Annotated in this window: 46 protein-coding genes, 2 tRNA genes, 1 pseudogene and 1 other annotated feature (1 of these 50 only partly in view); of the genes and pseudogenes, 40 read left to right on the forward strand and 9 right to left on the reverse strand. The window is 29.8% G+C overall.

Annotated features, from left to right (window positions below; all coding sequences use genetic code 11):
* The 10 genes from B2P65_RS12550 to B2P65_RS12595 form a co-directional block, all read left to right on the forward strand.
* Positions 1-342, forward strand: the 3' end of a protein-coding gene (locus B2P65_RS12550) for a metal-dependent hydrolase family protein (RefSeq protein ID WP_346848042.1). It extends 903 nt beyond the left edge of the window; the window shows 342 of its 1,245 coding nt (coding positions 904-1,245); its start codon lies beyond the left edge, outside the window; it ends in the stop codon at positions 340-342.
* 313 nt (positions 343-655) lie between these two features.
* Positions 656-1,585, forward strand: coding sequence for an ABC transporter permease (locus B2P65_RS12555; RefSeq protein WP_346848043.1), 930 nt, complete (start codon positions 656-658; stop codon positions 1,583-1,585).
* Positions 1,586-1,596: 11 nt separating this feature from the next.
* Positions 1,597-2,535 carry an ABC transporter permease gene (locus B2P65_RS12560; RefSeq protein ID WP_346848044.1) on the forward strand — a complete coding sequence of 313 codons (939 nt, stop codon included), beginning with the start codon at positions 1,597-1,599 and terminating at the stop codon, positions 2,533-2,535.
* An 11-nt stretch (positions 2,536-2,546) separates the two neighbouring features.
* A complete protein-coding gene (locus B2P65_RS12565; RefSeq protein ID WP_346848045.1) occupies positions 2,547-3,563 on the forward strand; it encodes an ABC transporter ATP-binding protein in 1,017 nt (338 codons plus the stop codon).
* Positions 3,556-4,533 (forward strand): dipeptide ABC transporter ATP-binding protein, encoded by a 978-nt coding sequence (locus B2P65_RS12570; protein ID WP_346848046.1) that lies wholly within the window; start codon positions 3,556-3,558, stop codon positions 4,531-4,533. Before B2P65_RS12565 ends, B2P65_RS12570 begins: the two co-directional genes overlap by 8 nt.
* A 34-nt stretch (positions 4,534-4,567) precedes the next feature.
* Positions 4,568-6,259 carry a peptide ABC transporter substrate-binding protein gene (locus tag B2P65_RS12575; RefSeq protein ID WP_346848047.1) on the forward strand — a complete coding sequence of 564 codons (1,692 nt, stop codon included), beginning with the start codon at positions 4,568-4,570 and terminating at the stop codon, positions 6,257-6,259.
* 119 nt (positions 6,260-6,378) lie between these two features.
* Positions 6,379-6,644, forward strand: a binding site (T-box leader).
* A 124-nt stretch (positions 6,645-6,768) separates the two neighbouring features.
* Entirely contained in the window at positions 6,769-7,776 is a 1,008-nt protein-coding gene (gene asnA / locus B2P65_RS12580; RefSeq protein ID WP_346880366.1) for an aspartate--ammonia ligase, read from the forward strand.
* A 393-nt stretch (positions 7,777-8,169) separates the two neighbouring features.
* Positions 8,170-9,780: a CTP synthase gene (locus B2P65_RS12585; RefSeq protein WP_346880242.1), complete on the forward strand. Its 1,611-nt coding sequence runs from the start codon at positions 8,170-8,172 to the stop codon at positions 9,778-9,780.
* A gap of 256 nt (positions 9,781-10,036) precedes the next feature.
* Positions 10,037-10,450 (forward strand): flavodoxin, encoded by a 414-nt coding sequence (locus tag B2P65_RS12590; RefSeq protein ID WP_346880243.1) that lies wholly within the window; start codon positions 10,037-10,039, stop codon positions 10,448-10,450.
* A gap of 13 nt (positions 10,451-10,463) precedes the next feature.
* A complete protein-coding gene (locus B2P65_RS12595) occupies positions 10,464-11,090 on the forward strand; it encodes a DUF3793 family protein (RefSeq protein ID WP_346848050.1) in 627 nt (208 codons plus the stop codon).
* Positions 11,091-11,151: 61 nt separating this feature from the next.
* On the opposite strand, the gene feoB is transcribed toward B2P65_RS12595, so the two are convergent.
* Both feoB and B2P65_RS12605 read right to left on the reverse strand, forming a co-directional pair.
* Entirely contained in the window at positions 11,152-13,311 is a 2,160-nt protein-coding gene (gene feoB, locus B2P65_RS12600) for a ferrous iron transport protein B (RefSeq protein ID WP_346877464.1), read from the reverse strand.
* A 209-nt stretch (positions 13,312-13,520) separates the two neighbouring features.
* A complete protein-coding gene (locus B2P65_RS12605) occupies positions 13,521-13,787 on the reverse strand; it encodes a FeoA family protein (RefSeq protein ID WP_346848052.1) in 267 nt (88 codons plus the stop codon).
* 317 nt (positions 13,788-14,104) lie between these two features.
* Here B2P65_RS12605 and B2P65_RS12610 point away from each other — a divergent pair, with 317 nt between their 5' ends.
* Positions 14,105-14,602 carry a metal-dependent transcriptional regulator gene (locus B2P65_RS12610; RefSeq protein WP_346848053.1) on the forward strand — a complete coding sequence of 166 codons (498 nt, stop codon included), beginning with the start codon at positions 14,105-14,107 and terminating at the stop codon, positions 14,600-14,602.
* Between the two features lie 61 nt (positions 14,603-14,663).
* On the opposite strand, the gene B2P65_RS12615 is transcribed toward B2P65_RS12610, so the two are convergent.
* The 3 genes from B2P65_RS12615 to B2P65_RS12625 form a co-directional block, all read right to left on the reverse strand.
* Complete coding sequence (locus tag B2P65_RS12615) at positions 14,664-16,487, reverse strand: HAMP domain-containing sensor histidine kinase (protein ID WP_346877465.1); 1,824 nt, start codon at positions 16,485-16,487, stop codon at positions 14,664-14,666.
* 14 nt (positions 16,488-16,501) lie between these two features.
* Positions 16,502-17,206, reverse strand: a complete 705-nt coding sequence (locus B2P65_RS12620; protein WP_346848055.1) for a response regulator transcription factor — start codon at positions 17,204-17,206, stop codon at positions 16,502-16,504.
* Between the two features lie 236 nt (positions 17,207-17,442).
* Positions 17,443-18,678, reverse strand: coding sequence for an aminopeptidase (locus B2P65_RS12625; RefSeq protein WP_346848056.1), 1,236 nt, complete (start codon positions 18,676-18,678; stop codon positions 17,443-17,445).
* Positions 18,679-18,926: 248 nt separating this feature from the next.
* Here B2P65_RS12625 and B2P65_RS12630 point away from each other — a divergent pair, with 248 nt between their 5' ends.
* The 25 genes and pseudogenes from B2P65_RS12630 to gltX all read left to right on the forward strand — a co-directional run bounded on the left by B2P65_RS12630 (position 18,927) and on the right by gltX (position 51,362).
* On the forward strand, positions 18,927-19,439 hold the full coding sequence (locus tag B2P65_RS12630; protein ID WP_346880244.1) for a hypothetical protein: 513 nt from the start codon (positions 18,927-18,929) through the stop codon (positions 19,437-19,439).
* A 94-nt stretch (positions 19,440-19,533) separates the two neighbouring features.
* Positions 19,534-21,183 carry a carbon starvation protein A gene (locus B2P65_RS12635; RefSeq protein WP_346848058.1) on the forward strand — a complete coding sequence of 550 codons (1,650 nt, stop codon included), beginning with the start codon at positions 19,534-19,536 and terminating at the stop codon, positions 21,181-21,183.
* A gap of 481 nt (positions 21,184-21,664) precedes the next feature.
* Entirely contained in the window at positions 21,665-23,062 is a 1,398-nt protein-coding gene (locus B2P65_RS12640) for a Sapep family Mn(2+)-dependent dipeptidase (RefSeq protein WP_346880245.1), read from the forward strand.
* A 21-nt stretch (positions 23,063-23,083) separates the two neighbouring features.
* Positions 23,084-23,539, forward strand: a complete 456-nt coding sequence (locus B2P65_RS12645; RefSeq protein ID WP_346877468.1) for a VanZ family protein — start codon at positions 23,084-23,086, stop codon at positions 23,537-23,539.
* Positions 23,532-24,290: a YdcF family protein gene (locus B2P65_RS12650; RefSeq protein ID WP_346848060.1), complete on the forward strand. Its 759-nt coding sequence runs from the start codon at positions 23,532-23,534 to the stop codon at positions 24,288-24,290. Before B2P65_RS12645 ends, B2P65_RS12650 begins: the two co-directional genes overlap by 8 nt.
* A gap of 95 nt (positions 24,291-24,385) precedes the next feature.
* Positions 24,386-25,333 (forward strand): ROK family protein, encoded by a 948-nt coding sequence (locus B2P65_RS12655; protein WP_346848061.1) that lies wholly within the window; start codon positions 24,386-24,388, stop codon positions 25,331-25,333.
* Between the two features lie 257 nt (positions 25,334-25,590).
* Complete coding sequence (locus B2P65_RS12660) at positions 25,591-29,361, forward strand: phosphoribosylformylglycinamidine synthase (RefSeq protein WP_346880246.1); 3,771 nt, start codon at positions 25,591-25,593, stop codon at positions 29,359-29,361.
* 26 nt (positions 29,362-29,387) lie between these two features.
* Positions 29,388-29,867, forward strand: coding sequence for a 5-(carboxyamino)imidazole ribonucleotide mutase (gene purE, locus B2P65_RS12665; RefSeq protein WP_346880247.1), 480 nt, complete (start codon positions 29,388-29,390; stop codon positions 29,865-29,867).
* Positions 29,867-30,568 (forward strand): phosphoribosylaminoimidazolesuccinocarboxamide synthase, encoded by a 702-nt coding sequence (gene purC, locus B2P65_RS12670; RefSeq protein WP_035132920.1) that lies wholly within the window; start codon positions 29,867-29,869, stop codon positions 30,566-30,568. Before purE ends, purC begins: the two co-directional genes overlap by 1 nt.
* Before the next feature lie 39 nt (positions 30,569-30,607).
* Positions 30,608-32,032, forward strand: coding sequence for an amidophosphoribosyltransferase (gene purF, locus B2P65_RS12675; protein ID WP_035132922.1), 1,425 nt, complete (start codon positions 30,608-30,610; stop codon positions 32,030-32,032).
* Between the two features lie 16 nt (positions 32,033-32,048).
* Positions 32,049-33,047 (forward strand): phosphoribosylformylglycinamidine cyclo-ligase, encoded by a 999-nt coding sequence (gene purM / locus B2P65_RS12680; RefSeq protein ID WP_346880248.1) that lies wholly within the window; start codon positions 32,049-32,051, stop codon positions 33,045-33,047.
* Complete coding sequence (purN, locus tag B2P65_RS12685) at positions 33,035-33,649, forward strand: phosphoribosylglycinamide formyltransferase (RefSeq protein ID WP_346880249.1); 615 nt, start codon at positions 33,035-33,037, stop codon at positions 33,647-33,649. Before purM ends, purN begins: the two co-directional genes overlap by 13 nt.
* Positions 33,650-33,653: 4 nt before the next feature.
* Complete coding sequence (purH, locus tag B2P65_RS12690) at positions 33,654-35,171, forward strand: bifunctional phosphoribosylaminoimidazolecarboxamide formyltransferase/IMP cyclohydrolase (protein WP_346848219.1); 1,518 nt, start codon at positions 33,654-33,656, stop codon at positions 35,169-35,171.
* A gap of 30 nt (positions 35,172-35,201) precedes the next feature.
* On the forward strand, positions 35,202-36,446 hold the full coding sequence (gene purD / locus B2P65_RS12695; protein ID WP_346848067.1) for a phosphoribosylamine--glycine ligase: 1,245 nt from the start codon (positions 35,202-35,204) through the stop codon (positions 36,444-36,446).
* A 511-nt stretch (positions 36,447-36,957) separates the two neighbouring features.
* On the forward strand, positions 36,958-38,136 hold the full coding sequence (locus tag B2P65_RS12700) for an O-antigen ligase family protein (RefSeq protein WP_346848068.1): 1,179 nt from the start codon (positions 36,958-36,960) through the stop codon (positions 38,134-38,136).
* Between the two features lie 271 nt (positions 38,137-38,407).
* Positions 38,408-38,866 (forward strand): hypothetical protein, encoded by a 459-nt coding sequence (locus tag B2P65_RS12705; RefSeq protein ID WP_346848069.1) that lies wholly within the window; start codon positions 38,408-38,410, stop codon positions 38,864-38,866.
* Positions 38,867-39,344: 478 nt separating this feature from the next.
* Positions 39,345-40,755, forward strand: a pseudogene (gene ltrA / locus B2P65_RS18085) (group II intron reverse transcriptase/maturase).
* A gap of 164 nt (positions 40,756-40,919) precedes the next feature.
* The gene (locus B2P65_RS12720) at positions 40,920-42,389 is read left to right on the forward strand and encodes a PLP-dependent aminotransferase family protein (protein ID WP_346848070.1); all 1,470 of its coding nucleotides are present in this window, start codon (positions 40,920-40,922) and stop codon (positions 42,387-42,389) included.
* 235 nt (positions 42,390-42,624) lie between these two features.
* Positions 42,625-43,761, forward strand: coding sequence for an alanine/ornithine racemase family PLP-dependent enzyme (locus B2P65_RS12725; RefSeq protein ID WP_346880252.1), 1,137 nt, complete (start codon positions 42,625-42,627; stop codon positions 43,759-43,761).
* Between the two features lie 127 nt (positions 43,762-43,888).
* A tRNA-Lys gene (locus B2P65_RS12730) sits at positions 43,889-43,964 on the forward strand.
* Positions 43,965-44,185: 221 nt separating this feature from the next.
* Positions 44,186-44,261 (forward strand) — tRNA-Lys (locus B2P65_RS12735).
* A gap of 126 nt (positions 44,262-44,387) precedes the next feature.
* Positions 44,388-45,194 carry an NAD(+) diphosphatase gene (gene nudC, locus B2P65_RS12740; protein ID WP_346876171.1) on the forward strand — a complete coding sequence of 269 codons (807 nt, stop codon included), beginning with the start codon at positions 44,388-44,390 and terminating at the stop codon, positions 45,192-45,194.
* 118 nt (positions 45,195-45,312) lie between these two features.
* Entirely contained in the window at positions 45,313-45,510 is a 198-nt protein-coding gene (locus B2P65_RS12745) for a hypothetical protein (protein WP_035132938.1), read from the forward strand.
* A 277-nt stretch (positions 45,511-45,787) separates the two neighbouring features.
* The gene (pglX, locus tag B2P65_RS12750) at positions 45,788-49,480 is read left to right on the forward strand and encodes a BREX-1 system adenine-specific DNA-methyltransferase PglX (RefSeq protein WP_346880253.1); all 3,693 of its coding nucleotides are present in this window, start codon (positions 45,788-45,790) and stop codon (positions 49,478-49,480) included.
* 226 nt (positions 49,481-49,706) lie between these two features.
* Positions 49,707-51,362 carry a glutamate--tRNA ligase gene (gene gltX, locus B2P65_RS12755; RefSeq protein ID WP_346880254.1) on the forward strand — a complete coding sequence of 552 codons (1,656 nt, stop codon included), beginning with the start codon at positions 49,707-49,709 and terminating at the stop codon, positions 51,360-51,362.
* A gap of 33 nt (positions 51,363-51,395) precedes the next feature.
* Here the strand turns inward: gltX and B2P65_RS12760 are convergent, their stop codons facing one another.
* Positions 51,396-52,031: a DNA-3-methyladenine glycosylase gene (locus tag B2P65_RS12760; RefSeq protein WP_346848075.1), complete on the reverse strand. Its 636-nt coding sequence runs from the start codon at positions 52,029-52,031 to the stop codon at positions 51,396-51,398.
* A gap of 247 nt (positions 52,032-52,278) precedes the next feature.
* Between B2P65_RS12760 and B2P65_RS12765 the strand changes: the two genes are divergently transcribed.
* Together B2P65_RS12765 and B2P65_RS12770 are read left to right on the forward strand one after the other, a co-directional pair.
* Entirely contained in the window at positions 52,279-53,067 is a 789-nt protein-coding gene (locus tag B2P65_RS12765; protein WP_346848076.1) for an SDR family oxidoreductase, read from the forward strand.
* Positions 53,068-53,146: 79 nt separating this feature from the next.
* A complete protein-coding gene (locus B2P65_RS12770; protein ID WP_346880255.1) occupies positions 53,147-54,700 on the forward strand; it encodes a methyl-accepting chemotaxis protein in 1,554 nt (517 codons plus the stop codon).
* A 26-nt stretch (positions 54,701-54,726) separates the two neighbouring features.
* Here B2P65_RS12770 and B2P65_RS12775 read toward each other — a convergent pair whose 3' ends face one another.
* Both B2P65_RS12775 and B2P65_RS12780 read right to left on the reverse strand, forming a co-directional pair.
* Positions 54,727-54,972: a TIGR03905 family TSCPD domain-containing protein gene (locus B2P65_RS12775; RefSeq protein WP_346848078.1), complete on the reverse strand. Its 246-nt coding sequence runs from the start codon at positions 54,970-54,972 to the stop codon at positions 54,727-54,729.
* Between the two features lie 127 nt (positions 54,973-55,099).
* Positions 55,100-55,819 carry a lysophospholipid acyltransferase family protein gene (locus tag B2P65_RS12780; RefSeq protein ID WP_346848079.1) on the reverse strand — a complete coding sequence of 240 codons (720 nt, stop codon included), beginning with the start codon at positions 55,817-55,819 and terminating at the stop codon, positions 55,100-55,102.
* A 187-nt stretch (positions 55,820-56,006) separates the two neighbouring features.
* Between B2P65_RS12780 and B2P65_RS12785 the strand changes: the two genes are divergently transcribed.
* Positions 56,007-56,180 carry a hypothetical protein gene (locus B2P65_RS12785; RefSeq protein WP_346880256.1) on the forward strand — a complete coding sequence of 58 codons (174 nt, stop codon included), beginning with the start codon at positions 56,007-56,009 and terminating at the stop codon, positions 56,178-56,180.
* A gap of 60 nt (positions 56,181-56,240) precedes the next feature.
* On the forward strand, positions 56,241-56,873 hold the full coding sequence (locus B2P65_RS12790) for an isochorismatase family cysteine hydrolase (RefSeq protein ID WP_346848080.1): 633 nt from the start codon (positions 56,241-56,243) through the stop codon (positions 56,871-56,873).
* Between the two features lie 33 nt (positions 56,874-56,906).
* Here the strand turns inward: B2P65_RS12790 and B2P65_RS12795 are convergent, their stop codons facing one another.
* Entirely contained in the window at positions 56,907-57,671 is a 765-nt protein-coding gene (locus B2P65_RS12795; protein WP_346880257.1) for an alpha/beta hydrolase family protein, read from the reverse strand.

A 57,671-nucleotide genomic window follows, 5' to 3' on the forward strand; every position in this document is an offset into this window, starting at 1 on the left:
ATAATAAGTAATCTAAGAAATGCAAATAAAAAGGGAGTAAGAATAACAGTAGGTTCAGATTCCTTCTGTAGTAGCTTAACTCCCTATGGAGAATATGCAATAACTGAAATGTATACTCTTTGTAAAGCTGGACTTACCAATATGGAGGTAATTTTAGCAGCTACAAAAAATGGAGCAGAAATGCTAAAAATTGATGATATAACAGGCACTTTGGAGTTAGGTAAGTTTGCTGATATTATTGTATTGAATGGAAATCCATTAAAGGATATTCATGATATAAGAAGTGGTAACATGCAGATAATTATGAAGGAAGGTACCTTTGTAAAGAAAAATATAAATTAATAGTTTAAAGAGTTGTCTTAAAATACACTAGATCTTAAATTGATGTTTAAGCATCATTTCCTTAATGAAATGTGAATAAATATCTTAAAGAGTGCAAAATTTTAAGGCGCTTTTCTTTTTTTTGAAAAATATAATTACTTAGCTTTATTGAGCAACAAAGCACATTAACCCATTAAGAAATAGTGAAATATAGATATATATGAAGATTGTTATTAATTTATCATTAAAAAGTAATGGATTAAACAAAAATTAATGGAATATTGAGAGAATAAATCAATATATATATATCATATAAAAAATGGGGGGTGAGAATTTGATTAAATACATTCTAAAAAGACTAGGTATAAGTGTAGTAACTATATTTATAGTTATCACTGCGACATTTTTTTTAATGAGATTAATGCCTGGTGGACCTTTTGATGGTGAAAAGCCACTACCACCAGAAATAAAGGCTAGTTTAGAAGCAAAATATGGATTAGATAAATCTTTAGGTGAGCAATATTCTATGTATTTAAAGGACTTGCTTAAGGGGGATCTAGGTCCAAGTATGAGATACAAAGGAAGAGAAGTACAAGAAATAATAGGTTATTCTTTCCCGGCATCTGCTAAACTTGGTGGAGTAGCTGTGGCAATTTCCTTAATTTTTGGAATACTTTTAGGGATAATTGCTGCTCTTAAATATAATAAGTGGCCAGATTCAATATGTATGGTACTTGCTACACTGGGAGTTACATTGCCAAGCTTTGTTATAGCTACATTATTGATGTATGTATTTGGAGTTAAACTAAGCTTAGTTCCAATAACAGGGTTAGATAACTTAAAGAGTTATATTTTACCATCAGTAGCTCTAGCTGGATATTCCATAGCATTTATATCTAGACTTACAAGATCTAAACTTTTAGAAGTTTTGAAATCAGATTATATTAGAACTGCAAAGGCAAAAGGAGTTAATGGTAGAAGAATTATGTTTAAACATGCTCTTAGAAATACATTAATCCCTATAGTAACCTACGTAGGTCCATTGATTGCAGGAATATTAACTGGTAGCTTTGTAGTAGAAAAGATATTTGCTATACCTGGACTTGGAAGAGAGTTTGTAACTACAATAACAAATAGAGATTATACAACTATACTTGGAGTAACTATATTCTATAGTACACTTCTTATACTATGTAATTTAATTGTGGATATTATGTATGTAATTATAGATCCAAGAATTAAATTAGAAAATGTTGAAGCGTAGGAGGTGATGTTATGGAATTTAATGAAGAAATTAATGAAATTTTAGAAAAGGATTTTGTCTTTGTAGATGAAGGTAGTAAACAAAAGGATACAATAAATAGGCCAAGTGTATCTTATTGGAAAGATTCGTGGAGAAAACTTAAAAAAAATAAGTTAGCAATAGTAGGGCTTATCTTTGTTATTCTTATAACTCTAGGAGCTATATTTATTCCTTGGTTTTCTAAACATGATTATACGACAAATAACTTAATGCTTACTAACCAAGGACCGTCTGCAGAGCATTGGTTTGGAACAGATTCACTAGGAAGAGATTTGTTTGTAAGGGTTATGTATGGTGCTAGATATTCTTTAATAATTGGTTTTGTGGCATCTATACTTAATTTGGTTATAGGTATAGTATATGGTGGAATTGCTGGACTTATAGGTGGATGGGTAGATAATATTATGATGAGAATTGTAGATATAATATCTTCTATACCTATGACAATATATGTAATACTATTAATGGTCATTCTTGAAAAAGGTGGTTTATTCAATATTATTGTAGCATTGGCTATTTCTTATTGGATAGGTATGGCTAGAATTGTTAGGGCAGAAATACTTCAGCTTAAACAACAAGAATTTATTTTAGCTGCTAAAACTTTAGGAGCTCAAGGTAAGAGAATACTATTTAAACATCTAATTCCAAATTGTTTAGGTCCAATTATAGTAACTCTTACACTGCAAATACCAACTGCAATATTTTCAGAAGCTTTTTTAAGTTTTATTGGATTAGGATTAGTACCACCACTTGCATCATGGGGAACTTTAGCTAGTGATGCTTTATCTACTTTAAGATTATATCCGTATCAGCTTTTATTTCCGACGTTGGCTATATGTATAACAATTTTTTCATTTAATATGCTTGGTGATGGGCTTAGAGATGCTCTAGATCCAAAGATTAAAAAGTAGGTGGTGGAAGGATGAGTAATTTGTTAGAAGTAAATAATTTAAAAACATCTTTCTATACTCAATTTGGAGAAGTGCAAGCTGTAGGGGGAGTTTCATTTAATCTAGAACATGGTGAGGTTATGGGTATAGTTGGAGAATCTGGTAGTGGAAAAAGTGTTACAATGATGTCTATTATGAGGCTTTTAGATGATAATGGTAAAGTAAAAGAGGGGAAAGTAAGATTTGAAGATAAGGATATAGTATCTATCAGTGAGGAAGATATGTCTACCATAAGAGGGAATGATATATCCATGATTTTCCAAGATCCTATGACTTCTTTGAATCCGCTTATGACTATAGGAAATCAAATTATGGAGCCGCTTAGAATCCATAAGAAGATGACTAAAGAAGAAGCACGTAAAAAAGCTGTAGAATTATTACACTTAGTTGGTATACCTAGTCCTGAAAGCAGAATGAAGCAATATCCACATGAGTTTTCTGGGGGTATGAGACAAAGGGTTATGATAGCTATGGCATTAACTTGTAATCCAAAGCTATTGATAGCGGATGAACCAACTACTGCACTAGATGTTACGATACAAGCACAAATTTTAGAGATAATGAAGGATATAAAGGAAAAACTAAATACATCTATAATTCTTATTACACATGATTTGGGAGTTGTTGCAGATATTTGTGATAATGTGAATGTAATGTATGGAGGTCTTATTATAGAGCAAGGAACTGTAAAGGATATATTCTATAATTCTAAACATCCATATACTTGGGGTCTTATGGAAAGTGTTCCTAATCCTAATACCTTGGTAAGAGAAAGACTAAGACCTATAGATGGTCAACCACCAGATTTATTTAAACCTCCAAAGGGATGTCCATTTTATGTTAGATGTAAATATTCTATGGAAGTATGTAAAGAGCATAGACCTAAATATTATGAAATAACTCCAGGACATAAATCTGCTTGTTGGTTAAATGATAATAGGGCACCAAAGGTTGAAACTCCATTGAAGAGGAGGAAGGAAGATGAGTAGCATGGAGAAACTAATAGAAATAAAAAATCTATGTAAATATTTCAATACTAAGAAATCAATTTTTAGTAAGAATAAAGGAATATTAAAGGCTGTTGATGGGGTATCTCTTCAAATAAAAAAAGGAGAGACTTTAGGCCTAGTAGGAGAATCAGGATGTGGTAAAACAACTTTAGGTAGGACTCTATTAAAATTATATAATCCTACTGCTGGAGAGATATTTTATGATAATGAAGAGATTGGTAAGCTAACTAATAAGCAGATGCTATCTTATAGAAAAAAGATGCAGATGATATTTCAAGACCCTTATGCATCACTTAATCCACGGCTAACCGTTGGAGATATTATCGGTGAACCATTAGATATTTATAAAATATGTAAAGGCAAAGAAAGAGAAGAAAAAGTAAAGTATTTTTTAGATAAGGTAGGTCTTGATCAAAATCATTTAAATCGTTATCCACATGAGTTTTCAGGAGGTCAAAGACAAAGAATCGGAATAGCAAGAGCTCTTGCAGTTAATCCAGAGTTTATTGTTTGTGATGAACCTATTTCTGCTCTAGATGTATCCATACAAGCTCAGATAATTAATATGATTGAGGATTTGCAAAATGACTTTGGCCTAACTTACTTGTTTATAGCTCATGATTTATCCATGGTTAAGCATATATCCAATAGAGTTGGAATAATGTACTTAGGAAAACTAGTTGAAATAGCAGAGAGTAATGAGGTATATAGTAAACCAATACATCCCTATACCAATGCATTACTATCTGCAATTCCAATTCCTGATCCGGATGAAGCTAAAAGAAGACAAAGAATAATTTTAGAGGGAGATATTCCATCTCCAATTGATCCTCCACCAGGATGTAGATTTAAATCTAGATGTAAATATGCAAAACAAATTTGTGGTGAAGAGGAGCCAATTTTAAAGGAAGTATCTCCTGGCCATTGCGTAGCTTGTCATTTATTTTAAAATAAATTAATTAATTTAATAAGGAGGTCAATGAATGAAGAAAACTAGAATAATGGCACTGATAATGACTGCAATAATGACAGGTACATTACTTTTAGGATGTACTAAGACTAAAGGAAATGAAGGAGAAAAACCTGGTGATAGCAATACGCCTGTGGTAGAAGAAACAGTAGAACAAAAAATAGTATATAATTTAGGTGCAGATCCTAAAACTATTGATCCACAACTAAATTCAGCAGTAGATGGTTCAACAATAATTCACAATGCTTTTGAAGGGTTAATGAGAGAGGATGAAAATTCTAAAATAGTACCAGGTACTGCTGAAAAGTATGAAGTATCTGACGATGGAACTGTATATACTTTCCATTTAAGGAAGGATGCTAAATGGTCAGATGGAAAACCGGTAGTAGCTGGGGATTTTGAATATGCATGGAAGAGAGCATTAAATCCTAAAGTGGCAGCAGAATATGCATATCAACTTTTCTATATAAAAAATGGAGCTGCATACTATAATCAGGAAAAAGTAGGAGGTAAGGTTGCTACAGCAGAGGATGTAGGTGTAAAGGTTATAGATGATAACACCTTAGAAGTAACTCTTGAATCTCCAGTTCCATATTTCTTATCATTGGCAGCTTTTCCAACTTATTTCCCAGTTAGAAAAGATATTATAGAAGGAAATGAAGAAAAGTGGACATTAAAGCCAGACACATATATATCTAATGGACCATTTAAGATGTCTGAATGGAAAGAAAAAGAAAGTATTACATTTGTAAAAAATGAAAATTATTGGGATGCTAAAAATGTAAAACTTGAAACATTAGAAGTAAAATTAATAGATGATCAAATAACTTATTTAAATGCCTTTAAGAGTGGAGAAATAGATGTAATAGAATCACCACCTCAGGCTGAAATTCCTACATTACTAGATGAGGGAACAGCAAAAATATATCCTTATTTAGGAACGTACTTCTATGTAATAAATGTATCAGACAAAGCTAAGGATGTAGACCCTAAAGCAGCTGAAGCATTAAGTAATCCTAAGTTCAGAAAAGCTTTATCACTAGCTATAGATAGGCAACTAATAGTTGATAAGGTAGCTCAAGGTGGTCAAGCACCAGCAACTAGCTATGTTCCAGCAGGTATTCTTGATTCAATAGGAAAAGAGTTTCAAAAGGATTATTCATCAAAGGGTGCAAATATTGAAGAAGCTAAGAAATTGCTAGAAGAAGCTGGATATCCAAATGGAGAAGGAGCACCAACAATAACATTTACTTTTAATACAGATCAAGGTCATCAAAATATAGCTCAAGCAGTACAAGATATGTGGAAAACAAATCTTGGAATTAATGTAGAGTTGAAAAATGAAGAGTGGGCAGTATTCCAAGATACAAGGAATAATTTCCAATATTCTATGGCTAGACATGGATGGATAGCAGATTATAATGATCCGATGACATTCTTAGATATGTGGACAACTGGTAATGGACAAAATAATGCAGGATATTCAAATAAAGAATATGATAAGTTAATAGCTCAAGCTAAAGTAGAGTTAGATGATGCTAAGAGAACAGAATTATTACACAAAGCAGAAGATATTTTAATGGATGAATCACCAATTATACCACTATACTATTATACAAATGTATTATGTATAGACAAAAATGTTAAAGGAACTTATAAATCACCATTAGGACAAATGGAATTTAGAGATGCTTATGTAGAGTAATTAAATAAATAAAAAGAACTTTAAAATCAAAATGCTATCTCAAAAGAAATTTTGAGGTAGCATTTTAAAAGTGCTTTACAAAATAAATTAATTGTGATATTATTTAAAAAAATGAAATGTAGAAAGCGTTGAAGAGAAGAAGTAAAATTAATGTATCTTTACAGAGAATTCCCCATAAGCTGAGAGGTGGAAGAGTAAGTTGATTTGAATAACATCTCTGAGCAGTGCTCCGAAAGATAACAACCAGTAGGCAGTACCGGATCTGCACCCGATATAGTGCTAGAGTATAATCAATTTGTATTAATTGACGTACTTGAAGAGATTGTTATTGTAAAGTAGCAATGAATTAAGGTGGTAACACGTGAGTAGTACTCTCGTCCTTTTATATTTATATATAGGGATGAGAGTTTTTTTATTATATATAAATAAAAAAGATAAAGTATGGGCCCATAAAACTTTATCAACTCTTTAACTTTAAACTTAAAATCTAAGGAGGAATTATTATGAAGATAGAAGGGATTGTTATTCCGAAAGGATATAAATCGAATGCCACATTAATAGAAACAGAAGTACACATAAAGAAGATAAAAGATTTTTTTGAAAGAACTTTATCAGAAAATCTTAGCTTGACTAGAGTTTCAGCTCCACTGTTTGTGGACTCTCAAAGTGGATTAAATGATAATTTAAACGGAGTTGAGAGACCGGTAGTATTTGACTTGCTGGCTACAGGAGAAAATGTTGAAATAGTACACTCCTTAGCAAAATGGAAAAGAATGAGTCTTCATAGATACAACTTCCAAGTTGGAGATGGATTATATACAGATATGAATGCTATAAGAAGAGATGAAGAACTAGACAATTTACATTCAGTTTATGTAGACCAATGGGATTGGGAAAAGGTAATAAAAAAAGAAGATAGAAATGAAGAATATTTAAAAGATATTGTAAGAAAAATCTATAAGGTATTTAAGAAAACTCAAGAATTTGTTGATAAAAATTTAATGAAGGTAGAAAATCCTTTACCAAATGAAATACATTTTATAACTACTCAGGAGCTAGAAGACATTTATCCAAACTTTACTTCTAAGGAAAGAGAAGATGAAATTTGTAGGGAGTTTGGCGCTGTATTTATAATGAAAATAGGTGGAGCGTTAAAATCGGGAGAAAAGCATGATGGTAGGAGTCCGGATTATGATGATTGGAATTTAAATGGAGATATATTATTTTGGTATCCTTTATTAGATAGGGCTGTAGAACTTTCATCAATGGGAATAAGAGTAGATGAAAAAGCCCTTGATTATCAATTAACAGTATCAGGTAATGATAACAGAAGACGTCTAGATTTTCATAAGAGATTATTAGCAGGAGAACTTCCATATACAATTGGAGGAGGAATAGGTCAATCAAGAATATGCATGTTTTTTTTAAACAAAGCTCATATTGGTGAAGTTCAAGCTACTACATGGGATGAAAAAAATATAAAAATTTGTAAGGAAAATAATATAAATTTACTTTAATTCATAAGTGGATTTGTATATTTAATTTTTATATGATGAAGAAATGAATCATAATAAATTTAATTATTAAAGTGTGTTTTAATTTAAAAAATAGTTAAAAGTGAGGCTATCTTAGAATGTTTTTTATTATTCTAAGATAGCCTCACATATTAATATGTAAATTAGTTAGATTTATACTAACAATAATTTTATATATTTAATTATTAAATTAAATATATAAAATGACAAAAAACACTAGCCATATATATGGAAGTGTGGTAATATAAATTCTATGTTAAAAGTACAGACTACCCCATATTATTTATGGGGTAATTCTTATTATACAAATGTAGAGATTAAAAGTCAATAGTAAATTAATAAAATATAAAAATAAATTGTATGGGAGAAGATAACATGAATAGTAAGTATATTTTTGTAACAGGTGGAGTAGTTTCATCCTTAGGAAAGGGTATTACAGCAGCATCTTTAGGTAGACTTTTAAAAAATAGGGGATTAAATGTTACAATACAGAAGTTTGATCCATACCTAAATGTAGATCCAGGAACAATGAGTCCATATCAACATGGAGAAGTATTTGTTACTGATGATGGTGCTGAAACTGATTTAGATTTAGGACATTACGAAAGATTTATTGACGAAAATTTGAGCAAAAGTAGCAATGTTACTACTGGTAAAATTTATTGGTCAGTCATATCTAAAGAAAGAAGAGGAGAGTATTTAGGTGGAACTGTTCAAGTAATACCTCATATAACTAATGAGATAAAAGAAAGAATATGTAGGGTAACAAAGGAAAAGGCAGTAGATGTGGTAATAACTGAAATTGGTGGTACTGTAGGAGATATTGAATCCTTACCATTTTTGGAAGCTATAAGACAAATTCAGTATGAAGTAGGTAAGGAAAATGTGTGTTTTATACATGTGACTTTAGTACCTTATCTAGGAAAAGCTGGTGAATTAAAAACAAAGCCAACTCAACATTCGGTTAAAGAATTAAGAAGTATAGGAATTCAACCAGACCTAATAGTTTGTAGAGCTGAAAAGGAAATATCAGATGAATTGAAGGTAAAAATAGGTTTGTTTTGTAATTTAGAAGGTAAAAATGTAATACAAAATCTAGATGCAGAGCACTTATATGAAGTACCTTTAATGTTACATAAGGAAGGTCTAGATAGGTTAGTATGTGAAAGATTAAATTTAGAATGTACGGATATTGATAATTCACAATGGATTAATATGGTTAATAAAATTAAAAATTTAAATGAGAAAATTAAGATTGCTTTAGTTGGTAAATATGTAGAACTACATGATGCGTATATCTCTGTAGTTGAGGCTTTAAGTCATGGTGGATATGCTAATGATTGCATAATAGAAATGAAATGGATAAATGCAGAAGAGGTAGCAAGATATAATTCGGATGAAATTTTTTCTGATGTGAATGGGATATTAGTACCAGGGGGATTTGGAGATAGAGGAATAGAAGGCAAGATTGAAGCTATAAGGTGGGCAAGGGAGAATAAAAAACCTTTATTTGGGATATGTTTAGGTATGCAATGTTCAGTTATAGAATTTGCTAGAAATGTACTTGAATATGTAGGAGCTAATAGCTCTGAGATTGACCCAAATACAAAATATCCAGTAATAGATTTAATGGCAGATCAACAAGAAATTGAAAACTTAGGTGGTACTATGAGACTTGGTTTATATCCATGTAAACTAGACAAAAATTCAATAGTGGCTAGTGAATATGATGAAATATTGGTAAATGAAAGACATAGACATAGGTATGAATTTAATAATAAGTTTAGAGAAGAATTAGTAGAGAAAGGTATGAATATTACTGGGACAAGCCCCGATGATAGATTGGTAGAAATTGTTGAAATAAAAGATCATCCGTGGTATGTATCAGTGCAATTTCATCCAGAATTGAAATCAAGACCTAATAATCCTCATCCTTTATTCAAAGGATTTATAAGAGCTGCAATTAGAGATAAGGAAAGTAAATAATATAAATAATATAAGAAGCATTTTTCTAGAATATTAACTGATATCTATAAATTTGATAGCAGTTCAATAGAAAGATGCCTTTTATTATTTATTTAAAGAGCTTTAATAAGTATAAAACCATACATATACAAGCATAATAGGATTATGATTTATTTGTTACTATTCAATTGAGAATAATTATCAAAAACTATTGACAATACCGTGAAGATCCGATATTATTTAATTGAGAATAATTTTCAATTAAGGAGGATGTGTTATGAAAATAGTTTATTGGTCAGGTACAGGTAATACAGAGAAAATGGCAGAATTAATTGCTAAAGGAATCAGAGAAGAAGGAAAAAATGCAGAAGTAATCAATGTTGCTAATGCTAACAGTAGCATCTTTGATGATGAAAATGTAATAGTATTAGGATGCCCATCTATGGGAGATGAAGTATTAGAAGAATCTGAGTTTGAACCTTTTATTGAAGAGATATCTTCAAAAATATCTAAAAAGAAAGTTGTTTTATTTGGATCCTATGGTTGGGGAGATGGAAAGTGGATGAGAGATTGGGAAGATAGAATGCTTTCTTATGGATGTGAAATAAAAGAGGACTGTTTAATAATTTGTGGTGAACCAGAAGATGAAGATGAATGTATAAATTTTGGTAGAAAAATAACACTTTTATAGGTAGGTAATGAAAATGACATGTTTAGAATTTTATAATAAGTTAGAATCTATGAATGGTGAAGAATATATTAAAAACTTTTTAATTTATAATACTTCATTGGTGATTGCAAAGGTTAAACCAGCTGCTACTATTACTTTTAAAAAATATAATAGAAATTTATATAGCAACTGGGGTTCAATGGGAAAAGCGTTTATTCAAAGTATAGGTCTTGACTTTATAGAACTAAGAGAATCTGATGATTCAATTGTAGTATTAATTTATAATCAGCGTTTACTTGAAAAATATATAGGGAAAGAAGAAAATAAAGAGTTTTTAATAGGTCTAGGCTATTCAGAAAATGGAACTATTATAGAATATTTAAATGTGTTAAAAAATAGATATAAAGAATTTAACTGTCCACATGAATTAGGTATTTTTTTAGGAATACCAATTAATGACGTGAAAGATTTTATTAACTGTAATGATAAGAAGTGTTTATTGTGTGGATATTGGAAAGTGTATAATGACTGTATTTCAGCTCAAAGAATTTTTCAATCTTATGATCAGGTTAAGGAATATACAGTAAATTCTATATTTAAAGGAATTGAAGGAAGTACTTTAGTGCAAAGTATAGAAAATAATTTTAGTTTTTATGGGTAAGGCAAAAGTAGCGATGAATAAAAAAACAGAGTGTGTAAACTCTGTTTTTTTATTTAAATGTTTAAGCAAGGCCTAGAATTCGAACTAGAGTTGTTATCGTAAAACAAATTACAATACCTGTTATGGTAGGAATTGCAAAGGAAATGGCGGTCCATTTAAAGCTTTGAGTTTCCTTTTTTATAGTTAAACAAGTTGTACTACATGGCCAGTGCATTAAAGAAAATAACATTACATTTAATGCTGTGAGCCATGTCCAACCATTTGAAGTTAGAAGTTGTCTTAGTTGAATTAAACTATCAAATTCCAATAAACTTCCAGTGGCTGTATAACTCATAATAATAATAGGAATTACAATTTCATTAGCAGGAAAACCAAGTATAAATGCCATTAATATATAACCATCTAAGCCTATTAAATTGGCGAAGGGATTTAAAAAATTAGCACAATGAGCTAGTAGACTAAAGTTTCCAATTGTAATATTAGCCATTATCCAAATAACTAATCCAGCAGGTGCTGCTACAACAACTGCTCTACCTAAAACGAATAGAGTTCTATCCAATATAGAGCGGATTATTATTTTCCCCACTTGTGGTTTTCTATAAGGGGGAAGTTCTAGAGTAAAGGATGATGGTACTCCTTTAAGTATAGTTTTAGATAGAATTTTGGATATCATTAGGGTCATAAATACTCCTAATAGGATTACACATGTTAGAATTAATGAAGATATAATAGATTGTGATGGTCCAACAAAAGTGCCAGCAAAGAACATGGTGATTATAGCAATTAAAGTTGGAAAACGTCCATTACAAGGTACAAAATTATTTGTAATAATTGCAATTAGCCTTTCTCGAGGGGAGTCTATAATTCTGCATCCAATTATTCCTGCTGCATTACAGCCAAATCCCATGCACATAGTAAGAGCTTGTTTTCCGCATGCACAGCTTTTTTTAAAGAAGTTATCTAAATTAAACGCTATTCTAGGTAAATATCCTAAATCTTCAAGAAGTGTGAATAATGGGAAAAAAATAGCCATTGGAGGAAGCATTACAGCAATAACCCAGGCTAAGGTTCTGTAAATTCCTTTTATTAGAACACCTTCTAGCCACCAGGGTGCACCTAAACCTAGTAAAAATACACTAAGTCTATCTTCAATCCAGAAGAGTGAAGTAGATAAAAGGGATGAAGGGTAATTAGCACCTGTAATTGTTATCCAAAAAACAACACATAAAAGTAAAATCATTATAGGTATTCCATATATTTTAGATGTAAGAATTCTATCAATTTTTCTATCAGTAATATTATATTTATAATTCTCTTTTGTAACCACTTTCATGCTGATTTTTTCGGCTTTACTTACTAAAGTAGTTACTAATATATCCCTAAAATGTTCTCCCGTTATGTTATAAGTAGTTAAAAGATTAGTTGCTTCTATTATCTTTATTTTAATTATTTCATTATTTAGCATGTTAATATTTAAATATTTATTCAAGGATTGAATTAGACTAGGGTCATTTTCTAATAATTTTAAAGAAATCCATCTAGGGTTAATTTTAGAAGCTATATTTTTTAGAGCTATTTTTACTTCTGGTTCTATTAGTGAGATAGAATCTTCTAAAACTTTATCATACTTAATTTTAATAGGATTTATAGGCACTTCATTATTTGTGAGATTATATACTATATCCATTAATTCTTTAAGACCATATCCTGTGGTAGCGCTAGTACCTACAGTAGGAACACCGAGAAGTAAGGAAAGTTTTGTTAAGTCTACATTAATTCCTTTTCTTTTAGCTTCATCTAGTAGGTTTACACATATTACTACATTGTTAGTTATTTCTATAGTTTGAAGTGCTAAGTTTAAGTTTCTTTCTAGACAAGTAGCATCAAGGATAACTATAGTGGCATCAGGATTACCGAAACAGATAAAGTCTCTAGCAACCTCTTCTTCTACAGAGTTAGCCATAAGAGAGTAGGTTCCAGGTATATCAACTAGTATAAAGGATTTATCCTTGTGAGTATATCTTCCTTGTGCATTGGATACTGTCTTTCCAGGCCAATTTCCAGTGTGTTGGTTAAGTCCAGTTAAGCTATTAAAAATTGTGCTCTTGCCTACATTGGGATTACCAGCTAGAGCAATTATTTTATCTGAGGGGGAAGCACGATCTATATTAAGTTCTTTTTCTAAAGCGCTAACTCCGGTAGATTGATTAGTTAATCCCATTAAAAAACCTCCTATAATAAATTATTGTATTATTTAATCTTATATAATTATGAAAAGTTTAGGGTAAGCATAGATTGTGTTACATAATGTCTAGTAATAGGCTTCAGATGAAGTTACTATTCTATCTGAAGCCTATAATGTTTTGCAAATAAGAATAAAACTAATATATTTTTATTCTTATAATGAAATGCTTTAGTAGGCTTACCACATTAAAGTGCTTCAACTAATATGTTAGAAGCATCTTCTTTACGAATTGCAATTACTGCTCCACGAATTAAATAAGCTACAGGATCACCAGAAGGACTTTGATTAAGAACTTCTATTTCTGTATTGGATATAAGTCCAAGATCAAGCATTCTGCGTCTTATAGATCCACTAGAGGTAAGAGTTTTTACTTTGCATTTTTTGCCCATAGATAAATCTGTTAAGGGTAATATTCTAGATGACTCTATATAAACATTTGAATTTTTATTCATACTGTTAATCTCCTTTTAAACTTTTTGTATTTATAATTAATTAAGTAAGTTATAGTACTTCTAATTATTTTTAATTAATCATATATTTAACTAGTTAGAGTAGGGAAAAAATCTTTCCCTACTCTAACATATGATTATTTATATATTCATGATACTATTTTAAAAATACTATTTTAAAAATAAAGTAGAAATATTTAATAGTTTTTAATTATTTATATTTTAGTGTTTATAATCTAAATAAATATGTAATAGAAATGGAAGGTTGAAAATTTGTTAAGGAACAAAATATAATTTATAGAATATGGAGGATAAAGTAAGTGGATAAAAAATTTTATACAGTTAGAGCATATGAACAGAAGCTATTTGATGATAGATTAATCACTGCATCCATGGAAGATTATGTAGAGATGCTTTATAGATGCACTATGGAAGGGGAGGATTATATAAGACTTAATAAGCTGTCTGCAATGCTAAATGTTAGGGATTCTTCAGCCTCCAAGATGATGCAGAAGCTCGGTAAGCTAGGTTTGATTGATTATGAAAAGTATGGAATTATAAGACTTACTGCTCTTGGTATAAAGGTAGGTAAATATCTTTTATGCAGACATAATACAATAGAAAAGTTTTTGAAATTTTTAGGCTCTGATAGTGATATACTCATAGAAACAGAGTTAATTGAGCATGTGGTAGGTAGTGATACTGTAGAGAATTTAAATATATTTAATTGCTTTATAGAAGATAATAAAAATATTTTAGATGAGTATAGAACATTTAGAGAAAAGTACTATAAGAATGAAGATATTGAGGAAATATAAAAAAGCTACCTAAACGCTATAGCTTTAAGGTAGCTTTGTAAAGTTTATCTAATTTTATATTTTAAGATTTAGGAAGTTTAATTATTACCTTAAATAAGTCTCCGTCACATTTCACTTTAAGAGTACCTTTATGGAGTTCTACTATAGTTTTAGAAATAGCAAGGCCTAAACCAGAACCATCTATTGTAGAATTTCTAGATTTATCGCCTCTAACAAATCGTTCAAGAATATCATCTTCATTAAAATCTAAATCATATTTTGATATATTTTTTACTATTATCTCACATTCTTTTTCACATTCAATAACTTCAAGATAAATTCTAGAGTTTTCAAGTGAATATTTTATAGCATTGCATATTAAGTTATCCATAACTCTTGAAATTCTAGCACCATCTAGGTGTAGGTGACAATCTTTATTTCCAATTACTTTAAAGGTAAGACTCTTATTTTCACCTAAAAAGCTTAGTTCTCCTAGACTCTGATGAATTAGTTCTACAATATCTACATCGCTTTTATTTAAAATAATTTGTCCAGAGTTCATTTTTGACATTTCAAATAAGTCTTCAACAAGCTTTTTAAGTTTAGTTGATTTATTATCTAGAATGGTAACATAATCCTTTATTTCGCTTTTATCAAGGGATTCATCTTTAAGTATATCTACATAATTTACTATGGAAGTTAATGGGGTTTTTAAATCGTGGGATACATTAGTTATAAGTTCAGTTTTTAACTTCTCACTTCGAATTCCTTCTTCAACTTTCTTGTTATAGCTTACCTTTAAATTGTTTATTTCCATTGCTAAGTTGGATAAATTACCAAGATTTTTAGCATTTATATCTACATCCATATCTCCATCTTCAATTTTTTTAAGATATTTGATTAAATTATTCTTATTATTTATGCTCTCTAAATATCTAACACATGTACTTGCTATAATTATAAAAAAAGTTGATTTTATAAGGAAACTATTAAGATTCCTGTTGAAGTAAAAAAAGTAATCATTAGAATTAAACACATAGGATAGTGGAAAATACATTACCCAAAATATAAAAAGTCCTAATAGTGTAGTATCGAAAAATAAGTTTTTAAATACATCCTTAATACTTACAAAAAAAATATTAATAGATTTTATTAGCCTAAAAATAAGTAAATTGTTAAAATTACGTATATATTTTTTTATTCCAAAAATTTTAATACAGAAAAATTGTTTAGTTAACAAAATCATAAATATAATTAATAGAGGAATAGAAAAATAAAATCTAAGTCTTATGAAGTTTGCCATACTACTATATTTAGCACCACGAATAAAGTAAAGTTCCTCTAATTCAGCATTAGGAGAGGTATATGCACCATTGTAGTAACCTCTTGGAGCTGAATAATGGGATAAATTATTAGAACTATAAACTACCACATCATCTTCTTTAGATAATTTTATTAATGCATCTTTAGGTGGAAGTTCATTGAATGGATAATCTGAAAACCAATTTCTATTAGAAAACCACCTATTATTAGTTTTATCAATCAGTAAAACTCCAATATCACCAATAAGAGAAGTTTCTAAGGAGTTTTGTATAACTTTTGCATCATTATCAGTTTTACAATAGAGAATTTTTGAAAATCCTTCTGTAACACTTAGTAAATTTTCTCTGAAATTGATGACATCATTTTGTAACATCTCATTCTTAAAAGTTTTTTCGTTAATAATAGCAGTTCCATAAAAACTATATCTATTGGTATAATTATCATAATCAGATAGAGTTATTTGAAGAAATTTTGGAAGAACAGTTATACCTATAATAAAAACTATCAGTATTTCAATTAAATTTATATTTTCGTTAGAGGCATTAATCCATTTTTTAATTAATTTTTTAATAGTAGAAGTCAAGGTTTAACCCTCCTTTAACTAGGATTTTCAATTTTATATCCAACTCCCCAGACAACTTTTATATATTCTGGATCTTTAGAATTAATTTCAATTTTTTCACGCATTCTTCTAATGTGAACAGTTACTGTATTCTCGCTATGGTAAAATGGAGCTTTCCATACATTTTCATATATTTCTTTTATAGAAAAAACTTTACCGTTATTAGAAGCTAGTAATAGTAATATTCCATATTCTGTAGCTGTCAGTTTTACAGGCTCATCCCTTAGGGTTACAGATTTTAGGGTTGTATCAATAATTAAGTCTTTAATTATAATTTTATCTTTTAAATTTACATTTTCTATATCAAGAGGTTTTTCATATCTTCTTAGTTGAGATTTAACCCTAGCTATAAGTTCAAGATGATTAAAAGGTTTAGTTATATAATCATCAGCACCACTATTTAATCCAATAATCTTATCAAGATTTTCAGATTTAGCAGACAGAATTATTATAGGTATATTTCTATTTTCTCTAATTCTTAAACATGTCTTTATACCATCAAGTTTTGGCATCATTACATCTAATAATATTAAATGAATCTTTTCTTCTTCTAAAATTTGAAGAGCTTCAATTCCATCGTAAGCCTTTAACACGTTTAAGCCTTCACGCTTTAAATATATTTCTATAGCATTACATATTTCAACTTCATCATCTACTACTAAAATATTGAAATTTGACATACTATTGAGCACCACCTTTTATTTTTAAACATTTTTTATGATTTACAATTAATATTTTACAACATAAATACACAAAAAGTATTAAAACTTTATTACTAATTATAATAACTATAATTTTAACTAAAAAAAGAATAACTCATAGATAATTTTAACTTAATAAATTATCTATAAGTTACATTGAAGTTGATAATAAAAACATATATATGAGATTAAATTTATATAGTGATATTTAATAATTATATAGCCCAATTACCATTTACAAATATAGGGGATTTTGAACCATCAAAGCCAATTCCAGTAATATTTAAATCAGAGGTTCCTATCATGAAGTCAACATGAGTCAAAGAGTCATTGCCGCCTAGAGCTAACACTTCTTCAGTAGTTTTGTTTGATCCATCTTTCACACATAAGTTATATGCTTTACCTAAGGCTAAGTGACATGAAGCATTTTCGTCATATAGAGTGTTAAAGAAAACTATATTGGAATTTGAAATAGGAGAGTTAAATGGAACTAAAGCAACTTCTCCAAGGAAATGAGATCCTTCATCAGTTTCAATTAATGACTTTAAGGACTCATAGCCTTCTTTAGCTTCAAAATCAACAACTCTACCATCTTTAAAGGTAAGAGAGAAGTTATTAATTAGGTTGCCACCATAGTTTAGAGGTTTTGAGCTAAAGACCTTACCATTAACTCCTGTTTTCTTTGGCATTGAAAAGATTTCTTCTGTAGGCATATTTGCAATAAATTCTATTCCCTCTGGAGTGTATTCTGCACCACCTATCCATAGGTGATTATCCACAAGCTCTAAATTTAAGTCTGTACCTAGAGAGTTGGTGTAGTGAAGATATTTAAAATTTTTCTCATTAAGGTAGTTTATTTTTTTAATTAAATTTTTCTTGTGATCCTCCCAAGCTTTAACTGGATTTTCTTGATCCACACGTACTATATTAAATATGTTTCCCCATAGTTTATTTATTGCTTCATCCTCAGAAAGATTAGGGAATACTTTAGTTGCCCAACCTTTAGTTGGTAGAGCTATTATAGACCAAGAATTTTTATTACTCATAAGTCTTTCGCTAAATTCTCTTGTAGCTATGCTAGAGGATTTTTGTGAAGCTACAATTTTTTTAGGATCTACATCTTTTAGTAGTTCAGGATTTGATGCACTTATACTTAAAAAGCAAGCTCCATCTTTAGCATAGGTGAGCATGGATTCTTTCATCCAATCTGGATATGATTCAAAAACATCTATAGGGGAGTTGAGATATTTGAGTTTAGCACATTCTTCATCACTCCAATGAACAACAACTTCTTTTGCGCCAATTTTATAGGCCTCGTCAACAATCATTCTCGTGAAATTAACGCATTCTACAGGTGATTTTATAACAAGAATTTGATTAGGTTGTACGTTTACACCGATTGATACACTAAGTTTTGCATATTTTTTTAATAACTCATCATTTATTTTCATATACTCAGATCATCTCCTTAATAATTGCGTAATAATTTTAAATTATTCTAATAAAGTAAATTATTAATCATTTTTATTATATATGTAAAACTATTAAATTTCTATACAAAATTATTTTATAGTATAGGTTTTTATGTTAAAAAGATATTATAAATATAATTTTGAAATATTTACATTTATTTTTCATAATTATTATAAATCACTAAAAATCAGCATAAAAATAAGTATAACATATTTTAGGAGGATATATGGATAAATTAATTTATTTAAATCATCTTGCAAAAGTATTTTCTAATAATTTTCATTTAGAAATAAATAAGAGCCTAATGAATAAAAGGATAGATATTTATGGAATTTGGAATATGAAATTTGGAAGAAGCTTTATTTCTGAAAATAAAATAATTGATGAATATGAGTGTAATGAACATTGTTTGGTAGTCAGTGAAGATAGAGTTGATGAGGAATTTTTAGATGATTTTATAAATTATCTTAAGAAATGCACGGTAAGTATAGTTAATCCACACAAGAATCATAAAACTACCTACATAACTGGAATACTTGTGACTAAAAACATAAATGATGAAGATATTATGAGAAAAATTAAAAGATTTAATTATACTAAGAATTATAGAATGAGTTTTTATGGATGGAGTATTTTAAGGCTTATTGTAGTAGATTTGAATAACGGTGAAATATATCATAATAAAATATCTAAAGATATAATTGACAGTTTATCCTTTGATAAGGTTAATATAAATTAATCTATAATCGGCATTTTCTTTGTTTAATATAACTTAGTTAAAAATAAGGTTTATAATTTTATGACCTTGTTTTAAATATAAAGGGGGTTTTGGTATGAATTCATTAGCTTTATTATTAATTTGCATAGCTATATTCATTGTAGCCTATGTGACTTATGGAGCCTTTCTTGCTAAAAAATTTGGGATTGATCCCAAAAGAAAAACTCCAGCACATACACTAAGGGATGATGTAGACTATTGTCCAACAAATTCAAAGGTATTACTTGGACACCATTTTTCATCTATAGCTGGAGCAGGTCCAATCACAGGACCTATCCAAGCGGCTATATTTGGATGGTTACCTGTATTATTGTGGATAATCATAGGAAGTATCTTTATAGGCGGAGTTCATGATTTTGGATCATTAGTTGCATCTGTAAGGCATGATGGGAAAACAATAGGTGAAGTTATTAAAGTAAACATTGGAGAGAAAGGAAAAAAATTATTTAATATATTTGGATGGGTCACAATTGTATTGGTAGTAGCAGCTTTTACAGATATTTGTGCATCTACCTTTGCTTATGATCCTGCTATTCCAGAAAATTTGATGGGAGCTCAAGCTGGAACAGCATCTATGCTATTTATTGTATTAGCAGTGATTTTTGGATTTAGTGTGTTCAAAAAAGGTGCTAAGTTATCAGTAGCTTCAGTAATAGGGATAGTGCTATTATTATTTTGTATTTATATAGGATATATATTTCCAATTATTAAGTTGTCAAAGCTTGGATGGCAAATATTATTACTAATATATATTTTCTTAGCATCTACATTACCTGTTTGGTTATTATTACAACCAAGAGATTATTTATGCTCATTCCTACTATACGGAATCATTATAGGTGCTCTGCTTGGAATAGTAATAAAAAGACCTGCTATGGAATTAGCTGCTTTTAATGGTTTTAATATGGGTGGAAAAACTCTATTCCCATTCTTGTTTGTAACTGTTGCTTGTGGTGCTATTTCAGGTTTCCATTCTCTTGTGAGCTCAAGCACCACATCTAAACAGATTGATAGAGAAGAGCCGGATGCTAAACTTATAGGATATGGTTCTATGTTAATTGAAGGTATAGTAGCTGTTATAGCTCTCATAGCTGTAGGCTATGTAACCAAAGCAGAAGGTACACCTGCTGTTATATTTGCAAATGGTGTTGCTAATTTTATGAGTGGATTCGGAATACCTCAACAAGTAGGTATAGTGTTTGTTACTTTGTGCTTTTCAGCTTTTGCTCTTACAAGCTTAGATACAGCTACTAGGATTGGAAGATATATTTTACAAGAGTTATGTGAGGGAAAAGGTGGTAAAAAGAATATTATAAGCAAAAACATGTATGTATCAACTGGAATAACTGTTTTAGCTTCCTTTGGTTTAATCCTTTATGGATATAATAAGATATGGCCAATATTCGGATCCGCTAATCAACTTTTAGCAGCTCTTGCACTTTTAGCAATAACAGCATGGCTTACTAAGAGTGGAAAGAAAGCTTTAGTTACAATTATACCCATGGTATTAATGTTTATTGTAACATTATCTGCTTTAGGTCTATTAATTAAAGATTATATTTTCTCATCAACTCCCAATTATATATTAGGTATAATTGCACTAATACTATTTATTCTTGCTATAGTCTTAATAATAGAAGCGTATAACACATTAATACGAAATAATAATTCAAAGAAAAATGTTAATAAGACTATATTAAAGTAGTTAGCATATTTTATAGAAAATAAAAAGTAATATCTACAGTAAAAGAGCCTATTTATGAATTAATTAATAGACTCTTTTATTATGGTATAATAGAATATTTATTATGTAACGATATACATATATAATAAAATTTTGTTGTGAAATTACGTAAGAGTTGCATAAGAGTATTTCATCTGGAGAATATTTATGTTATAAATAAATATGAATAATGAATTTAATAGGATATATATAACGACAAATTACTAACACAATTCATTAATGGAATGAATAAGTTTACAATGGATTTATCCGATGACTACCAGTTCTAGTACTCCCTCTTTTTAAAAGTGAGAGTTAAGAGTTGGTATGTCCCTGGATAACGATTTCTAAGCTTCGGAGAAGCTAAGAAATCAGTTTATTTAAGGTATAAAAGTTTTTCAAATATAAGGAGGTGAACTTTAGTAAGTACAGTACTTATTGGTACAAACTTCTAAAGTTATTTATGTTTAAGGAACATATAGATGAAAATAAAGAGCAGATTATAAAAGATTTGATAGAATTAGTAAAAATAAGAAGTGTAGCTTCTCATAAAAAGCCTAATATGCCTTTCGGGGAAGAAGTTCACAAGAGTCTTAGGTTTGTGTTAGACAAAGCTAAAGATATGGGATTTAAAAGTCAAAGCTTTTGCGGATACTGTGGTCAAGTAGATGCTGGATGTGGTGATTATACAATTGGTGTTTTATGTCATGTAGATGTGAACGAAGAAGGAGCAGGGTGGACAAAACCCCCATTTTCAGGAGAAATTTATGATGGTAAGATATATGGACGAGGTATTGTAAAGGCAAAGGCACCTTTAATAGCTTGTCTATACGCTATGAAATTCTTAAAGGATGAAGATTTAATTCCAGAAGGAAAAAAAATTAGAATGATTGTGGGGGCAGATAAGGAGACTGGAATAAAAAGCATAAATTATTATAAGGAATATGAAGTAGCTCCAGATATAGGGTTTACCCCAGACGGTGTATTTCCTGTTATATATGGAGAAAAGGGTATAATGAATTTTGATCTTCATATGGAATTTTCAGGTGGCTTTGATGCGCCTATCAATATAGTACAAATAGTTGGAGGACAAAGTATAGATACTGTACCGTCTAAAATTAGTATTATACTTAGTTGTGAAGATATATTTAAAGATAAAATTGAAACGGAGCTAAAAAGGTTTTCAAAACTTCAAAACATAAAATATGAAACTATAAGTCAAAATAAACTTATGAATATAGAATTTATAGGTAAGGAAGCTGATAGTAACAACCCGGATAAAGGAGTAAATGCCATATCCTATGGACTTAAGTTTCTTGAGAATTTTGAGGAATTTATTGATAAAAGAGAATTTGTTCATGAATATAATAGATTAATTTCTACTTCATACAATGGAGAAAAAATAAATTGTAAATTACAAGATGAAGATTCTGGTAACTTTACTTTTAATGTGAGCACCATAAATTTAACTAGTGATAGAGTTGATATAAAGGTTAATATCAACTATCCTATATCATATGTATATAGTGATGTATTAGAATTAGTTAAAGATGGTTTTAAGTATTCTTCTCTTGAAATAAAAAATCTAAGTCACCTAAGGTCAGTTTCCTTTTCTAAGGATAGCTTTGTAGTAAAAAAACTTATGAAGGCTTATAGAGAAGTTACTGGTGATGAAGAATCACAGCCTTACGTAAGTTCAAAAGGAACCTATGCAAGAGTCTTGAGTAACCTGGTATCCTTTGGACCTATACTTCCTAAAAATAAGGGGTTAGATTATGCAGTTGATGAGTTTATTACTTTGGATGAATTTATGGATTTAGTAGAAATATATGCTATGGCTATATATGAACTATTGAAATAAAATTTAAAATTGTTGAAAGGGGTGGAGGATATTAAGAAAAAAAACATACTATTGCTTATAACTATTTTCTGGATTAGCTTTATATTTTATATGTCATCTCAACCGGCGGTGGAATCTTCAAGTTCTAGCTCTAAAATAGTAAATGTTATATTAAGTACTTTAAAATTAGATGAATCTAAGGGGGAAGTATTGACTGTGATAGTTAGGAAGGGAGCTCATTTTACAGAATATTTCATTTTGGGTGGTTTAGTTACAATCACCTGTGGAGCTTTCAATAAAAAGAAAAATAACTCTTTTATTCTATTATCTTGTATATTAGTGGCTTTAAGCGATGAGTTTTTGCAGAGTTTTATTATAGGTAGGAGCTCTGAAGTAAGAGATGTACTAATTGATTTTAGTGGTGTAGTTACATTCTTTATAGTAAATTATATGGCTACCCATATAAAAATAGTGAAAAGAGGACAATTTTATGAATAAGTTTAAATTATACCATATGTTTGTGTACATAGGATGGTTTGCTATTATATATTATTGTATTTTAAAGATATTTAACTTCCATATAGCCTTTGCAGGGTTCTGGCTAATAGTAGCTATATTGAGTTATATAACTCATTGGATTTTAAAAAATAACCTTACAGAAAATTCCTCAGGAAAAGTATTAACTGTAATTGTTTCTATAGGTCTTATATTTTTTTGTGTATTAGAAGGATTAATTATATATACTGGCACTATTGAGGATGACCGTATTACAGATTATGTTTTAGTATTAGGAGCTGGAATAAATAAGGAACAAATATCTAAATCTTTACGTTTTAGACTAGATAAAGCTATAGAATATAATAAAATCCATGATAATATACCTATTATAGTTAGTGGCGGCATGGGTAAAGATGAGGATATCACTGAAGCTCTTGCTATGAAGAGATATTTAGTAAGTAATGGAGTAGATGAGAATAATATTATAATGGAAGAAAAGTCTACTAATACCTATGAGAATTTTAAGTTTTCAAAAGTAATAATGGAGAATAAAAGTAAAGAAAAGGACAATATAAGTGTTACCTTAATAACCAATAGATTCCACATGTTTAGAGCTAAGTACATAGGAATTAATACGGGATTAAAGATATATTGTTATAGTGCTAAAAATGAAATAATTACATCATTGAATTTTTATGTGAGAGAAAGTTTTGCTTATGTAAAGGAGTTAATTTATCATTATATAAAATAAAGTTAAACAGTACTGTATGTTGATTTTATTATTGAAAAATATTAACGTAATTAATCTAATAATATGTATATTAGGATCTATAGGAGGCGATTTATATGTATATAGGAATAGATTTAGGGGGAACTAACGTAGGAATTGGTATTGTGGATAGTGATAATAAGTTAATATACAAAGATTCAATTCCTACTAAAAGGGAAAACGGATTCAATGACATTATTGAAGATATAATAGCATTGATTTCTAAGACTATAAATGTTAATAATATACCTAAATCTCATATACAGGGTATAGGAATAGGTATACCTGGAATAGTGGATCCTAAAAGCCAAATCATAATTGATTGTGTAAATCTCAGGTGGAATAATGTAGATATCAAGAGTGCTATTGAGGAGAAATTAAGTATTCCGGTTTTCGTAGGTAATGATGCTACTGTAGCTGGAGTAGCTGAATTGGTAGTTGGAGCTATGAAAGGCTATCATACGGGAGTTTTACTAACCTTAGGAACCGGTATTGGTGGAGGCATAATAATTAATGGACATGTATATGATGGGTTCCACGGAATAGGCTCTGAAATTGGGCATATGATAGTGGGAGAAAATTATTATGATTGCAATTGTGGGAGAAATGGATGTTTAGAAACCTTTTCCTCATCTACAGCTATAATAAAGCATGCAAGAAAACTGATTGAAGAAGGAAATGATTCAGCTATTATGACTGAAGTTAAAGGTAATTTAAATAGTATTGATGGAAAAGTTATATTTGACCAAGCTAAGGCAGGAGACAAGGTAGCTTGTAAAGTAATTGGTAGAATGACAAATTATTTAGCTATAGGAATTATGAATATTATTTCTATAGTAGATCCTGAAGTTTTTGTAATAGGAGGTGGTTTATCAGCTGCAGGAGAGTATTTTATTTCTATGTTAAGGGAAAAAGTATCTCAAATAACTTATTATAAAGGTATGGATGTAGGGAAAATTTTATTATCTGGCATTGGAAATGATGGTGGTATTATAGGAGCAGCTTCTCTGTGTAAATATAGATAAAAAATATATATATAATAAAAGCATTTATGGATATAAATAGTATTCCATAGGTGCTTTTAATTTCATTCACAATTTATCCATAAAATATTTCGAAAAAATCTAAAATTGAATTATATGTATAGCACATATAAAAAAAATATGAAATTTTCAAATAAAGGTTTATTTTTTTTGAAGTTTGTATTATTATATAAATAAAGACGAATAATAAATGTATTATATTATATAATGTTCGTATATATTAAAGGGGGATACGTTAAATGAATAAAATATTCACCATTTATGTTGAAAAAAAATCAGAATTTAATAAGGATGCACAAGAATTATTAAGAGAAGTTAAAAACTTATTATCAATAAATAGCATAAATGATATAAGGTTAATAAATAAATATGATATTTGTGGTATTACAAATGAAGAGTTGGAAGCAATAAAATATACGGTATTAAGTGAAAAGAATACCGATAATATATATGAGGAAAATATAGATTTAGAAGGAAGTAATTACTTTGTAGTTGAATACCATGAAGGCCAGTATGATCAAAGGGCTGATTCAGCAGCTCAATGTATTCAACTAATTACACAAAAGGAAGCTCCACAAGTTAAGACAGCGAAAGTAATAGCTTTATATGGAGAGGTTACCAAAGAAGAAATTAAAAAAATAAAGAATTATTATATAAATTCTATAGATTCTAAGGAAAGTTCACTAAAGAAAAAAGAAATTATAATGGAAGATCAACAATTGCCATCAGAGGTAGAGATAATAGATGGATTTATAAATATGAATGAAAGTGAATTGCAGAATTTTTTAAAGGAAAAAGGGTTATCTTTAAGTATTGGAGATATAGTTCTTATAAGAAATTACTTTAAAAGAGAAGATAGAAATCCTACAATTACAGAAATAAAAGTATTAGATACTTATTGGTCAGATCACTGTAGACATACTACTTTTCAAAGAGTATTAACAGATGTAGATTTTGAGGAAGGAAAGTATATAGAGCCTGTTAAAAAAGGGTTCGAAGTATATAAGAACTACAGAAGAGAAGTATATAAAGATAGAGAAAAGCCAATAACTTTGATGGATATGGCAGTTATAGCTATGAAGAAGCTAAGAAAAGATGGAAAACTTGAAAAATTAGATCAATCTGAAGAGATAAATGCATGTAGTATAGTTATCGATGTGGATGTTAATGGTAAGCTAGAAAAGTATCTTCTAATGTTTAAAAACGAAACGCATAATCATCCAACAGAAATTGAACCTTTTGGAGGCGCCTCAACTTGTCTTGGAGGAGCTATAAGAGATCCACTATCAGGTAGAAGTTATGTATTTGGAGCTATGAGAATTACTGGTTCTGGAGACCCAAGAAAAGCCATAAAGGAAACTTTAGTAGGGAAGCTTCCGCAAAGAAAGATTACGAAGGAAGCAGCAAAAGGATATAGTAGCTATGGAAATCAAATTGGACTTGCTACAGGATATGTAAGAGAAATTTATGATGAAGGGTATGTAGCTAAGAGAATGGAAGTGGGAGCAGTGCTTGGAGCAGCTCCTGCAAAAAATGTTATTAGAGAAGTACCAACTCCAGGAGATGTAGTAATATTACTTGGAGGAAGAACAGGAAGAGATGGAATTGGTGGAGCCTCAGGATCATCTAAGGAGCACAATGAAAAATCCATTGACAACTGTAGTTCAGAAGTTCAAAAGGGGAATGCACCTACAGAGAGAAAAATCCAGAGATTATTTAGAAAAAATGAAGTTACAACATTGATAAAGAGATGTAATGATTTTGGCGCTGGTGGAGTTTCTGTAGCAATTGGAGAACTTGCTGATGGAATTAAAATTAACTTAGATAAAGTTAAGAAAAAATATGAAGGTTTAGATGGAACTGAATTAGCTATATCAGAGTCACAAGAAAGAATGGCTGTAGTGGTTTCACAAAAAGATGTAAAGAAATTTATAACTCTTTGTGAGGAAGAAAATTTAGAAGCTACAGTAGTGGCAATGGTAACTGAAGAAAAATCCATGATTATTACATGGCAAGGAACAGAAATAGTTAATCTAAAGAGAGATTTCTTAGATACAAACGGTGCTAGTACTTATGGTAAGGTTCAGGTTACTGCACCCAAAGAAGAAGATAACTACTTTAACAAGAAAAATATTAAGTTATCACTAAAGGAAGCCTTTGAAGAATTGTCTAAGGACTTAAATGTGATGTCACAAAGGGGTCTTATGAATATATTTGACTCCACAATAGGAGGAAATACAGTATTAATGCCATATGGAGGAGAAACTCAAAGAACTCAAGTGGATGGGATGGTATTTAAGATACCAGTGGAAAATGGAGAGACTACTACTACAGCTTTAATGGCGCATGGTCATAATCCTAAAATTTCGAAATGGAGTCCCTTCCATGGAGCATTATATGCAGTGGTAGAGAGTATTACTAAACTAGTAGCTTTAGGTGGAGATATAAATGGAACTTACCTTTCTTTCCAAGAGTATTTTGAAAAGTTAGGAGATGACCCTAAAAAGTGGGGAAAACCATTTGCAGCATTACTTGGTGGACTATATGCACAGCACAATTTAGAAATAGCAGCAATAGGTGGCAAGGATAGTATGTCTGGAACATTTAAAGACCTAAAGGTTCCACCTACATTAATAAGTTTTGCTGTGACTACAGGAAACATAGACAATACAATAAGTAATGACTTTAAGAAAGTTGGAAGTAAAGTTATAGTTATAAATGCGCCTATAAAGGAAGATTTTACTCCAGATTTTAAAGTGTTAAATAATAACTATAGATTGGTAAGTGAACTAATAAAGTCAAGAAAAATTTTAGCAAGTGGAAGTATAAATTATGGTGGTGCTTTAGAAGCTATTTCTAAAATGTGCTTTGGAAATAATATAGGTATTGAGTTAAATGAGAAAGTATCTATGGAGCAGCTTCAAGGATTTGGGTATGGATCTATCATACTAGAAGTTAACCAGAATTTTAATATGGATAATGAAAACATAATTTATCTTGGAGATACAATAGAAGAACATGCAATAGTAAGAGTAAATGAAAAAATTAACTTAAATAAGTTAGCTAGTTCATATGAAGATGGCCTTGAAGAAATTTTCAATAAAAACTACGGAAAAGATAGAATAAATCATCTTGAAATGAAGGACGAAATTTTATTTGATAGAAGCAAAAGAGATGAAAATTTAAAAGTATCACCAATGATTAAGATTGCAAAACCTAAGGTACTTATTCCGATTTTCCCTGGAACAAACTGTGAATATGATTGTGAGAGGGCTTTCTTAAAAGCAGGAGCATTGGTTGAAACTGTTATATTTAATAATTTATCTCCTGAACATATAGGGCAATCTATATTGAATATGGAGAAAAGTATAAAAGAATCTCAAATAATTATGTTACCTGGAGGATTTTCAGCGGGAGATGAGCCAGATGGTTCAGGTAAGTTTATAAATGCCATATTTAGAAATGAAAGAGTTAATAATGCTGTTATGGAGTTATTAAACAATAGAGATGGCTTGATGCTAGGAATTTGCAATGGATTCCAAGCTCTTATAAAACTAGGACTTGTACCTTATGGAGAAATAAGAGATATTGCTGAAGATAGCCCAACTTTAACCCATAATTTAATTGGAAGTCACCAAAGTACAATGGTAAATACTAAAATAGTGAGTAATAAATCACCATGGCTTAGTGAGTGTAATGAAGGTGAAATTTATAAAGTTCCAATTTCTCATGGTGAAGGAAGATTTGTTGCTAATGAAAATGTGGTAAGAGAATTATTTAAAAATGGTCAGGTTGCAACTCAGTATGTAGATAATAGTGGTAATCCAACCTATGATATAAACTTTAATCCAAATGGATCTATATATGCAATTGAAGGAATCACAAGTATAGATGGAAGAGTATTTGGAAAGATGGCTCATAGCGAGAGAGTAGGAAATGGTGTTATTAAAAATGTATTAGGTGAACATGATATGAAAATCTTCCAGAGTGGAGTTAAGTATTTTAAATAAGATTTGTAGATGTGGAGGAGAATTAAATGAAGGTAGCAATTATATTTGGAAGTAAATCAGACACAGAGGTAATGAGAGGTGCAGCGAAATGCTTAAGAGAATTTAATATCCCTTTCCAAGCTCATGTGTTGTCAGCTCATAGGGTGCCAGAAAAATTAACAGAGGTTTTAAAAAAGTTAGAGGAAGAAGGCTGTGAAGCAATTATAGCTGGAGCAGGGTTAGCAGCTCATCTTCCAGGAGTTATAGCTTCAAAAACTATTATACCAGTAATAGGGGTTCCAATAAATGCAGCTATAAATGGCGTGGACTCTCTTTATTCAATAGTACAGATGCCAAAATCAATTCCAGTGGCTACTGTAGGAATAAATAATAGTTATAACGGTGGAATGATGGCAGTACAAATGCTTTCAGTAAAGTACCCAGAAATTAAACATAAGTTAAAGGAATATAGAAAAAATATGAAAGAAAATTTTATAAAAGAAAATGAAGCGGGGGTAGAATTATAATGGATATGAAAAATTTTATTTATGAAGGAAAAGCAAAGAGAATATTTAAAACTGAAAAGGAAGATGAAGTACTTGTTTACTACAAGGATGATGCAACAGCTTTTAATGGTGAGAAGAAGGCATCAATAGCTTCAAAGGGAATACTAAATAATACTATCAGTTCCATAATCTTTGAAATGTTAAAAGAAAAAGGAATAAAGACTCACTTTGTTGAAAAAATTAGCGATAGAGAACAAATATGTAAGAAGGTAGATATAATTCCACTAGAAGTTATAGTTAGAAATATAGCTGCTGGAAGTATGGCTAAGAGATATGGGGTTGAAGAGGGTACAGAGCTTAAGAATACAGTACTTGAAATTAGTTATAAAAATGATGATTTAGGAGACCCTTTAATGAATGACTATCATGCTATGGCCTTAGGAATAGTTACAAAAGAGGAACTAGATTATATATATGACCAAGCTTCTAAAGTAAATAAAATACTTACTGAATTTTTCTTGAATCAAGATATAAAATTAGTAGATTTTAAATTGGAATTTGGAAAACTTAATGGACAAATATTACTAGCAGATGAAGTTTCTCCAGATACATGTAGATTATGGGATCTTAAAACAGGAGAAAAGCTTGATAAAGATAGATTTAGAAGAGAGCTAGGAGATTTAGTAGAAGGATATACAAAGGTGCTTGAAAGAATTAAGTAATTAATCATTGGCAAGAGTATTATTTAGGAGGAAACAGTAATGGATTTTAAGTTTAAGGCTTCTAGTTACGATGGATATGAGTGTTATGATGAAGATAAATTTCATGATGAGTGTGGGGTATATGGTATATATAGTAAAAAGGATAATTTAGATGTGGCAAAAAGGACATACTATGGTCTTTATGCCCTTCAACATAGAGGTCAAGAAAGCGCAGGAATAGCAACTTTTGATGGAAGTGATATGAATTGCCATAAGGATATGGGTCTTGTATCTGAAATATTTAGTAAGAAAACCTTAAAGGAATTAAAGGGATATGGTGCAATTGGGCATGTAAGATATTCTACAGCAGGCGGAAGTTCATTAAAAAATGCTCAACCACTTATGGGTAAATTTAAGCTAGGAAACATTGCTATAGCTCACAATGGAAATTTAACTAATGCTGATATCATTAAAGAACTGTTAGAAGAATCAGGGTGTATGTTTCAAACATCTACTGATACTGAGGTAATTATAAACCTTATTTCTAGAGGTGCTAAGAAAGGTATACTTCAAAGTGTAATTGATTCTATGCAAGCAATAAAAGGTTCCTTTGCTATTGTAATATTAACTGAAAATGAGTTAATAGGAGTCAGAGACCCTTATGGAATTAGACCACTATGCCTTGGTAAAATAAATGAAAGTTATGTATTAGCATCAGAAAGTTGTGCACTTAATGCTACAGGTGCTGAATTTATAAGAGATGTTGAGCCTGGTGAAGTAGTTGTAATTAATGAAGAAGGTGTAAAATCCATAAAGTTTGGTGAAAAATCTAAGCTTGCCACCTGTTCTTTTGAATATATATATTTTGCAAGACCAGATAGTGTTATAGATGGAATTAGTGTTAATAATTCTAGATATAAAGCAGGAATTAAGCTTTATGAAGTGGCACCTGTGGAAGCTGATATAGTAGTTGGGGTACCAGATTCAGGAATGTCAGCTGCAATGGGATATGCAAAGGCATCAGGTATACCTATAGATATGGCACTTATTAAGAATAAGTACATTGGAAGAACTTTTATAGCCCCAACACAAGAAGAGAGAGAAGCTTCTGTAAATGTAAAGCTTAATGTGATAAAAGAAAATGTTTTTGGTAAAAGAGTGGTTTTAATAGATGATTCTATAGTACGTGGAACCACAAGTAAGAGATTGGTAACTATGCTTAAGGAAGCTGGGGCTTCAGAAGTTCATTTTAGAGTTTGCTCTCCTATGGTTAAATATCCTTGTTATTATGGTATTGATATACCTTATAGAAGTCAGCTTATAGGTGAGAAAATGAATGAAAAAGAAATAGGGGAAGTTATTGGAGCAGATAGTCTAGTCTATCTTTCAAAAGAAAACTTATTAGAATGTCTTGATAGTGACCATGGATTTTGTTGTGGATGTTTTGATGGAGAGTATCCAATATCAGCACCAGTTAAATTTTAGTAAGGAGTGATATAGAATGATAACATATAAAGATGCAGGGGTTAATATAGAAGAAGGTTATAAAGCGGTAAAACTTATGAAAGAATATACAGCAAGAACTTTAACTTCATCGGTTTTAAATGGGATTGGAAGTTTTGCTGGAATGGTAAAACTACCGGAAGGATATAAAAAACCTGTACTAGTTTCAGGTACTGATGGAGTAGGGACTAAGATTGAAATTGCAATCAAGCTTAAAAAATTTGATACAGTAGGGATAGACTGTGTAGCTATGTGTGTTAATGATATTCTATGTCATGGTGCTAAACCTTTATTTTTCCTAGATTATATTGCTTGTGGAAAATTAGATTCTCTAATAGCCAGTGATATTGTAAAAGGTGTTAGTGAAGGATGTCTACAAAGTTATGCTTCACTTATTGGAGGAGAAACAGCAGAAATGCCAGGAATGTATAATTTAGGAGATTATGATCTTGCAGGATTTGCTGTTGGTATTGTAGATGAAGATGAAATTATAGATGGAAGTAAAATTAAAGAAGGGGATGCACTTATAGGCATAACTTCTTCTGGTGTACACAGTAATGGCTATTCCCTTGTAAGAAAAGTTGTTGAGAATTATGATGAAGTCCTTGAAGGAAGAACCTTAGGAGAAATTCTATTAGAACCAACAAAGATATATGTTAAGCCAGTATTAGCACTTATGAAGAAATTTGATATCCATGGAATGTCACATATAACTGGCGGTGGATTTTATGAAAATGTACCAAGAATGTTTAAAGATAACTTTACAGCAGAGATAAAAAAGGATTCTTTCCCAAGACAACCTATATTCCAATATTTAATTAATAAAGGCGTAGACGAGTATCATATGTTTAATACATTTAACATGGGAATAGGTATGGTTCTTGCGGTAGATAGCTCAGTTAAAAATGATGTGATTAATGAACTTAAAGCTCTTGGAGAAGAAGCTTATGAAATAGGTAAAGTACAAACTGGAGGTGGAGGAGTTTGCTTAATATAGCAGTATTAGTTTCTGGTGGAGGAACTAATCTCCAGTCTATCATTGATAACATTAAAAATGGATATTTAAAAGATGTAAATATTAAGTATGTCATAAGTGATAGAGAAGGAACCTATGGAATAGAAAGAGCTAGAGCACACAATATTGATACTTTAGTCTTAGATAGAAAGATATATAAGAAAGAGCTAAGCAATAAAATTTATGAAGTATTAAATGATAAGGTGGATTTAATTGTTCTTGCGGGATATTTATCAATTATATCATCTCCTTTAGTAGATGGTTTTAAAGAGAAAATAATTAATATTCATCCTTCACTTATTCCAAGCTTTTGTGGAAAAGGAATGTATGGAATTAAAGTTCATGAAGCTGCAATAGATTATGGTGTAAAAGTTAGTGGATGTACAGTACATTTTGTAGATGAAAATACAGATACAGGAGCTATAATTATCCAGAATGTAGTAAATGTAAAATCAGATGACACTCCAGAAAAGCTACAAAAAAGAATATTAGAAGAAGAACATAAAGCTTTGCCATTAGCTATAAAGCTTATGAGTGAGCATAAGCTTTTTATAGAGGATAGAAAAGTTATTATAAAGGAGTAATGGAATTATGAAAAGAGCTTTAATAAGTGTTTATGATAAGAATGGAATTGTAGAGTTTACAAAATTCTTAGTAGAGCATGGGATAGAAGTTATATCTACTGGTGGTACCTATAGTCTTTTAAAGAAAAATAACATAGAAGTTAAAGAAGTAGCAGAAGTTACAAAGGCAGCAGAAATGTTAGATGGAAGAGTAAAAACACTACACCCTGTAGTTCATGGAGGTATCCTTGCTATTAGAGATAATGAGGAGCACATGAAGACTTTAAAAGAAAGAGAAATAGATACTATAGATTTAGTTTGTGTTAATCTATATCCTTTCTTTGAAAAAGCTAATGAGGGATTAACCTTTGAAGAAACAGTAGAATTTATAGATATAGGTGGTCCAACAATGCTTAGAAGTGCTGCTAAAAACTTTAAAGATGTGGTAGTAATAAGTGATGTAGAAGATTATAAAATAGTTATGGAGGAAATGAAGGAAAGTGGAGAAGTTTCCTTTGAAACTCGTAAATATCTTGCTATGAAGGTATTTAACTTAACCACAGCCTATGATAGTGCAATATGTGAATACTTATTAAACCACATGGAGAATAAGGATAAGCATTCAAATAAGTATTTATCCTTATCTTATGAAAAAATGGAAGATTTAAGATATGGAGAAAATCCTCATCAAGAAGCGTCTGTATTTACTAACACAAATAAAACTGGAATGCTTAATAATATTGTAATATTAAATGGTAAGGCACTTTCTTACAATAATATAAAGGATATGGATATAGCTTGGAAAGTAGTAAATGAATTTGAAGAAATTACCTGTTGTGCTTTAAAACATAATACACCATGCGGAGTTGCGGTGGGTGATTCTGCTTTAGATGCTTATAGTAAAGCATATAGTTGTGATAATGTTTCAATTTTTGGAGGTATAGTAGCTATTAATACTAAAGTAACTAAAGAGGCAGCAGAAGAAATGAAAAAAACTTTCTTAGAAATTGTTATTGCGCCTGAGTTCGAAGAAGAAGCTTTAGAAGTACTTAAAACAAAGAAAAATCTAAGAGTTATAAAATGTATGAGTAAACCAAGTGATAAAAAAGAAGTTGTTTCTGTAGATGGAGGTATATTAGTACAAGATGTAGATAGAAAGCTTTATGAGGAATTAAAAGTAGTTACAGAAGCAAACCCTTCAAAGGAACATATGAGTGATATGATATTTGGAATGAAGGTTTGTAAATATGTAAAGTCCAATGCTATAGTAGTAGTTAAGGATGGTATGGCCAAGGGAATAGCTGGTGGACAAGTTAATAGAATTTGGGCTACAACTCAAGCTATAGATAGAGCTGGAGATGGAGTAATCCTTGCTTCTGATGGGTTCTTCCCATTTAGAGATTGTGTAGATGAAGCTAGTAAACATAATATAAAAGGAATAATTCAGCCAGGTGGATCTATGAGAGACAATGAGAGTATTGAGGCATGCAATGAGTATGGCATACCTATGATTTTATCAGGAATGAGACATTTTAAACATTAGTATCCTATAAGTTAAACTGGAGGTGATTTTATGAAAATTTTAGTCATAGGAAATGGTGGAAGAGAACATGCTATAGCATGGAAGCTCGGTGAGAGTGATAAGGTTTCAAAGATATATTGTGCTCCAGGAAATGGTGGTACTTCTATGGAACATAAATGTGAAAATATTAATTTAACAGATAATGATAAACTTCTAAACTTTGCTTTAGAAAACTCTATAGATTTAACTGTAGTTGGACCAGAAGTATACCTATGTAATGGTATAGTAGATTTATTTAAAAGTCACAATCTAAAAATATTTGGACCTAGTAAGAAAGCAGCAACTCTTGAAGGAAGCAAAACCTTTGCTAAGGAATTTATGAAAAAATATGGAGTTAAAACTGCAGCTTATGAAGCTTTTAGAGATTCAAAGAAGGCTTTAGAGTATTTGGAAAAGGCTGAATATCCAATAGTTATAAAAGCTGATGGACTTGCTGCAGGTAAGGGCGTTGTTATAGCTGAAACTAAGGAAGAAGGAATTTTAGCCATTAATGATTTCATGGTTAATGATACTTTTGGAGGAGCAGGTAAGGAAATTATAATTGAAGAATTCTTACCAGGTGTAGAAGCTTCAATATTAAGTATTACGGATGGAAATACTATAATTCCATTTATATCATCTAAGGATCATAAAACTATATTTGAGGATAATAAGGGACCTAATACAGGTGGAATGGGAACTGTGGCTCCAAACCCATACTGTAATGAAAGTGTTTTAAAAGCCTTTAAAGAGGATATTTTAAAGCCAACGCTTAAGGGGATACAGGAAGAAAATCTAGACTATATAGGAATAATATTCTTTGGATTGATGATTTGCGAAAAAGGAGTATATCTTTTAGAGTATAATGTTAGAATGGGTGATCCAGAAACACAGGTGGTGTTACCTCTTATGGAGAGTTATTTTATTGATATAATTGAAGCTGCAATAGAAGGAAAACTTAGTGATGATATAGTTAAGTTTAAAAATAAGACAGCTTGTTGTGTTATAGGCTCTTCGAAAGGATATCCGGGGAGATATGAAAAAGGTGAGTTAATTACAGGTGTTGATAGTTGTAGTGAAAAGGTATTTATTGCTGGAGCTGATTCCATATATAATAAATTAATTACTAATGGTGGTAGAGTTTTAGGAGTTACAGCTCTTGGAGATAATCTAGAAGAGGCAAGAGAAAAGGCTTATAAAGGGATATTACAAGTAAATTTTAATGGAATGTATTATAGAAAAGATATAGGTAAATAAATACTGAAATAAGAAAATGCTAAGGAGGTGGAATATAGCTACTCCTTAGCATTTTTATTTATATACTCACTATATTATATATTTATAGGCTTTGTGAAAATTTCAGAAAATGGTTTTCATAAGTAAATCTACATTTATTTAAAATCTAGTTTATAGAGTAGTCTTGATTAAAGAAAAGAGAAAAGAGAAAAGGGTATAATTTTATTAATTTAAGGTATATGAAGTAACTTTAAATCCTATAATATACAGTGAGGAAGTTCTTACGAATTTATTACAATATGTTTTTTATGTTGAAATAAATTCGTACATAATGTATTATAATCAATGTGTATATTTATGTGTTAAAAAATATATACCAAAATATGTAAAAAGTATTAACAAAATTAGTAAAAATGTGTAAGATATATATAGAGGATTTTAAGAACACATTATTATGTAAAACTATAAAATAATTTCCATGATGATAATAACATATTATATATGGAAGAATAGAAAAATAAAGGTGAAGATTATGTTTAATTTAATATTATTAATTATTATGTCTCCATATACTGCATTATTTACCGGAGTATATACTACTTATAGAGTTATAAAGATGAGAGAGGAAATACAGAAAAATAGTTGGAATATGGGATTGGTTCTTTTGTTTCTTTGGTCTCTATTAGCTGGACTTCTTAATAAAAGTATTATGTCTGCCGCTGTTTCAATAGTTTTTTTCTTATATTTTACTATAAGTGTAGTATTACAAAACTATTGCAAGACAGAAGAAAAATTGGAAATAATATGTAATTATTTAATTAAGTTTTCAATTTTTTCGGGAATTGTTGGAATTATAGAAAAGGTTACTTTTGCATATTTCCCAATGGAACTGTGGAAAAAATTTTTAGGTGTACCATTGGAGGTTTCAACTAATCATAGAATTTTTAGTACTTTTGGAAATCCGAACATAGCTGGAGATTGGTTTGCTATTATGATGATAATGGCCATATACTATGCTTCTAATAGTAAAAGTGTTAAGGTGAAGTTGGCATATTATAGTGCTACAGCTCTATTTTTAATAAATCTTTGTTTAACTGGCTCAAGAGGGGTTTTTATTGGATTAATATTTGGATTAGTTTCCCTATTACTATTGAAAGTAAAAAGAAATAAGAGTGATATAATAATTGTTATATCTATTTTATTAGTTATAGGTATAGTAGGTTTTACTCCTCCAAAAGTATCTGATATTTCTCAAGAGATTACTGGTCATCAGATGGAGAGGTCTTTTGACACTAGAGAAGAAATATGGTTAGGATCTTTAAAGATGATAGATGAGAAACCATTGATTGGTTGGGGAATGTTAGGAACTATAGAGCATGGTAATGAATATTCAAGATATAGTTCTGTTATTAATCATTCTCATAATATATGGCTATCATTATTAACTTCTTTAGGAGTAATCGGACTTTTAATTTACTTATATATAAGAGCAAATATCTATAAAGATTTAATATATCTTTATAAATCTGGATATAGTAGTGTAGCTTTACTTATGGCAATACAGGTAGTTGTTTTAGTTCATGGAGTAATTGATTTTACAATAATAACTCCTCAAATAGGAATACTATTTATTGGATCATCATCTATAGTCACGGCTCTAGCAAAAGAAAGTGTTAGTGTGTTTTCAAAAAGAAGAAGTATAGCTGTATAGTTATTAAGTTTTGTAAAAGCTTTTATGAAGAAGTTTATTCTCATAAAAGCTTTTTTTATATATTAGAGCTTAAGTAAAGGCTAAGTACAGGATTTTCATTTATTAAAATTATATATGTAATTAGTATAATAGATTAATTTATATTGTTGTATTAATATTACCAATAAGTATTATTATACTTATCAATAATTAGTATTGGTAAATTGCTATATAAAGCAATAAAATGAAATTAAGAAATTTATAACAAGGTTTTAATAGGGGGCATTACATTATGAATCTAAAGTATTTAAAAGAGCTGGAACAGCCTATTAGAGAAAAGTTGATGAGAGAAGAGTTGGGGGAAGAAAAGTGCAAAATAATTGATAAATTCAATTTACATCCCAATGAAAACTTATATTGGGAAAGAGTAGAGCCAAAATACCCTAATCAAGAATATTTTAGTCATAAGCTAGCCACGAAGAGTACGCCTATAGGGATAATATTTCATATAAATAGATTATGTTATGCAAAAACTAAATATTTTGAACAGAATTGGGATAAATTTGTTCCATGTATATATAGTTATATAAATAATTTTGTAGAAACGGAAATCTATAATATGGAGTATATCAAACATAAAAGTACAGGTATAATTCTAGATTTGCGAGAACTTGCAAAAATTCATTGGATAGATGATTTCAGAGCCATATGTACTTACTTAGAGGAGAAAGAGATAGAAATGCAATCCTAATAGAAAAATTAAATTTATAAGAGCTTAGTTATCATCTGATAATTAAGCTCTATTTTTAGTGCGCCCAGCATGGGCGTAATCTTAAGGGTGAAAGTCCCTAACACGACCTAGTAGTGGTAAGTGTATAGCTTAAGACAAGGGTGTCCACCGTGAGATGGAATCTGAAGGAAGTCGGCGGCAAATCTCTGGTCTGACGAACAGAAACCACATGTAAGGCAGTACCTATGGGTAAAATTGCTAGTCAAACTAAAGCCCAATAACTACTCGAAAATAGGTAATGTAAATGTGGCAGATAGATGGAGAGAAAGATTACGTTCTTACCTGGGGAGGTCTTAGATATACATTGTGGAAATGAATTTTGAAGCAATAACCTATGTAGTGATACATAGCTGAAGTCTAAGAAGTCAGCAGAGGTCATAGTACTCTCGCTAATCGCGAAAGCGAGTGGAAGGACTGAACGATAGGAGGTTTTGAAACTTTGAAGAACACAAAGAAATGTGATGAAAGCAGACAACTTCATAGAGAAGGTTACCTACAGAAGGATAGAGTGGAACTCGAAGAGTATGTAGGAGCGCCTAGCATTTCATTGACGTTAGAAAAGCGACAAGACGCCGAAATTAAATACTCCAATGGATTGCTAGAGAAGATTATAGATAGAAACAATCTAAATCAAGCCTTTAAAAGAGTTAAAGCTAACAAAGGAAGTCATGGTATTGATGGTATGAAAGTAGATGAACTTCTACAATACTTAAAAGAAAATGGCGATAGCCTTAGGCAATCTATATTGGATGGTAGCTATAAACCAAATCCAGTTAGACGTGTAGAAATTCCAAAATCAGATGGTAAGAAGCGTCCACTGGGAATTCCAACGATAGTTGACCGAGTGATACAACAAGCCATTGCTCAAGTGCTAATCCCAATATTTGAAGAGAAGTTTTCTGAGAATAGTTATGGATTTAGACCAAATAGAAGCGCTCATCAAGCAATTCTAAAATGTAAACAGTACATGGATAATGGATATAAGTGGGCTGTTGATATAGATTTAGAGAAATACTTTGATACTGTAAACCATGATAAGCTAATAGGCTTAGTTTATAAAGAGGTTAAAGATATTAGGGTAATTTCTCTAATAAGAAAATATCTACAAGCAGGTGTGATGATGAACGGAGCAGTAAATACTACGAAAAAAAGGCGTACCTCAAGGAGGTAATTTATCTCCATTGCTTAGCAATATCATGTTAAATGAACTTGATAAAGAACTAGCAAAACGAGGATTAAATTTCTGTAGATATGCTGATGATTGTAATATATATGTTAAATCAAAGAAGGCTGCAGAAAGAGTAATGCATAGTATCACAAAATTCATAGAAGAGGATTTGAAACTCAAAGTGAATAAGGACAAAAGTAAGGTCGATAGACCGTGGAAGTTAAAGTATTTAGGATTCTCATTTTATAACAAGAAAAATGAGATGGGAATAAGGGTACACAGTAAATCCATTGAGAAATTAAAAGCTACGCTTAAGAAAATTACTGGGCGAAGCAATGCAATGAGCATGGAATATCGTGCAGTAAAATTAAGACAAATAATAATTGGTTGGATTAATTACTTTAAGTTAGCAGATATGAAAAGTACTCTTATAAGTCTAGATGAATGGCTAAGACGAAGGCTGCGCCTATGCTATTGGAAGCAATGGAAGAAAATTAAAACAAAACATGATAATCTAGTTAAATTAGGATTAGATAGCTTCAAAGCGTGGGAATATGCAAACACAAGAAAAGGCTATTGGAGAATCTCCAACAGCCCTATTTTAGCAAGAACATTATCTAACAATTACCTAAAAGAACAAGGGTTTATAACATTAACTGAAAGTTATTTAAGATATAGGTAATTCTATTGAACCGCCGTGTACCGAACGGTACGCACGGTGGTGTGAGAGGACGGAAAATAAAATAATTATTTTCCTCCTACTCGATTAAAGGACTATAAAAGAAGAAATATTTAGGTTAATATATTAAATAGATAAGCAAATATATTTAATAGTATATTATTATCTTGAAGGGAGAGATAAATATAATAAATATAGATTGGAAGCCGGATAAAAACATAAATAAGCCTCTATATATTCAAATTGTAGAGTACTTTAAGGAGAAAATAAATGGAGGAGAATGGCAAGTCGGATTCATGATTCCTACGCAACGAGAATTAGCTAAAATTTTTAATGTAAATAGAAGTACTATTGTTTCAGCTATAGATGAGTTAAAGGCAGAAGGAATCTTAGAGGGTAAGGGAAAGGGTGGAACTAAAATAGTAAATAATGTATCACCTTTATTATCTAATATACAACCAGATTGGAAGTCCTATATTGATGAAGGCATTCATATCCCTAATGTTAAGACTATTAAGAAAATCAATACCCTTGAGTTTAGAGAAGATTATATACGATTGAGCACTGGAGAACCATCATCAGAATTATTTCCAAAAGAAGATATGAAAATAATATTAAATGAAGTAGCGAGGGATATGGATAATTTAGGATATGAAAGTCCCAGTGGAACTATGTATCTTAGGCAGCAAGTAAGTAATTATTTAAAGACAATTGGCATATATGCATCACCAGGTTCTATACTTATTGTTTCTGGAGCTTTGCAAGCAATGCAGCTAATTTCTATGGGATTATTGCAAAAGGGTTCTACTGTATTGTTAGAAAATCCTTCTTATATGTACTCACTTCAAATATTTCAGTCATTAGATATGAGAAGAAGTGGGATACCTATGGATAATGAAGGAGTTATGGCTAATTTAATTCCAGATTACATAAAAAAACATGTTCCATCTATACTATATACTATACCAAATTTTCAAAATCCTACTTCTATAGTCATGTCAGAAAAAAGAAGAAAAGAGTTGATAAAGGTTTGTCAGAAAGAGAAGTTACCTATTATTGAAGATGATGTATATAGGGAGCTTTGGATTGACGCTCCACCACCGGACCCTATTAAGAGTATAGATACTAATGGATTGGTATTATATGTAGGGAGTGTATCAAAGACATTATGTCCAGGATTAAGAATTGGGTGGATTGTGGGACCAGAACCAGTAATTGAACGATTAGGTGATATAAAGATGCAAACTGATTATGGTTCTAGCTCTTTATCACAACTTACTGTGGGTAAGTGGCTAGAAACGGGGTTGTATGAAAATCATTTAAAAGAGATAAGAAGTCAATTAACTATAAGAAGAGATGTAACAATAAATGCTTTAAATAGATACTTCAAGGATATAGCTACTTGGGAAATACCCTCAGGGGGTTATTATGTTTGGATTACTTTAAAGTATAAAATAGGTATGTATAAGCTTTTTGATGAAGCATGTAAAATGGGAATTTTATTGTATCCTGGATATATATATGATGCTAATTTTAATAATTCTTTGAGAATATCTTTTTCCTATGCACCTATAGAAGAGCTAGAGGAAGGTTTATTAAAACTGTCATTACTTATTAAAGAATTGGTTAGAAGGTAAGAACTCTGTTTAGAGCGATTAAGCAATCAACTAAATTTAGAATTATATTTGTTTTTAATTACTCATAACATAATTATATGGTTGTGTTATGAGTAGTTTTTGGTTGGGTTTATTTTAATTAATATGGATGGAGAAGTATTGAGTGAATTTTCTTATAATATAAACAAGATAGCAGCTGTTAAATAAAACTAATTTAAATTAGGTATCTTTATATTAGGGGACTGGAGAGGATACTATGTTAGAAAACACTTTGATTAATGATATCCATATAAAAGAAATAGAGGAGCTGGAAGAATTTCCGCTACTAGAGATAGATTTAAAAAAGGTATATGATAATACTAAATATGTAGTGGATTTATGTAAGAATCAAGGAATTTCTGTAGCAGGAGTAGTTAAAGTTGTACATGCTATGCCACAGATAGTTTCAGAGATGGATAAGGCAGGATGTGAGTATCTTGCTACATCTAGAATAAATCAAGTTATAGAGATGAAAAAACAAGGTGTAAAAAAACCTGTTATGCTTATAAGAATACCTATGCATAATGAAATAAAACAATTAGTGGAATATGTGGATATAAGTTTAAACTCTGAAATTGAAACTTTAAAGAAAATAAACGAAGAGTGTAAATACAAAAACAAGAATCACAAAGTTATTTTAATGATGGATTTAGGTGATTTAAGGGAAGGTATTGTAGATGAAAAAGAGTTCATAAACTTAGCCTTATATGTAGAGAAAGAATTAACTAATGTAAAACTTTATGGTATAGGGACAAATTTAGGATGCTATGGTTCTGTGAAACCTACAGAAGAGAATTTAGGTAAATTATGTAATGTGGCAGAAAAAATAGAAGCTTTGATTGGAAGAGAATTGGATGTGGTTTCAGGAGGAGCTACTTCTTCGTTAACTTTAATTTGGGATGGAAAAATACCAAGTAAAATTAATAATTTAAGAATTGGAGAAGGAATATTAGTTGCTAAGGATTTAGATGATTTTTGGGAGTATGATATGTCCATGTTACATCAAGATGCCTTTGTGCTAAAAGCTCAGGTAGTGGAAGTTAAAAATAAGCCATCTCATCCAATTGGTGAAATATTTATAGATGCATTTGGGAATAAGCCCACCTATGAAGATAGAGGTGAAAGAAGACGTGCATTATTGGCAATAGGTAAGCAGGATTTTGTTTCTGTAGATACTTTAATACCTATAGATAAAAATATAGAGGTAATTGGTGCTAGTAGTGACCATTTAATTATAGATATAGAAGACTGTAAGACAAATTATAAAGTTGGTGATGTTATAGAATTCAATATATATTATCCACACTTATTATATCTAAGTGGATCAAGGGATGTAAATAAGAAATTTATATAATGAAGATAAAGGATGTTTAAATACAATATAGGTATATACAATAGATATTTTGAAATCTATTGTATATACCTATAATTATTTACAAAATTAAATAATATTAATATAATAATATTTGTGACAAGGACATGTGCCATTAGCTCAGTTGGCAGAGCACCTGACTCTTAATCAGGGGGTCCAGGGTTCGAACCCCTGATGGCGCACCAAGGGAAACAACACTGTAGAGTGTTGTTTCTTTTTAATAAAAATTTTTTTGAAAAAAGTAGCTCGTAAAATAATTAATATGATTAAATTAATCTATTTAAGTATAAACTGAATTGGTTTATATTTTTTTACATTAAATGATAAATATTTATTTAATGTATTTTAATAAAATACTTTACAAAACTTACAGTGGGTTGTATAATAATATTTGTGACAAGGACATGTGCCATTAGCTCAGCTGGCAGAGCACTTGACTCTTAATCAAGGGGTCCAGGGTTCGAACCCCTGATGGCGCACCATACCTCGTAGTACTAATAAGTATTACGAGGTATTTTACATTTTAAACTAAAAAATAGTATAGACTTAATTAATAAAATATATTAAGGTTAATATAGATTTTATACAAAATGAAAGAAGGAAAAATAATGAATCATTTATCAACAGAAAAAACTAATGCTCCTATTTGGTTTATATTTAGACAAAATGAATTATTAGTAGAAGAAAAAGAGGATAAAATTTTTATACCAAGATTTAAAGATTTAGAATCAGTTAATATTAATCCAGTAAGAGTTCAAGATCTAGGAACTAGAAGTTGTGGTAAATGTTACTCTGTAGAGGTATCAAAAGAGTATACAGAACCTTTGGGTATGAAATTTATAACCTTAAGAAACTTATATGGACAAGTTTCTGATGAAATATATATAGAAGCAGGACGTGCTATTCAAATCATGAATTGGGATAGAACCCATCAATATTGTGGTGTTTGTGGTAATAGTACTAATACTATACTAAATGAATATGGGAAAATATGTCCACAGTGTGGTTTTATAAGCTACCCTAGAATAAGTCCTGCTATAATAGTTGCTATAGTTAAAGATGGTAAATTACTTCTTGCTAAAAATGCTAAGTCAAAACATAATTTTTATAGTGTTTTAGCAGGGTTTTTGGAACCTGGTGAAACATTAGAGGAATGTGTAGAGAGGGAAGTAATGGAGGAAGTGGGAATAGAAGTTAAAAATATAAAATATTTTGGTAATCAACCATGGCCATTTCCTAATTCTCTTATGGTAGGGTTCACAGCAGAATATGATAAGGGTGAAATAAAGGTTGATGGAGTTGAAATTGAAGAGGCAAACTGGTTTGAGGTAAATAATTTACCTAGTATTCCTGGAAGCATTAGTATTGCAAGAAAACTAATAGATTGGTTTAAGGATAATTATACTGAGATCTAGATTTTAAAATTAAATTAATAATAGAATTCATAGGAAAAGTATATTGTGTTTAACAGTATACTATAAAAACTTTAACACATAATAAACAATGAATATATGTGTTAAAGGAGGGATAAAGATGGATCATGATTTATTAAGAGAACAACAATATGAGATTAAACAACGTGAAGAAGATAAAAGGAAATACAAAAAGGAGAACTATCTTCGTAATGGGAATAAATCTCAAGGTCAATACGCTCAAAGTAGCTTTAATACTACTATTGAAGAGCCAGGTACCAATGAAAGTGGTATCGTAGCAAAAAAAAACGGTTATTAAAATTAAATATTTTATTTATAAAAGGGCTATTTCAAAGTAATCTAAATCTTAATTATGTTGAGTATTATCTGCTAATGGTATTAAAGTATAAACTCAATATTTTAGAGATTCTAGAGAATTATTTTGAGATAGCTCTTTAGGGTTTAATTATAAAATCTTAGAATTTGAAAAGAAAATAATGTGCTAAGGAATTATATAAAAATTTCAATAAAAAAATCTTACTATGTTATAATAAAGCTATTGAAATTTTACATAGCAAATAAGGAGCAATTAAAGGATGAATAAGAATAAAGTTAAGGCTTTTGCCACTTGGGCAAGAAGTAATCTTATTGAAAAAATAAAAGATAGAGCGTATAAAATAGGTATTGAAGATAATAGAATTAGAGATATAGAAGTGGTTCAAAGTGGATTTAAAGTAGTGGGTGGAGAAGAAATATTTAATATTTCACCTAAGCATAGAAAATCACTAATAAAGGAAATAGAATCAAAATCTTTAGATGAAGTTGTGGAAGAAGTGGCATATACTTGGTTTAACAGGTTTATAGCTTTAAGGTATATGGAAGTACATGATTATTTGCCCATTGGAATAAGAATTATATCTTCAGAGATACCAGGTAAAATGGAACCAGATATTTTATTTAGGGTTGGTGAAGTTATAAGAGAGTTGAGACTAGATTCAGATTTAGTCTATAAATTGTTAGATAGTAGTAAAAATTCTGATAGAGAAAATCTATATAAATATATTTTAATAAGACAATGTAATGAATTAGGGAATATTATTCCTGGTTTATTTGAAAAAATAGAAGATTATACAGAATTGTTATTTCCTGGTAATTTGTTAGAAGAAGGTTCCATACTAAGGAAAATGTGCAATGACATAGATGAAGAAGACTGGAAAGAGGAAGTAGAAATTATAGGGTGGATGTATCAGTATTATATATCTGAAAAGAAGGATAAGGTTTTTGATGATCTAAAGAAAAATGTAAAAATAACTAAAGAAAATATTCCAGCAGCTACTCAGTTATTTACTCCTAAGTGGATAGTGAAATACTTAGTAGAAAATTCATTAGGAACCATATGGATTCAAGGACATGAGGATGAAAATTTAAAGAATGAATTAAAATATTATTTAGAGGAAGGCATTCAGGATTTCGAAATAGATGACATTTTACATAATATTAAATTGGGGAGAAAAAATTTACATCCTGAGGATATAAAGGTTCTTGACCCATGTATGGGTTCGGGGCACATATTGTTATATGCCTTTGATGTGCTTTATAAAATTTACAAATCTGCAGCTTATCCAGAGCGAGAGATTTCAAGAAAAATTTTAGAAAATAATATATTTGGATTAGATATAGATTTAAGAGCTAGTCAAATTGGTATGTTCTGTCTTATTATGAAGGCTAGAGCGTATAATAGAAGATTTTTCAGAGAAGTTGAAAAAAATCCTTTGAAGCTTAATATAGTAGCTATAGAAGAAAGTAATGGTATTACTTATGAAATTATAGAATATTTCGCAAAGGAAGATGAAGAGCTAAGAGGTGATTTATCTTATTTAGTAAATACCTTTAAGGATGGTAAAGAGTTTGGATCAATATTAAGAGTTGAGAAGGTGAATTTTCAGAGGTTAAAAGAACGGTTAGGAGAGATAAATGAAGAAAATAATTTAGTATTTAGTGATTATAGACAGATACTGTTAAATAAATTACCAAAGCTCATTAATCAGGGAGAAATAATGAGTATTAAATATGAGGTTTGTATTACTAACCCACCTTATATGGGACTAAGGGGAGCTAATGATACCCTAGCTAAATATTTGACCAACCATTATCCTTTATCAAAGCATGATTTATTTTCTGTGTATATGGAAGTGTGTAAGAACTATCTTAAAGAAGATGGAATATATGCCATGGTAAATCAGCATTCATGGATGTTTTTAAGTAGCTTTTTAGAACTTAGAAATAAGATTTTAGAAGACAGTACTTTTATTAGCATGATTCACTTAGGATCTAGAGTATTTGAAGATAATGTGGGTACCATAGTACAGAATGTTGCTTTTATAAATCAAAATAGTGAAATTCCTAAATATAAAACGAGAATTGTAGACCTTACTAAAGAGTTAACAGCTTTGGAAAAGAAAATAAAGATTAAGTCAGTTTGTAGTGGAATGGAGAGAGAGGGGATTTACAGTATATGGCTAAAAAAACTAATGACAATCCCAACAAAACCTTTTGCTTATTGGGTAAATGATAATGTATTAAATTTATTTTCTAATTTACACAAGTTTGAAAATATTGCAAAGCCTAGACAAGGAATGGCTACATCAGATAATAAACGGTTTTTAAGAGATTGGTATGAAGTTGATATAAATGAAATTAATTTTTCAGCTGCTGATAGAGATGAAGCTTTGTTAAGTAAGAAAAAATGGTTTCCATATAACAAAGGTGGAGAATACAGAAAGTGGTTTGGTAATAATAGATATGTGATTAATTGGGAAAATGATGGCAGTGAAGTAAAAGATTATGCAGCAAAGTTATATAAATCATATAGTAGAACTATAAAAAATGAGGAGTTTTATTTTAAAAGTGGTCTTACATACACTTTTATTTCTGAAAATATGGGAGTAAGGTATTCTCCTCAGGGGTTCATATTTGACGTTGCTGGATCTTCTATATTCTTTGATGATAAAGACCTAGAAAAGGTAGTACTAGCATTGTTATGCAGCAAAGTTGCTAATATGTTTTTAGATATAATGAATCCAACCTATAATATACAAGTAGGAGATTTGAAGAATGTTCCAATACATGAAGATATATTTAAAGAAGAAATAAAATCTACCATTGATGAAATTGTACAAGAAAACATAGCCATTAGTGAAGCGGAATGGAATGACTTTGAGACATCATGGAACTTTAGAACTCATCCATTGATGAGAGGCTTAAGAGAAAAAAAAGTTAAGGATGTAACCATAGAATCTAGATTTAAATTTTGGGAAAAAGAAAATATGAAAATTATTGAGAAACTTAAAAATAATGAAGAGAAGTTAAATAAAATTTTCATAGATGTTTATGGTTTAAATGAAGAATTATCCCCGGATGTATCATATAAAGATATAACATTAAGGAGAATTGAGGTAGAAAGAGAAGTGAAATCTTTAATATCTTTTGCAGTGGGATGTATTATGGGTAGATATTCAATAGATGTTGATGGGTTAGTGTATGGAGGTGGAAACTTCCAAGATAAATGGGATTTTAAAAATTATAGAGTTAAGAAAGTAGAAATAGATTCCACTGGAAAAGTAAATGATAATAGATGGGTTAATTCAAGTTTTATGCCTAAGGTTGATAATATAATGCCTATAACAGAAGAAAAATATTTTTCAGAAGATTTAATGACCAAGTTCATTGAATTTTTAAAAGCAGTTTATGGAAATGAAGTATTGGAAGAGAATCTTAATTTTATAGCCAATATTTTAGGCAAAAAAGATAGTGAAACTTCAAGGCAAAGCATTAGAAGATACTTCTTTAAGGAATTCTATAAGGATCATATAAAAGCTTATGGAAAGAAACCCATATATTGGTTATTTGATTCAGGTAAGAATGATGGATTTAAAGCATTGGTATATGCTCATAGATATGACGACTTAACTGTAGCTTTATTGAGGACAGAATATATTCATCTTATGCAACGGAAATATGAAGGTGAATTGAGTACATTGGAGCTAATAAAAGACTCACAGGAATATAGTGCTAAGGAAAGAGCAATAGCTAGGAAAAAAAGTGAAAAGTTAAAAAGGAAAATAGAAGAACTCATTGAATATGATGAAATAGTTGCGTATATGGCTAATGAAAAAAAATCCATTAACTTAGATGAAGGAATTAAAGAAAATTATGATAAATTCCAAGGTATCAAAATTATGAAAACAAATGGAAAAGAAACTAAGATAAATCTTTTATATAAAATCTAAGGAGTTTATATTAAAACATATAGGGGTACAATTATACTTTATTTTATGGTAATATTTAAAATGGATTAATATTTAATAGAGTTTTATATAAGGTAAACTTTAAATAAGATTACTACATATCTCATATTATATAAAATGCTAAATTATATTATTAAGTTGTATTATATAAAATGGATTAAGCTAAAGTGTGAGGTAATTAATAAATATATAAGGTAAGGTGAGTAAAATGAATTATGAAATATTAGCAAATACAATTTTCCCTAACATTGATAAGGAGCCTGAGTATTATATTTCAAAGTATCCCAAGAGAAACCTTAAAGAAGGTGCCAAGGTTACTAGATATGCTCCAAGTCCAACAGGGTTTCAACATATAGGAGGAGTATTTTCTGCATTAATAGATGAAAGAATAGCTACTCAAAGTGAAGGAGTTTTTTATTTAAGAATCGAAGATACAGATCAAAAAAGAGAAGTGGCTGGTGCTATAGAAGATACTATAAATACCATGCATAAGTTTGGGTTAGATTTTACAGAAGGTATGACAGGGGATAATACATCTAAAGGTGAGTATGGTCCTTATAGACAAAGCGAAAGAGAAGAGATATATAAAACTTTTGCTAGAGATCTAATTAAAAAGGGGCTTGCTTATCCATGTTTTTGTACATCAGAAGATCTAGAACAACTGAGAGAAAAACAAATTAGTGAAAAATTAACTCCAGGATATTATGGAGAATATGCAATCTGTAGAAATTTATCTCCACAAGAAGCTTTAAAAAGAATAGGTGAAGGTGAAAAATATATTATAAGATTAAAATCTCCAGGTAATCCAGAAAACAGAGTTGAGTTTCACGATCTAGTTAAAGGTGATATTTCTTTCCCAGAAAGCAATCAAGATATAGTTATAATTAAATCTGATGGACTTCCAACCTATCATTTTGCTCATGCTATTGATGATGCGCTAATGGGAACTACCACTGTAATTAGGGGAGAAGAATGGTTATCATCTCTTCCAATTCATATTCAACTCTTTGATATTCTTGGATTTGATAGACCTGAATATGCACATACTCCTACAATAATGAAGTTAGATGGAGATTCTAAAAGAAAGTTATCTAAGAGAAAAGATCCCGAAAGTGCAGTAAGTTATTATGATGAAGAAGGATATCCTATGATATCTGTTATAGAATATTTACTTAATATAATAAATTCTACTTTTGAACAGTGGAGAGAAGAAAATCCATCATCTGATTATCATGAATTTAGAGTATATCTAGATAAGATGAGTAAAAGTGGTGCTTTATTTGATATTGTAAAATTAAGTGACGTAAGTAAAAATGTAATTTGCAAGTTAAAGGCTGATGTTGTATATGACTACTATATAAATTGGGCTAAGAATTATGATAAGGAAATGTATGACATAGTAACTAACAATGAATTAATGTGTAAAGAAATATTCAATATTGATAAAGAAGGACCAAAACCTAGAAAGGATTTTGCTAAATGGAATGATGTTAAGGAAAAAATATTCTTCTTTTTTGATGTATTATTTAAGAGTACTGTAGAAGAAATAGAATTTCCTAAGAATATAGATTTACCAGAAGCTAAAAGGGTAATAGAAGCTTATGCTAAGGCATATAATTTTAATACTGATAAGGATACTTGGTTTGAAGAGTTAAAAGTAGTAGCTGTAGAATTAGGGTACGCTACAGATAGAAAAGCCTTTAAGAAAAATCCTGAAAATTACAAAGGTATGGTTTCAGATGTAGCTGGATGTGTAAGAACGGCATTAACTTATAGAAATAATACACCAGACCTTTATACTATTATGCAAATAATGGGAGAAGAAACAGTTAGAAATAGATTTGCTAAATTTTTGAAACTATAATTAGAAATATAGATAAAAATCATCTCTGTAATTTTATAGAGATGATTTTTTATCTATAACTGAAACATACTTATTACCTTCAATATAGTACCTCCAAAGAAAATCTTTTGCCTCTTCAGCGTAATCAATGCCAATCCTTTTAGAATATACAATTTTGAAATCTTTAAAATCGTCAGCATATAAGGATAATTCCTCACTTAATATAGAATGGGTATTTAAAGATTTGTCTATATTAAGGGCTATACATAGTTTTCCAGGACCAGAAGTGAGATTTAATATTTCTCGAGGCTTAAGTTTAGTAAAAGGCTTATTAAATCGGTTTTCACTCATAACTTCAATACCTTCTATTGGTTCAATGGCACGAATTAAGACTCCTTGAGGATCGCCTTCACAACCGGTTACTATATTCATACAGTTATACATTCCATATATTTTATATACGTAGGCTATACCAGCACTTTTAAATAAAGGCTCCGTTCTAGTGGTTTTCTTATAGTTATAGGCATGAGAAGCTTTATCAATTTTTCCCACATAAGCCTCAGTTTCTACAATTCTACCAGTGAGCTTATATCCCATATAATTCCTTACTACTATTTTACCTAAGAGGTCCTCAGCAACTTTTCTTGCGTCCCTACGAAAAAAATCAAGGGAAAGGTTTTCAAATTTCATAAATATCCTCCATATTTATTTTATAAATGTAATATTTAATCTTTTATACTATATAGTTTAGGTTAAAATCGCTTAGATTATTTATAATATATCTATATAAAGATAAAATATCTAGTAATTTTCATTTGATTGAATTAAAATTTGAATTAATAATTTAAATCTGTATTATATATATGAAAATATATGAAAAAATAAATATTAACTATTTTATGATAGTATAGTTTGAATTTTCAGGGAGGAATTATATATGAAAATTAAAATAGAAACAGTGCTAATTACTGGAGCTTCGTCTGGAATTGGATATGAGTTTAGTAAAATATTTGCTCGAAATGGTTATAACTTAATTTTAGTTGCTAGAAGAATTGAAGTTTTAAAAAGGATTAAAGAGGAGCTATCAAAGATTTATGGAATAGAAGTAATTATAATTGAGAAAGATTTATCTAAATCTCATAGTGGAAATGAGGTTTTTAATGAAATTATAAATTTAGATATAAGGATAGATGTACTAATAAATAATGCTGGTGTAGGTTATTGTGGTCTATTTCATGAAATTAATATGGAAAGTCATCGTTTAGTAATACAAACTAATATGGTTGCTTTAACGGAGCTTACATATTTAATTTCTAATGAAATGATTAAAAATGGGGGTGGAAAAATCCTAAATGTGGCATCTACTGGTGCTTATCAACCAGGACCTTATACTGCAGTATATTATGCATCAAAAGCTTATGTATTATCTTTAACTGAAGCTTTATCAATCGAACTTAAAAAGTATAATATTCAGGTAAGTGGACTTTGTCCAGGAACTACAAAAACAGATTTTCATCAAAGAGCTGGCAAAAGAGAATTAAGAGGAGCTATGTCGCCTAAGTTAGTTGCTGAAATAGGGTATAAAGAATTTATGAAAGGAAGAAGCATAATTATACCTGGGATTAAAAATAAAATTGCTATAGGAATATCTAAGGTTTTACCTAGAAAACTATTGGGAAAAACCGTTGGATTTATCCAAAATTCGGCTATTTTACTTAATAAGTAATATTTTTGTAGGAAATGTATTAATAATAATGTATAATTATATATTATATGGCTTTAATTTCATATAGGGGGGTAAAAATTTGAAAACACAAGATGTATTTTGGGGTATAATCGGAATTCTTATTGTGACTTTAATCATAGTTTCTATATTTAATATAAGAATTAGAAGTTCGATAAGAAGGCTAACTAATGAAATGGAGAAAATTGCTCAAGGTGATTTAACAAAGAAACTAAAGGTAAACAAAATTAAAATAATAAAAGAACTAATAGTTTATTCCAATGACTTTATGATAAAGGTTAGAAGGCTTATAGGAAAATCTACAGAAATTAGTGATAGGATACTTATAAACTGTGATGTCTTAAGTAAAGGTATGAAAAATATGGAGTTACATGTGGTTGAAAATGTAGAATCTATAACCACCATATCGGATGATATGAATAATCAGGTTGATAAAGTTGTATCTGTTAGAAGTGATATAGAAAGTATTGTTTTAAATCATGGGACTATGGTTAGAAATTCTCATAGCGTGGAAAAAACAGCTATGTCAATGATGGAATCTGTAAGTGAAAGCAAGAGTGAGTTTGATAAACTTATTAATAAGATGGAAAAATCACTATGTTTGGAAAAGGAACTCTCTCTTAGGATAAAAGCCTTAGAAATTGGTGCACAAAAAATTCAAGATATATCTGATACTGTAAAAGAAATAAGTGGTACTACAAATTTATTGTCTTTAAATGCATCCATAGAAGCTGCAAGAGCAGGAGAAGCTGGAAGGGGTTTTTCTGTAGTGGCTGAGGAAATAAGAAAGTTGGCAGAAATGTCATCTGTACAAGCAGATGAAATTCAAAAGATAACAGATAATGTTCAAAAAGATATATATGAATTTGGATCTATAATGGAAGAAGATTTATCAGTTATAAAAGAATCTATTTCATACGCTAAGAAAAATAGTAAAAATTTTCAATCTATATCTAGTTCTAGTATGAATACATTAAACTCTATACAAGAAATAAATAAAGCTATTGAGGAGCAAAATGTAAATTTAAGGAATATAGAGCTATCTATAAATAGTATTTCTAATTTTGTTTCTAAAACTACCATTCATGTACAAAATACAGCAGAAAGTTCTAAGGCTCAACTTAAGGTAGTAAAGCGTGTTTCTGATAATATCAAAGAAGTTGTAAATATGAATAAAGATATGAAGCTTATAATATCATCCTTTGCACAAAATTATATTTTAGATGAAGATACTGAAAAATATATAAATAATGCTAAAAATATTTTGAATAGTGTTGCAAAAGAAGGCACAATAATATGTTTAGAAGAAACTAAGTGTAATAAAACATTAAAAGAATTTGTGAAAAAATATCCGTTCTTTTATCTACTATCAGTTATGGATATAAATGGAGATACTAAAGGGATAACCCTTGAGGGAAGCAGGGAAGAGTTATATTGTAATTATTCTCATAGACCATACTTTAAAGAATCCATTAAAGGATTAGTATATAAGTCAGAGCCCTATATATCTTCTGATACTGATGGATATTGTATAGCTCTTTCAGTACCTATAAAGAATAATAGTGGACAAGTGGTAGGTATTGTAATGGGAGATTTAGTATTAGAAAAGAATTAAAATGAAGCTATCNNGATAGCTTCATTTTAATTCTTAGTTTTATAAACTTCTAAAGCTCTTGATAATTGATCTGGACAGGAGGTATCTTTTGAACCGCACTGGATTCCTTTTAGTCTTGATATAACTTCATTGATATCCATGCCTTCTACTAAACTAGAAATACCTAGTAGATTACCGTCGCAACCGCCTATAAAGCTTACATTTTTTATTTTATTTTCAACTACGTCAAAGTTAATTTCTTTTGAGCAAACTCCTAAAGTAACATATTTCATTTATTATTTCCTCCTATTCAAACTTACATACTATTTGATAATACTGTAATAAGGTTAATATTTCAATATTATCAAATGATTATTTTAAAATTGAATAGATGATTTTGCAATAATTAAAAATGTTTAACTAATTATGAAGTTTACTAGCTATTATTTCTTTAACCACAGTAGGAAGCTTTTCTTGTTCTTCTTTAGATAAATTTTTAGTTTCAATAGGAGGATGAATAAATAACTCTACATTAGCAGCCTTAATTCTATTGTTATTAGCTTCCATAAGTTTATAGGAACCATTTATAGTTATAGGTACAATAGGTGCATTAGATTTAGTTGCTAGTTTAAAGCTACCAGCTTTAAATTCACCTAGAGGACCACCCTTACTTCTAGTACCTTCTGGGAATATAACTAGTGAATGACCAGCTTTAATTATTTTTACCCCTTCAATTATAGCAGTAGCAGATTTTCTAAGATTACTTCTATCCATAAATACACAGTGAATATATTGCATCCAGGTTCTAACTATAGGTATTTTTAAAGTTTCAACTTTAGCAATAAAACCTTTTGGTTTATTAATATAACTCATTAATAGTGGAATATCAAAATTTCCTTGATGATTACTAATAAACACTACGGGAATATTAGATGGAATATTATCTTCACCATAAACAGATACTGTTGCTCCGCTATATTTAAGCTGCGACATAGCCCACTTTGAGGTTACTTTATGTATATAAGCTTCCATTTCTTCAGTTTTTCCGTGTTTCTCTAAAGAATTAACTTTATACATTGGTCCAATTTTGGTCAAAAGACTAATGGCAAAATGACCAAACCAAATAATTGTTTTAAACATAATAAATCCTCCATTATAATAACGTATATTAGTAATTATAGTACAGAGTGTTAATTTAATAAAGAATAAAAAACCTCATATTAAGGTAATTGTAAAGTTTTAGTTTATTATTTAGTAAAAGTTTAAACAATTTATATGAAGAAAGTGGTATAATCCAATATAAGATAATATAGAAAGGGTGATATCTATGACTTTAAAAGATATAGACATAAAAAATAAATTTAAAAATCTTGAATTAGAGCAATTAGAAAAACATAATGAAAAATTATCTTCAGCATTAGTTGCTGGTGTAGTTATTGCTGCTATTGGAATTGGATACAAGGTAACTAGAACTATTATGAAGGTAAAAGGTAAAAGGTAAAAAATAGTGTAACTTAGTGTCTATAAAATTTAAATTTAAAGCTTATAGGAAGTGAATTAAATGTATGAGATATTAAAGGAGATGGAAAAAGAATTAATAGATTTAGAATCTATTAATTTAAAGGATTTGAAAGAGGAAAATACAGCAATAATAGTTGTTGATATGGTTAGGGGTTTTTATGATGTAGGACCTTTGGCGTCTTCTAGGGTGAAGAATATAATAAGCCCTTTAGTGAAGCTAAATGATAAAACTACAGGTTATAAAAAAATATTCTTTATAGATTGTCATGAAGAAAACTCTAGTGAGTTTAATGCATATCCACCTCACTGTATAGCTAATACAGTAGAATCACAGTTAATAGAAGAACTAAAGGTCTATACAAAGAATAATAGAATTATAAAGAAGAATAGCACTAATGGATTTCATGCTAAAGAATTTCAACAATGGCTTAAAGAAAATTCTAGCATCAATAACTTTATAGTTACAGGTGTTTGCACAGATATATGTGTAGAAACCTTAGCCATATCCTTAAAAACCTATTTCAATGAATTTAATGAAGAAAAAAGTATAATAGTTCCTATGAACTTAGTAGAAACTTATGATTTAGGAATACATAATGGAGATTTGATGAATTTAATAAGTCTATACAAGATGAAAATAAATGGTATAAATATAGTTAAGTATATAGAATAATAAAAATGAGTGGACAATTCCACTCATTTTTACTTACAAATAAGTATCAAACCATTGAAGAGCTTCAGAAACTATAGCCTCTGTTATATAATGGTTTAGTCTGTCGTAGGTTTTCATATATACTAAATCTTTATTTTGGTAGTGATCTTTTATTGCATTAAAGAAAGCAATCTCACTTTTAATTGGCACTAAAGCATCCTTATCCCCGTGAAGTAAAAGAAGAGGAGTATTATTAAAATTATTAATATTATTTATAGGGCTATATGAAGATAGTTCATTTAAGCTTTTATCTATATAATCCTTATTATCTTTATACTGATCCCCAATTATTTCTAAAGTCGCTTCGACCCAAGCCCCAGAGCTATTCATAATTACTCCAGCCTTAATGCATTTATTATGAGCAATGATACCAGAAGTAATCATTCCTCCCATGGAATGACCAGATACTCCAATTCTATGTTCATCTATATTGTAGTTAGATTTAATATAATCAAGAATAAAACTGAATTCCTTTACAGAGGATAACACCGTTGGCCAAAACTTAGTTAATCCACTTTCACCTTGCCAATAATCTATGGTTCCACGCTCACCATGATTTATTGAATCAGGTATAACCACCATATATCCATTGCAAGCTAAGAAACTCCCTAGGTTTTTATGAACATCCTTATTAGAACTCCAGCCATGATAAAAGAATATTACAGGAAGTTTTTCAGTAAAATTTTTAGGATATATTATTAGAGTAGATATATTTTCAATATATACTTTTTTAAAATTGATTAAATTATTAATCCACAT

The sequence above is a fragment of the Clostridium sp. UBA3061 genome (genome assembly GCF_002367465.1).
Classification (GTDB): domain Bacteria; phylum Bacillota; class Clostridia; order Clostridiales; family Clostridiaceae; genus Clostridium_J; species Clostridium_J sulfidigenes.

What these genes read in the sequence shown, in the direction of transcription:
- B2P65_RS12560 (WP_346848044.1), top strand. Translation starts at nt 1,597, where the DNA reads ATGGAATTTAATGAAGAAATTAATGAAATTTTAGAAAAGGATTTTGTC.
- B2P65_RS12565 (WP_346848045.1), top strand. Translation starts at nt 2,547, where the DNA reads ATGAGTAATTTGTTAGAAGTAAATAATTTAAAAACATCTTTCTATACT.
- B2P65_RS12570 (WP_346848046.1), top strand. Translation starts at nt 3,556, where the DNA reads ATGAGTAGCATGGAGAAACTAATAGAAATAAAAAATCTATGTAAATAT.
- B2P65_RS12575 (WP_346848047.1), top strand. Translation starts at nt 4,568, where the DNA reads ATGAAGAAAACTAGAATAATGGCACTGATAATGACTGCAATAATGACA.
- B2P65_RS12585 (WP_346880242.1), top strand. Translation starts at nt 8,170, where the DNA reads ATGAATAGTAAGTATATTTTTGTAACAGGTGGAGTAGTTTCATCCTTA.
- B2P65_RS12590 (WP_346880243.1), top strand. Translation starts at nt 10,037, where the DNA reads ATGAAAATAGTTTATTGGTCAGGTACAGGTAATACAGAGAAAATGGCA.
- B2P65_RS12595 (WP_346848050.1), top strand. Translation starts at nt 10,464, where the DNA reads ATGACATGTTTAGAATTTTATAATAAGTTAGAATCTATGAATGGTGAA.
- feoB (WP_346877464.1), bottom strand. Translation starts at nt 13,311, where the DNA reads ATGGGATTAACTAATCAATCTACCGGAGTTAGCGCTTTAGAAAAAGAA.
- B2P65_RS12605 (WP_346848052.1), bottom strand. Translation starts at nt 13,787, where the DNA reads ATGAATAAAAATTCAAATGTTTATATAGAGTCATCTAGAATATTACCC.
- B2P65_RS12620 (WP_346848055.1), bottom strand. Translation starts at nt 17,206, where the DNA reads ATGTCAAATTTCAATATTTTAGTAGTAGATGATGAAGTTGAAATATGT.
- B2P65_RS12625 (WP_346848056.1), bottom strand. Translation starts at nt 18,678, where the DNA reads ATGAAAATAAATGATGAGTTATTAAAAAAATATGCAAAACTTAGTGTA.
- B2P65_RS12630 (WP_346880244.1), top strand. Translation starts at nt 18,927, where the DNA reads ATGGATAAATTAATTTATTTAAATCATCTTGCAAAAGTATTTTCTAAT.
- B2P65_RS12635 (WP_346848058.1), top strand. Translation starts at nt 19,534, where the DNA reads ATGAATTCATTAGCTTTATTATTAATTTGCATAGCTATATTCATTGTA.
- B2P65_RS12640 (WP_346880245.1), top strand. Translation starts at nt 21,665, where the DNA reads ATGTTTAAGGAACATATAGATGAAAATAAAGAGCAGATTATAAAAGAT.
- B2P65_RS12650 (WP_346848060.1), top strand. Translation starts at nt 23,532, where the DNA reads ATGAATAAGTTTAAATTATACCATATGTTTGTGTACATAGGATGGTTT.
- B2P65_RS12655 (WP_346848061.1), top strand. Translation starts at nt 24,386, where the DNA reads ATGTATATAGGAATAGATTTAGGGGGAACTAACGTAGGAATTGGTATT.
- B2P65_RS12660 (WP_346880246.1), top strand. Translation starts at nt 25,591, where the DNA reads ATGAATAAAATATTCACCATTTATGTTGAAAAAAAATCAGAATTTAAT.
- purE (WP_346880247.1), top strand. Translation starts at nt 29,388, where the DNA reads ATGAAGGTAGCAATTATATTTGGAAGTAAATCAGACACAGAGGTAATG.
- purC (WP_035132920.1), top strand. Translation starts at nt 29,867, where the DNA reads ATGGATATGAAAAATTTTATTTATGAAGGAAAAGCAAAGAGAATATTT.
- purF (WP_035132922.1), top strand. Translation starts at nt 30,608, where the DNA reads ATGGATTTTAAGTTTAAGGCTTCTAGTTACGATGGATATGAGTGTTAT.
- purM (WP_346880248.1), top strand. Translation starts at nt 32,049, where the DNA reads ATGATAACATATAAAGATGCAGGGGTTAATATAGAAGAAGGTTATAAA.
- purD (WP_346848067.1), top strand. Translation starts at nt 35,202, where the DNA reads ATGAAAATTTTAGTCATAGGAAATGGTGGAAGAGAACATGCTATAGCA.
- B2P65_RS12700 (WP_346848068.1), top strand. Translation starts at nt 36,958, where the DNA reads ATGTTTAATTTAATATTATTAATTATTATGTCTCCATATACTGCATTA.
- B2P65_RS12705 (WP_346848069.1), top strand. Translation starts at nt 38,408, where the DNA reads ATGAATCTAAAGTATTTAAAAGAGCTGGAACAGCCTATTAGAGAAAAG.
- B2P65_RS12725 (WP_346880252.1), top strand. Translation starts at nt 42,625, where the DNA reads ATGTTAGAAAACACTTTGATTAATGATATCCATATAAAAGAAATAGAG.
- nudC (WP_346876171.1), top strand. Translation starts at nt 44,388, where the DNA reads ATGAATCATTTATCAACAGAAAAAACTAATGCTCCTATTTGGTTTATA.
- B2P65_RS12745 (WP_035132938.1), top strand. Translation starts at nt 45,313, where the DNA reads ATGGATCATGATTTATTAAGAGAACAACAATATGAGATTAAACAACGT.
- pglX (WP_346880253.1), top strand. Translation starts at nt 45,788, where the DNA reads ATGAATAAGAATAAAGTTAAGGCTTTTGCCACTTGGGCAAGAAGTAAT.
- gltX (WP_346880254.1), top strand. Translation starts at nt 49,707, where the DNA reads ATGAATTATGAAATATTAGCAAATACAATTTTCCCTAACATTGATAAG.
- B2P65_RS12760 (WP_346848075.1), bottom strand. Translation starts at nt 52,031, where the DNA reads ATGAAATTTGAAAACCTTTCCCTTGATTTTTTTCGTAGGGACGCAAGA.
- B2P65_RS12765 (WP_346848076.1), top strand. Translation starts at nt 52,279, where the DNA reads ATGAAAATTAAAATAGAAACAGTGCTAATTACTGGAGCTTCGTCTGGA.
- B2P65_RS12775 (WP_346848078.1), bottom strand. Translation starts at nt 54,972, where the DNA reads ATGAAATATGTTACTTTAGGAGTTTGCTCAAAAGAAATTAACTTTGAC.
- B2P65_RS12780 (WP_346848079.1), bottom strand. Translation starts at nt 55,819, where the DNA reads ATGTTTAAAACAATTATTTGGTTTGGTCATTTTGCCATTAGTCTTTTG.
- B2P65_RS12785 (WP_346880256.1), top strand. Translation starts at nt 56,007, where the DNA reads ATGACTTTAAAAGATATAGACATAAAAAATAAATTTAAAAATCTTGAA.
- B2P65_RS12790 (WP_346848080.1), top strand. Translation starts at nt 56,241, where the DNA reads ATGTATGAGATATTAAAGGAGATGGAAAAAGAATTAATAGATTTAGAA.
- B2P65_RS12795 (WP_346880257.1), bottom strand. Translation starts at nt 57,671, where the DNA reads ATGTGGATTAATAATTTAATCAATTTTAAAAAAGTATATATTGAAAAT.